This window comes from Campylobacter sp. Cr9, from assembly GCF_020138295.1.
Lineage (GTDB): Bacteria > Campylobacterota > Campylobacteria > Campylobacterales > Campylobacteraceae > Campylobacter_E.
Genome location: NZ_JACGBH010000008.1, coordinates 1 through 56,968, shown reverse-complemented (window position 1 = coordinate 56,968; position 56,968 = coordinate 1). Strand labels below are relative to the sequence as shown.

The window sequence follows — 56,968 nt, the reverse complement described above, 5'->3', positions numbered from 1 at the left end:
GTATGAAGAAGAAATTAATATATTCTTCTTTAATTATTATTTTTGTAATAATACTTGATAGATTAAGTAAAAATATATTTTTAGCTGGTTATGAATGGCATTTTACCCCTATTAGTTTTTACTTAGTTTTTAATGATGGTGTTGCGTTTTCAATGCTAAGTTTTTTACAAGGATACTTAAAATATATACAAATTATTTTATTAATGATTGCAGGAATATTTTTAGTTAAAGAGAAAAAATTTCTAAACGATAATTATTCTGCTTTATCATTCATTTTAGCAGGTGGAATGAGTAATATTTACGATAGATTTTTTTACCCTGGAGTAATTGATTTTATCGCTTGGCATTACTGGTTTAACTTCGCTGTTTTTAACATTGCCGATGTTTGCATTAACTTAGGAGTGTTTATAATAATCTTAAAAGAAATAATTAAAAAAAGGAGTTAAGAATGGACTTTTTAACAAATAATTATGATTGGATTAAATGGTTACACTTTTTAGCATTTATTTCATGGATGGCTACTTTATTTTATTTGCCACGCCTTTATGTTTATCATCAAGAACATTCACATAAAAAAGAATTTGTTGAAGTTGTAAAAATTCAAGAAGATAAACTGTTTTACTTCATAGGACAACCTTCTATGATAGTTACAGTTATTACAGGTATTTTAATGATTAGTGCGAATACTACCCTAATGCATTTAGGTTATTTTCATCTTAAATTGCTTTGCGTTGTTTTACTTTTAATATATCACTTTGATTGCTTAAGATATTTAAAACAACTTAAAAACGATACCTGTACAAAAAGTGGTAAATTCTTTAGAGTCTATAACGAAGTTCCAACAATTATAATGATTGGAATAATTACTGCAATGATTATAAAACCATTTTAATCTAAAAAAGAATTTGAAATTCCTATTTCAAATTCTTTTATTTTTTTATGTCTAAAAACAAGGATTTTAAAGCTATTTGAAGTGTAGAATTTGAATTAAGAAATTCAAATTCTAATAATATTATTTATTTAAAGCTAGTAAAGCAATTCTTACAGCGTTTGTTGCAGCTCCAACTCTTATTTGATCAGCTACGCACCATAAATGCAAAATCTTAGGATCATTTAAATCCTTTCTAATTCTTCCTACATAAGTTTCATTTGTATCGCTTGTAAAAAGTGGCATTGGATAGCGTAATTCTTCGCTTGGCTCTTCTTCATTATGGGCTTTCGCATTTGGATTATCCATAAGAACTACACTAGGAGCCTTGCTTAAAATTGTTCTAACCTTATCTAAATCAACTTCGTTATTAAATGTAATTGTAATGCTTTCACTATGGCTTCTTAGAACTGGTACGCGCACACAAGTCGCACTTATTTGCATTTTTTTATGCAATATTTTTTGAGTTTCATTTACCATTTTAAGTTCTTCTTTTGTATAACCACTTTCTGTAAAACTATCAATTTGTGGAATTAAATTAAGTGCTAATTGATAAGTAAATTTAGAAGGTTTAATCTCTTCAAATGCAAAAACTTTTTGTAAGCCTTCCATAAGCTCACTCATACCTAAATTACCTGCACCACTTGCTGCTTGATAAGTGCTAACATCAACTCTTTTAATATCAAAAGCATTATCAAGTGGCTTTAAAACTTGAACCATTTGAATGGTTGAGCAGTTTGGATTAGCGATAATTCCTTTATGCTTAGCAAAATCTTGCGGATTACACTCAGGCACTATTAAAGGAACATCATCATGCATTCTAAAAAAACTTGTATTATCAATTACTAAAGCACCTTTACTAGCTGCTATTTTTGCGTATTTTTCACTTACACTTCCACCAGCTGCAAAAAATGCAATATCAATATCTTCTTCATCAAAACTATGCTCGTCTAATTCTTCAATAACATAAGTTTCATCACGCCATACAACTTCTTTGCCTGCACTGTTTTTACTAGCCAATAATCTTAAATCTTTTACAGGAAAATCATATTCGTTTAAAACATTTAATATTTCTTCTCCAACTGCTCCGCTAGCACCTACGATTGCAATACTTTTCATATTTCATCTCCTAAATTATATTTTTGCATTTTTTCTTTAAAAGCTTTTTCGCTCATTGAGATTAATTTTGCAGCTGCTTTTATATCCTTTTCTTGCTTTAAAGCTTCTTTAATTAGTTCAAATTCTAAATCATTTATATTAGTTTTGTTACTATTTGTAAAATTAAGTCTTAAATCACTTGCTTTTACAATATTTTCATCGCTTAAAATCGCAGCACTTTCTATAATTGAAATTAGCTCTCTAATATTTCCAGGATAATCATAATCTAATAAAAGCTTTTTAGCTTCATCACTTAATGATTTTTCTCCTAAATCATATTCATCGCTAACTCTTTTTAAAGTAGCATTTGCAATTTCTATTATTTCATCTTTACGGCGTCTTAGTGGCAAAATATCTAACATAATTGTATTTAATCTATAAAATAAATCGGCTCTAAATTTGTTATTTTTTATATTTTCTTGGATATTTATATTGCTAGCACTTATAATTCTTACATCTATATTTATAGGTTTTGCTCCACCTAATCTTTGTATGCACTTTTCTTGCAATACTCTTAATAATTTTGCTTGCAAGCTAGCACTCATTTCCCCTATTTCATCTAAAAACAATGTGCCTTCGTTAGCTAATTCAAACAAACCTAATTTATTGCTATTTGCATCTGTAAAAGCTCCTTTTTCATAGCCAAATAATTCGCTTTCTACTAGATTTTCAGGAATTGCTGCCATATTTATAGCAATAAAGGGCTTATTTGCTCTTTTGCTATTTTCGTGAATAAATTTTGCAAAAACTTCTTTTCCAACCCCACTCTCGCCACTTAAAAACACACTTACATTAGTCTTTGCAGCCTTTAGTGCAGTAGTTTTTAATAAGTCTAATTCACTTGAATTACCTAAAAAGCCATCTTGCTTAATCAAGCTTTCTTTTTTTGTTTTTTTAGCCTTTTTTTCTCTTATTACTTTTGCTCTATTTATTGCTTCGTATAATCTTTCTAAATCAAATGGTTTTGTTAAAAAATCTTTCACACCTAATCTTAAAGCTTCTATTGCTTTATTTAAAGTAGCATTTCCTGTAATTATTATAAACTCAGCATTTATGTTTTGTTCTAAAGCGGTTTTTACAAACTCTAGCCCATCCATTTTTGGCATATTAATATCGCTAATAATTAAATCAAAACTATCATCAAGCTCTTTTAAAGCGTCTATTGGATTTTTATAAGTTTTAAGCTCATAATCATCGCTTAATGATAATTCAAGTGATTTTCTCATATTAATATCATCTTCAACTATGGCTATTTTCATACCTTATCCTTTGTAAAAATTAGTATTTTTCCTTGATTTTGCTCAGCTTTAAAATAAATCGGTAATAATCTTAAATAAGTTTTAATATTTGCTTTAAAATTATTTACATCTACATATTCACTAACTATTGCTTTATTTACACAATCAATTAAATTGCTTTGTTGATCTTTTAAACTTTCATATACATTGTCTTTTGTAGCGTTAAGTTCGCAAACATAAGAGTATTTCGCCTTTTTATCAATACTCATTGCGCGACTTAGATGAAATTCTTCATTAGTTAGGACTAGATTATTAGTGCTTAATCTAGCCCAAAAGATATAATCAGGATTAGTTGCATTTAATAATCCTACTAAAGTTATTAATACGAGAACAATTCGTTCCATTTATATTTATCAATTTTAAGTTCTAACTCAACAGTATAAAGCCCGTCTTTAAAGCCTTCACCTGTAATGTTTGCATTTTTAATAAGTCCATTTACATAAGTTGTAATTAATGAGCTTCTTAGCATTGCATCTTTTACATTTTCTCTTGAATTTACTCTAATTCCATATAGCTTTCCTGCTAATTGTCTATAAGCATCTGCTAAAGCTGCTCTTTTTGCTAAAGCTAAGGCTTGTGCTTGAGAAACAGTGTTTTGTGGTGGAATGCCTTCGCCAATTGCAGAAAATATCATAAGACGAACTGCTTCTTCTTCTGGGCTTAAAACTGGCTCTTGATAACTTGCTTTTTTATAAGCTGTTGTTTTTTGAGTATTATTTTCTACTTGAATATTTGTTGTCTTTTTTTGTGGAACGCAAGCACAAATAAGTAGAGCAAATGCTATAACACTTAATTTTTTCACGATTAATCCTTTTTAATAATTTTATGCATTAAAGCAATTATTATTCCTTTTCCTTGAATAGCTCGTTATAATATGAAAAATAATCTGTTGTTTTGCTTAATTGTTTAGAAATATTTGAATAAAAATTGATATTTTCATTTTTATTTACTTTATATTCAAAACTAGCAATTTTTTTAAGAGAAGAACATTCATATAAACTTAAATTATTTTCTGCAACATACATAATACTTCCCACAACCCATGTTTTACAAAAATCTCTTAAATCATTTCTACTAGGAACTATCAAAGAAGATGAATATAAATTAGCTGCAAAAACATTCGTATCAAAATAAATAAAATCTTTAAAATTATTTTGAACCATTTCATAATCTTGCTTACTAGGAGCAATTAACATTGTATGTTTTACATAAGTATTTAATACAACTCTATCGCCTATTTGTGGTGCTAAAACAGGCAAAGGTAATGCGGTTTGTTTTAAGTCAGAAAATGTATATAACTCTAATTTCAATACATTATTTTCAAAAGATACAAAATTAGCTCTAGCTACAATAATAGAATGTTCTTCTACATCTTTTACTATAAATGCTCCATTTTTTAATTCATCTAAATTTAAATTATTATCCACAATATGTGCATAAACATAGCCTTGCTCAACCTTATCAATCACAGCACTTGTAATTTGATTTGCATACATAAATAAAGAAAAGAAAAAGAAAATAAAAGTTTTCTTAAACATAACAATCCTTTTAAAATTAATTACTAAATTATAAGCATAAAAAAGTAAAATGTTTGCCTTATTTTGTAAAAATTTATTATATTTTAAGGGAAAATAATGCGAAAAATCATATTAATTTTATCTATTTTTTTAAGTGTAAATCTAATCTCAAAAGAATTAAAAATGGAAGAATTAATTTGGGAACGAGGGGAAAGCTTTTTATTTTTCTTACAAAAAAATCAAATTCCACTAAGCATATATCACAATCTTGATAAAGAAGATAAAGAATTAACAGCAGAAATAATTGCAGGTATAAAATATCAAATATTAAGAGATGAAAACGAAAACATAGAACAAGTCTTAATTCCTATTAGCGAAGATTTGCAAATCCAAATATATAAAGATTTAGAAGATAAATACGCAATCACATTTACACCGATAAGTTATAAGATAGAAAATACTAATCTAACATTTAAAATCAATAAATCTGTTTATCAAGACATTATTGATAATACTCAAAACTCAAAACTAGCAAGTGCATTACTAAGAGCCTATGCAGGGACAATCAATTACACTGGTATGAAAAAAGATGATAAAGTAGTAATTGTGTATTCACAAAAAAGAAGATTAGGTAGAGTTTATGGAGATTTAAATATAAAATCAGCAATGATAGAAGTAAATAAAAAACCTTATTATATATTTAAATATGGAGATAATGATTTTTATGATGAAAGCGGAAAACAACTAGAAAGCTATACTTTCATACTACCTGTTGGAAATGTAAGAATTAGCTCTCCATTTAACCCAGGTAGATTTCACCCTATTCTTAAAAAATATAGAGCTCACTTAGGAATTGACTATGCAGCACCTAAAGGAACTCCTATTAAAGCAGCAGGAGCAGGAAAAATAAGCTTTAGGGGTGTTAAGAACGGATATGGAAATGTTATTCAAATAACGCATTCAAGTGGTTATATGACACTTTACGCACACATGAGTAAGTTTGGAAACTATAAAATAGGTGATAGTGTAAAACAAGGTCAAATTGTTGGCTATGTGGGATCAACCGGACTTAGCACAGGACCGCATTTACATTTTGGTATGTATAAAAACAATACAGCAATAAACCCAGCTAGTGTCGTAAGAATTACAAAAGATGCTCTAACGGGCAAAGAAAAGCAAAAATTTGATTTAGTTGTAAAAGATTATATAAATGAAATAAAACATATTTTAGAAGCAAAAGTTACTCCTATAAAAGAAGAAAGCTTTGAAAATATCGTGGAGTTAAACTAATGAAAAATACAGCAGTAGCTTTTGAAATAATTCAAGATTTTTTAGATGAAAGAGATGTTAGCTACGCTGAATTATTAGAAGCTTTAAAAATAATTAAAAATGATGATTATGAAGCCTATGAAAATATAATAAAAAGCCTTGATGATGAAGACTTAGGAAATATAGCAACTTTAATGCCTGAGCATATGTTAAGTGATGTTTTAAAACTTGCATCTAGTAAAAAACTTGCACTTGCTCTAGGGGAGTTAGAGAGTGATGATGCAACCGACTTAATGCAAAGCATTGAAGAAATAGATGATGAAAAAGCTAATCGTATTTTTTCAAATCTTAGCAAAGATGAACAAGATGATATATTATTCTTAAAACGCTACGATGATGAAAAAGCCGGTGCTTACATGCAAACAGAGATTTTTACGGCAAAATTAGATGATACTTTAGAAAGCGCTATTACAAAATATAAAGAACTTAAAAAAAGCCAAGAAATAGAGCATATCATTCAACTTTTTATAACTGACGAAAATGAAAAATTAATTTATAGTCTTCATGTTGGAGATTTAATTTTATATGAATTTAATGATACATTTAAGCAAATACTAGATAAAAACGAAGACTTAGCAAAAGATTTGCACTTTGTAAGAGACTATGATGATATACAAGAAGCAATTACTATGGTTCAAGATTACGACTTAAGCGTAATAGCTGTTGTAGATAACAATAATAAATTATTAGGAAGAATAACTTATGATGATATTCACGACCTAATTCAAGATTATGCAACAGAGCAAATGTATAACTTTGCAGGGGTTGGCGATATTGATAGCGAAGATGAAAATACCATTAAAGCAGCAAAAAGTAGAGCAAAATGGCTTATTGTAAATCTAATCACTTCTTTAATCTCAGCTCATGTAATTGCTATGTTTTCTGATGCAATAGAACAATTAGTAGCCCTTGCAGCTCTTATGCCAATAGTTGCATCAATGGGTGGAAATACAGGCTCTCAAGCACTTGCAGTTACTATTAGAAAACTAGCCTTAGGCGAACTTAGCTATGAGAGTTCAAAAAATATAATTTTTAGAGAAATAGCTATTTCTTTCTCAAACGCAACAATTTTTGCAATAATTTTAGGAGCAGTTGCGTATTTTTGGTTTTCTATGCCTATGCTTAGCCTTGTTATATTTATTTCAATGATTTTAAATCTTGGTTTTGCAGGTTTAATAGGCTCATTAATTCCATTATTACTTAAAAAATGTGGATTTGATCCTGCTTTAGGAAGCTCAGTATTGCTTACGGCAACAACCGATGCTTTAGGCTTTTTTAGCTTTTTATTGCTAGCAAAACTAATTATTTTGTAGATTTAATTTAATTTTAACATTTATGTGATTAAATTCAACTTTTTAAATTATCAATTAAGGAGATAATATGAAAATTTCAACGAAACTTTCTTTGTGTATTTTCATTGGGTTATTTATATTAAGTATAAGCTTAATATTTATATCAAACAAAGGCATGCAAGATATTGATGATGTTTCTCAAAGCACAGTGTCAGATTTAGCAATTAATGATGCTAGAAGCGCTGCAAAAAGTGTTGTTTATGGTTTTTATCACTTTACAGAAAAACTATATAAAGACTTCGTAAAAGCAGGAGATGGTCCTGAAGATGCACTTGAGAGCACTATTGAATACTTACAAAATATGAATCTAGATAGTGCAAATATAAGATTTTTTGCTATTAATTCTGATGGAACTTATTTAGTTCATTACCAACCTGAAAAAATAGGTCAAAACCTTAAAGCAGATTTAGATAAAAATGGCGAAAGCTATGTAATGAAATTTGTTAAAAACGGCTTAGCTGGTGGTGGTTTTACTGAAGTTACTTTCTTTGATAAGATTGCTAATAAAGATAGAAGTATAATAACATATACAAAAAAAGATAAAAATATGGATATTATCTATGGTTGCACTATTGATATGGATGTAACTAAAGCTCAAATTAACGAAGCAGGACATTTTATTGATGAAGTAATTGAGAGCTCAAACTTTAAATTTATAACAGCTGCAATTGTAATTTCTGTTGCTATGCTAATTTTAATAATGATATTTATTAAATTACAAATCTCTCGCCCACTAAACAATCTAACAGCTAAATCAGTAGAACTTAGCAGTGGAGATGGCGATTTAACTAAAAAGTTAGATGATAGAGGTAATGATGAAATCGCTGAAGCTTGCAAAGCAATTAATATTTTCTTAGAAAAAGTAAGAGTATTAATAGCAGAAGCAAAAGACATCTCAAACGAAAACGCATCAATTGCTAACGAATTAAGCCACACAAGTCTTCAAACAGGTAAGCGTGCAGAAGAAGGTAGTGTTATTGTAAATGAAGTTGCAAACAAAGGAACAAACACTAAAGCTAACCTTGATAGTGGAGTTGTTGGTGCAGTTAAAGGCAAAGATGAATTAAGCAATGCAACCAAATACATAAATGTAGCAAACCAAGCGATTAATACTCTAACAGCACAAATCAATCATAGTGCAGATATAGAAAGCTCACTAGCTAGTAAGATAGAGCAATTAAGCCGTGATGCTGATAATGTTAAATCTATTTTAGAAATAATTAACGATGTTGCTGATCAAACAAACTTATTAGCATTAAATGCTGCTATTGAAGCAGCTCGTGCAGGAGAGCATGGACGTGGCTTTGCGGTAGTTGCTGATGAAGTAAGAAGCCTTGCTGAAAGAACTCAAAAGAGTTTAAGTGAAATTAATGCAACAATTAGCGTTATAGTTCAAGGCATTAAAGATGCAAGCGAGCAAATGAGTAGTAATTCAGCAGAAATTAGCAAACTAACCCAAGTAGCAAGCAATACTCAAGAAACCATTAATGAAATGGGAAGAGTAATGAGTGAAGCTGTTAAGATTAGTGAATCTACCGTGAATGATTATTTAAATACAAGCAAAGATATGAGCGATATCTTAAGCGGTGTAAATAATATGAATACAATCACTAATGAAAACGCAAGAAGCGTTGAAGAAATAGCAGGTGCAGCAAATCATCTAAGCGAAATGACAGAGCAGCTAAACAAAAAACTAAATGAGTTTAGAACTTGATAAGGATTTGTTATGGATTTTTTAGATTCTTTAAAGCAAATTAAAAGCGACATTAAAGAAAACGAAAAGAAAAAAGAACAAGAAGCTGAACTTGCAAAAATAAAAGCAAAAGAACAAGAATTAATGAACGAATTCTTAGAATACATGAAAGACTTAAAATAAGCCCTTTTTATAAAGGGCTTACCTATTAAAACAATAAAAACAAATTCCTATTTCAAATTCTTTGATTTTTCAATGTAATTTCTAAATAAATTCAAATGGAATTTGAATTCGGAATTTCAAGTGTTTTTATTTAGTTTTTATAATCTAATTTAAATATTTTTTAAATTATCTTAGAAGAAAGCAGAAGGTCTTAAATTGCCAACTCAAACCTTACCCCCGCTTTTTTTCCTAAAAACCCCATACCAACAACGCAACTGAAAGCAAAATTTGTCTAAAATCCATAACCCTTTTTCGCTTACGCTTATAAAAAGCTCAAATGATTTCTTAACAGCAATTTTCCTTTATTTTATGTAATTTTACTCTGCAAAATTACACTGAAATTCCTATTTCAAATTCCTTGATTTTTATCAAATGATTTTATAAAAATAATTATTTAAAAGCTTTGTAAAGATTAAAATAAATATAAATTTCCTATTTCAAATTATAAGAATTTGAAATAGGAATTAGAGTTTATAAACCTTTTTGGATTTCGTCTGTAAATAAATATCCTAAATGGCTTGTATTATTTAAGGTTATAATTTTTGTAAAATCCTTTGAAAGCTCTAAGACATTTATACAAGTATTATCTTGAGTTATATTCCAAAACGAACTAAGCTCTAAGCCTAAAACATAAGCAAGCAATACCTTATTAACAGCATCATGAGCAAATACAGCAATAGTTTTTCCATCATATTTTGCTAAATACTCATCTAAAGCAAGTTTTACTCTAGCTAAAATATCATCTAAGCTCTCTCCATTAGGCATTTTTACTAAATGCGGAGCATTCTTCCAAAGTCTTAATAAATCTTCATCAATTTCGCTTGATAATTTGCCTTCCCAAGTGCCGTGATTAATCTCTAGTAATCTTTCATCTTTTAGCACTTCTAAATCATGATATTTTGCACTTTTACAAGCTGTCTCATAAGCTCTTTTAAGAGGACTTGCAATAAAATAATCAATCTTTAAAGGCTTTAAAGCAAGAGCAAGTTTGCTTGCTTGCTCTTCTCCCAAAGAGCTTAAATCAGTATCAATTTGCCCTTGGTATCTGCCTTCTTTATTCCAGTTTGTTTGTCCATGTCTAAGTAATATTAGCTTAATCATCGCAAATCTCACTGCAATCAATTATCTTAACCCCATGAACTCCTGCTAATTCACAAAGCTTTTTATAATCATTCTTTAAAGGCTTTTTATTAACGCTAATTGCCATGATATTTTCGCCACTTACATGGGTTTTGCTAACTTGCATGCTAAGAATATTTATACCAGCAACACCTAAAATAGTTCCGATTTGTCCTATCATACCAGGCACGTTATCGTGTGGAACTAAAAGCAGCACTCCAGTAGGTTCAAACTTAATCTCATAATCATCAATTCCACTAACATAAGCACTCTTATCGCTCATTAAAGCACCTTTTATTTCATGCTCTCCTAATTCGCTTACGATTTTTACTTTTATTTGATTATTTACTTCATCGCTTTTTTGCTCTATTAGGCTAATTCCCCTACTTTGAGCTAAAACAGGTGCGTTAACCATATTTACTTTTTCTTGCAAAATAGAATTAAGTAGTCCCGTAAGCATTACTTGACTTAAAGCCCTAGTATCTAGCTCTTTAAACATATTTGAATATTCAATATAAACTTGTTTTATAGCTGAATTACTAACTTCACAAGCGATAAATCCTAAAGCTTTTACTAGATTAAAATAAGGCTTAATTTTATTTAGCATTTCAGGGCTAACTGGCACGGCATTTAATGCACTGGCAACTAATTCACCATTTAAAGCATCTTTAATAGCAATTGCTACATCAACGGCTACGCCTTCTTGAGCTTCAATTGTAGATGCTCCTAAATGTGGAGTTAGAACAACATTATCTAGCGTTGTAATTTCGTGATTTCCTAGTGGCTCATTAGGAAATACATCAAGTGCAGCTCCTGCAACTCTGCCATCCTTTAAAGCCTTTGTTAAATCATCAATATTAATACATTCACCCCTTGCAGCATTAATAATTCTTACGCCTTTTTTCATCTTTGTTATGCTTTTTTCATTTATCATTTCTTTTGTTTCATCGGTTAATGGCAAGTGTAAGGTAATAAAATCAGCATTAGCAAAAACCTCATCTAATTCACATTTTTTAACTTGAATTTGTTCTGCTCTTTCATGGCTTAAATATGGATCATATCCAATAACTTTCATTCCAAAAGCTTGAGCTCTAGCAGCAACCCCTGCTCCAATTCTTCCTAATCCTAAAACGCCTAAGGTTTTATCCTTTAGCTCAATTCCTACGAAGCTTTTTCTATCCCATAAGCCATTTTTAATACTTGCATGAGCGTTTGGAATCATTCTTGCAAGACTTAGCATTAATGCCATTGTATGCTCTGTCGCTGCATTTGTATTGCCGTTTGGTGCATTTACTACTATTACACCTTTTTTAGTAGCTGCTTTAATGTCAATATTATCAACCCCAACACCAGCTCTTCCGATTACTTTTAATCTATTTGCGTGTTCAAGCACTTTTTCTGTGATTTTAGTAGCACTTCTAAGAATTATCGCATCAGTATCAACAACTGCTTTTAATAATTCTTCTTCACTAATTTTAGGGATTGCAATTACTTTGCAATCTTTTTCTAAAATCTTTGTAGCTAATTCGCTAACCCCATCTAAAACCAAAATCTTATTCATCTACTCTCCTTTAAAATAAAAATTCTATTCTAGCAATAATTTTAAAGCTTTGATTAATTAAATAAGATTATTTATGTATTTTTTAAATTCCTATTTCAAATTCTTCAAACTAAACTTTAAAATCCACTATATTTCCACCAAGTTTAATAATCTCATCATTTATTAAATCTATTGTTTTATTAAGCGTATCTTCTAAAGCTTTGCTTAAGCCTATTAGCTTTCTTGCTTCATTAAAGCTATTAATTACTCCGATTCTTCCTTGATATAATTTATCTAAATCATTGTCTGAATTAGATATTACATATTCAGCTATTTTCTTGCTTGTAGCCTCAACATCAAAATTAGGCTTAGCTGGATTAATAACCTCATCTTTATTTATTATTTCATAATATTTATTCATGTTAAGATTTAGATTTGAAATAATTGCTTGATTTTGAATGCTTGATTTTTCTTCATTAAAACCTAAGCTTGAAAACACATAAGCATTCATCAAATCATCGCTATTTATATGAGAAATATTATTTCCAACTACATCTATTCCTGCTTTTTTAAAGCTATTGCTTATAAAGTCTTTTGCATCGTTAATCGTGTTAATGTTATTTATTTTCATTGTATTCTCCTTGCAATAAAAAAATCGGAAAATACTCATTAACCTTTATAATTCTATATTAAAACTTTTTGGCTCATCAAGATAATAAATCTTTGCATTATGTGCGGTGCAAATCTGTTTGCAAAGCGCTAAACCTAAGCCATTGCCTTTAAGTTTCGTAGTATTAAATGCTTCAAATAAATTAGCTTGATTTGTGATTTTTTCACCACTATCAAAAACGCTAATTTTATAAATATCATCGTATTTTTTGCCTATGATTTTTATACTTCCGCTTTCTTCACAAGCATCAACAGCGTTATAAATAAGATTACTTAAAACTAAAGTTAATAATGATTTATCAGCATTTATAACAAAGGGCTCAAAATAGCATTCACTAAGGATTATTTCATCATTTTTATTGTAATTATTAAAGACATTTAAGCATTCGTCATTTAATTCTTCTAAATTAAACTCATATTTATTTAGTTTAAAGCCACGGGTAAAGAGTAAGGTACTTTCAATTATTCGCTCAACCCTTTTAATTGCATCTTGCATTTGCAAAACTATATGCTTATTTTTAAGCTCAACCTTGCTAAATAGCACACCCGCTAAAAGTGAAACTGAGCCTATAGGATTTCTAATTTCATGAGCAAGATTTGCTGCAACTTGCCCCATAGAAACAAGCCTTTCATCTCGTTTTTCTTTAGTGATATTTGTAGCCATTATTAGGAGTTTATCGGCGTAATTGATTGATTTTATTTGATAAAAATTATTTAAAAATTCTAATTCATAATGCTCTTTACTAAGATCAATTTGCTTAAATAATTCATCATTTGCAAGCTTATTTTTTACTATTAGATTTTTATTTTCATCTAAGACCCAAATAGCACTTGGCAAAACTTCTATAATCTCATTTATCATTAGCATTAAACTATCATAAGAAGTTTTAAGTGCTTTATATTCGTTTTCTACCACATAAGTTTGCTCAATTAATGCCTTTAGCCCATCAGCAAAACTCTGCTTATCCGATAAATCTAAACTATCTAAGATATTTTTATTCATAAAAGTCCTTTAATTTTTTAATTATCTTAGCAGTTTTTATAAAAACAAAAGGAATTTGAAATATGAATTTGGTATTATATTTTCATATAATTTAAATAAAATTTATAGAAATATTTAAAAATTATTTAAAAAATGAGAAAATGGCAACAATTATGGAAAAAGATGTTTTATTAGAATATGCAAGTTTTGGGTATTTAACTGATGATGAAACCGAAGAAGGAGAGCAAGATTTAATTAAAATGCACGAAATAAAGGAATGGCTATATTCTACTGATGAAGAAGATATAGATTTTGAAAATACTAAGGAACAAATAAAAAATTTAAGGCAAAAATATGAAAAACAATAAAGGAGAAATGATGAAAAATTATCAAGAGTCAAATTCACTAAAAGAAAGCTTAGAAATTTTAAAAAGATATAAAAATGATGTGAGTAAAGAAGACTATGAGGATATAAAAGGTATTATAGGTAACCACGCAATAGAAAATTCATACGCTGATGAATTAGATATTATCGCATTAGTTAAACAATCTGTTTATGGTTTAAGTGCTGATGAAATTATAGCTGAATATAAAGAAAAAGGTTATGTTGATTATGAAAGAAAATAAAATATAAATTATATTTATTTTTTTTGATTTTAGCCATTAAGGCTAAAATCTAATTATTTTTCTAACAAATCTTTCGTAAGTCTTGCAGCAAAGCCTGTTGCTTTATGATTGTGGTATTCTTTTATGATTTCGCCGTTTTCATCAAGCACAAAACAAGAGCGAATAAGCCCTTCATATTCTTTGCCATAATTTTTCTTAATTCCCCAAGCGCCAAATAATTTAGCCACTTCTTTATTCTCATCGCTTAATAAAATCTGATTTAGATTATAATCATTCTTAAATTTCGCTAATTTTTCGCACTTATCAGGGCTAATTCCAATTAACACATAGCCATTATCAAGCAATCTATCATAATTCTCGCTTAACTCACAATTTTGCTTAGTACAACCTGGAGTAAAAGCCTTTGGATAGAAAAATACTATCACCTTTTTACCACGAAAATCACTTAAATTAATAGCAACTTCATCTTGATTTAATAACGAAAATTCCATTATTTCTCCTTAAAAACTTCTTTAATTATTTTTGCTAAGCATTCTAATTGACTAGGTAAAACGCTTCTTAAATCAATTATCACGCTATCTTTATCATAATTAGTCACTACACCTTTATCTAAAAGCTCTTTTATTTTGCCTTTATTAGCCTTAATTTTTAAAGCATAGCCATTTAATAACTTATCAGGCATTGAGCCACCCCCCACAAGGCTCTTGCTCTCTATTATTTCGCCAAAACCAATTAGCTCTTGTAAGGTTTTTGCCTTAGCTAAAACATCTTGCTTTTTATCATTTATTAATGCTAGGCTAGGCAATCTTTTATAATCTTTTTCTAAATAGTTTTGCACTGCACGAGTTAGCATTAAAAGGCTAGTTTTATTTAGTCTAAACATTCTTAAAAGCTGATTTTTGCGAAGTCTTTCAATTAAATATTTTTTACCTAAAATTATCCCTGCTTGAGTGCTTGCAAATAGCTTATCCCCACTAAAAGAGATTAAACTAATACCATTTGCTATTAGGCTTTTTAGACTTGGCTCACCTTTTAGGCTATCATTTATACAATCTGTATAGCCACTTCCTAAGTCATAATAAAATATTTTTTCATTTTTAATGGCTAAATTATTTAAGGTAATTACATCAACTTCTTCGCTAAAACCACCTATATAGAAGTTTGACTTATGAGTTTTAAGTATCATTGCAGCGTTTTCTAATTCGTTTTCATAATCTCTTAAATTAGTTTTATTTGTTGTACCTACTTCAATAAGCCTTGCACCGCTTTCACGCATCACTTCACTTACTCTAAATCCACCACCGATTTCTACTAATTCAGCTCTACTTGTAATTACTCCTTCGTTTTTACCTAAGGTATTTAATACTAAAAATACAGCAGCAGCGTTATTATTAACCACCAAAGCATCTTCGCAACCAAATAAGATTTTTAAAAGATTTCTTAGATATTCATCTCTTTTTCCACGAGAATTAGTTCCTAAATCAAATTCCAAATTAATATTATTAGTATGAAAATCCTTAAGCCACATAAAATCTTCTTCACTAATTAAAGCACGACCTAAGTTAGTATGTAGCACTACTCCTGTTGCATTTATTAAAACTTTTGGAGCTTTTAATAAGGCTTGATTAATTCTTTTGTCAAGTTCGTTGAGTATCATTTCATAAGTTTGTTCTTTATTAGCAATTCTTAGTTCTGCTATTAGCTCTTTTGCTAAAGCACTTACTAGATAACTTGGTTTATCATTAAAGGCATTAATTAATTTAGATATTTGGGGTAACATAGATATTCCTTAAATATTTTTTAAAATACTAGCAAGGAAAGGTAAAGATGAAAGAGTTTGCATATTTAAAAAAAGCTGATTTTATAAATGATTTAGGCTCACAAATAAAGCTTATAGAAACTTCAACAAGTGAGAAATTTCTAGTAGCAAACGATAAGGCAATAAATGCTTTAATATATGCACCAGAGATTGATTTTTATATAAACAATACAAAAGATTTTAATTTAGAAAAATTAAATAAATTATATGAAGCAAGAGCTATTAATTATGATTATTCAAATGAGATTAATTTATATGCAAAGATAGATAAAAGAATTTGCATTTTATTTGATGATGAAGAGCTTAAAAATAAGCTTACTGATAATGGATTTAAGGCAATTTGTGTTAAGGAATTTGAATTCGTATATGGTGGCATTGGCTCACTTGTAATAGTTACTAAAGCTGGTGAAATAGATTGTGATTTGGCTATTTCAAACGATGATTTAGAAAATCACGCAGTAATTAAAAATGATGAGTTTTTGTTAGAAAAATTAAACTCATTAACAGGAAATATAAGCTTTGTTAGAAAAATTGAGTTTAACTCAAGCTTATGCCAACTTGATGGGCGTAGGAGCGAGCATTGTGGCTGGTGCGTAGATGCGTGCCCTAGTGTTGCACTTGCAAGTGATGATAATAAAATAATCTTAAGTGAAATAGATTGTATAAATTGTGCTAAATGTGTTAGTGTATGTCCAACAAATGCGCTTGAGTTTTGTGAGTTTAATAAAGATTGCATAAAAGAAATTAGCAAAATCTATAAAAACGAACAAATAATAATCACTGATGATTATCAAAATAATATTGATTTAAAACACTTTTTACCTTTTAATATTCCTTTAAATTTGCTTGATGAATTAATATTAATGCATTTAATAAATACAACCTGTAAAAGCATTGTAATTATTGGAAAAATTAGCGAATTTCTAGCAGAAAAAATCAAACTTGTAAATGATATTATCTTTGCAATTACTGGTAAAATTGCTATTTATACAAATATTAGCCTTGATGAAGTTTCTAGTGAATTAGTAAGCGAATTTCACTCAAGTGAAAGTAATTTTAGATTAAATAAAAGAGAGCTTTTTGGACTTAAAATCTCTTCAATGTTGCAAGGTGCAAATAAAGGTGAAGTAAATGCAAAAAATTATGCAAAAATTAGCATAGATGAGAGCAAATGCACCTTATGTGCTTCGTGTGCAGGTGCGTGTAACACTAACGCGATTTTAGCTGATAGCAAGACTAATTCTATTATTTTTAATGCTTCACTATGCACTAGCTGTGGATATTGCGTAAGCTCATGCGCTGAAAAAGATACTATCTTTATGCAAAATGATATTTTAGAGCTAAATCCAGCTAGTTTTACTCATCAAACTTTAGCTCGTGATGAATTATTTGCCTGTATTGAATGCGGAAAAGAATTCGCAACTAAAAAATCAATTGATAAAATCGTAGGTATTTTAGGAGCTACTTTTAGTGCTGATATAACGAAAAAATATTCATTATATTGCTGTGCTGATTGTAAGGCTAAAATAATGATGCTAAAACAAGCTCAAGTTTTTGAAGATAGCGATAATTTCTTCGCTCCATTGAAAGAAAAATTAAATAATTTTTTAAAGGTGTAATATGAACGCAGAATTAAATATAACTAGGTCTTATTTTTATGAATTTTGTGCTAGAGCATTAAGCTTTATGAATGAAAGTGATTTTAATATTTTAAGAGAACAAGCTAAGTTTTTTTATGATAATTTAGATGATTTACAAGATGATTTTAAAGCTATTTTAGATAGCGATTATGCTACTTATAAAGATGAGCAAAATGCTGTTTTTTATGATTTTTCTTATGTAAATGTGCCAACTGATGCGAGTTTTTATGATGAAGGCCGTGATAATGGCAAAATGAGAATAATTACAACAGGTATTTTAAAAAGAGCTAACTTAGTAAAAAATGAAAATATGAGCGATAATGAAGATAGTATGAATTTTTTATTTTTCTTAGGTAGTGTTTTATGCAAAAGCAATGATGAATTATGTAATGAATTATTTTCAAGAGTTATAAATGAAGTTGTAGATGAATTTTGCGAGAAATTAGCACAACATAAAGGTTCAAAACTTTATATAAATATATCTAATATAATTTCATATTTAGTGCAAATTGAAAGAGCTTTTTATGGCATAAATGCACCTATTAAAAAGCAATCAGTTGCTGATATTGCTTTACAAAGAATTCCTTATGAGCCAAGACTTCCAACTGAGTTTTCTAAAATAAATATGAGTGAATTAACAAGCTTTAAAGAAAATATTGAATAACCTGTTTCAAATCAAGAATTTGAAACAGGAATTAAAGATTTTAATCAATCTTTAAAATACTTAAGAATGCTTCTTGTGGTAAGCTAACTTTACCAATAGCTTTCATACGCTTTTTACCTTCTTTTTGCTTTTCAAGAAGCTTTCTTTTTCTAGTAATATCACCGCCGTAACACTTAGCAGTAACATTTTTACCCATTGATTTTACATTCTCACGAGCTATGATTTTATTTCCGATACTTGCTTGAATTGCAACTTCAAATAATTGTCTTGGAACTATTTCTTTCATAGCAGCTACCAAATCTCTTCCTTTGCTTAAAGCCTTTTGATTTGGCACTATGATACTTAGAGCATCGACAGCTTCACCTGCTACTCTTATATCAAGCTTTACTAAATCCCCTACTCTATAATCGCAAAATTCATAATCAAAACTCGCATAGCCTTTAGTTAAAGATTTTAGCCTATCGTAAAAATCCATAATAATTTCATTCATAGGTATATCGTATTCAAGTAAAACTCTACTTTCTGTTATATAATCCATTTTTGTTTGAATTCCGCGACGATTATTTAAAAGTGTTATTAAATTACCTAAGAATTCACTAGGAGTTATTATTGTTGCTTTTACATAAGGCTCTTTAATGTGATCAATCTTATTTACCGGCGGTAAATCGCTTGGATTTTGGATATTTAATATAGTTCCATCTGTTAAATTTACTTCATAAGTAACGCTTGGAGCAGTTGCTATTAAATCTAAATTAAACTCACGCTCTAAACGCTCTTTTATAACTTCCATATGTAAAAGCCCTAAAAACCCTACCCTAAAGCCAAACCCTAAAGCTAAAGAAGTCTCAGGTTCATAAGAAATTGAACTATCGTTTAATTTTAACTTATCTAAAGCATCTCTTAAATCTTCAAATTTATCAGTATCAATAGGATAAATTCCTGCAAAAACAAAAGCCTTTGCCTTAGCAAAACCTTCAATTGGCTCAACGGCTTTATCCTTTGCTAAAGTTATTGTATCTCCTACGCTAATTGCTGCAATATCTTTAAGACCTAAAACAACAATCCCTACTTCACCTGCTTTAATACTATCTGTTTGCATAGGATTTAGTGGATGTGGATAGCGTAAATCTAATACACTATGTTTTACTCCTTCGTGCATTAAATATATTTCATCGTTTTTCTTAATCTCTCCATCTCTTACTCTAACTAAAGCTAAAGCTCCTAAATAACTATCAAACCAACTATCATAAATTAAAGCTTTTAATTTATTAGCCTTGCTTATAGGTGCTGGAATTCTTTCGCAAATTGCTTGTAATAATTCATTAATTCCAATTCCTGATTTTGCACTAACTTCTATTGCGTTAGAGCAATCAATTCCTATGATATGCTCAATTTCATCCTTTACCCTTTGCGGGTTTGCTGCAGGAAGGTCAATTTTATTAATTACAGGAATTATTTCTAAATCATGTTCAAGTGCCATATAAACATTAGCAATAGTTTGAGCTTGAACACCTTGAGAAGCATCAACTACAAGCAAAGCACCTTCGCAACTAGCAAGACTACGGCTAACCTCATAAGAAAAATCCACGTGACCTGGAGTGTCAATTAGATTTAAAATATAATTTTCATTGTTATAAACATAATTTAATCTCACTGATTGAGCTTTTATTGTTATTCCACGCTCTTTTTCTATATCCATAGTATCCATTACTTGCTTACTCATTTTGCGTTGTTCTATCGCATTACAAGTTGTAATCAAGCAATCTGCTAAAGTGCTTTTACCATGGTCAATATGAGCTATTATTGAAAAGTTTCTTATATTACGCATTTTTAAATCTCTTTACCTTAATTAAATATCAAGTGAAAAAATAATTAGTCTTGGTTAATGATTAACAATAATTTCAAATGGTAAAATTAGCTTCGCAAATCAAATTAAGGAGAAAATATGTCAGTAGCAGTAGTTTTCGGAAGTGCTATGGGAAATACAGAAGGTGCAGCAGAAAAAATCGCTGAAGCTTTAGGAGCAGAATTATTAAACATTGCTGATGTTGATGCTGATAAACTAAATAGTTTTGATAAATTAGTATGCGGAACTTCAACTTGGGGAAGCGGTGATTTACAAGATGATTGGGAAAGCTTTGATTTTAGCGGATTAAACTTAGCTGGTAAAACTGTAGCTGTATTTGGTATGGGCGATAGCTCAAGCTACTCAGATACATTCTGCGGTGGTATGGGTAAATTAGCTGCAGCTTTAAAAGAAGCTGGTGCAAATCTAGTTGGTTCAGTTTCTACTGATGGTTATGATTTTGAAGATTCAGAAGCAGTAGTTGATGGAAAATTTGTAGGTCTTGCATTAGATAATGACAATCAAGAAGATTTAACTGATGAAAGAATTGCAAATTGGGTAGCACAAATTAAGGCTAATTTCTAATTATAAAATAGCAAGTTTATCTTGCTATTTTAAGGTTTTTGATGAAAAAAGTTTTAATTTTTCTTTTAATTTTTATTTCAAACAATCTATTAGCTGATTTAATAAAAGTAGCAATCAAAAATCCTCCTACAAACATAAACCCTATATATAATCCAAACAATGATGTTGTAAAATTATTATATTCTGGACTATTTTATAAAAATAATAATCAAGAATTAGTCCCTGCATTAATAACTTCTTATAAAGTTAGTAATGATAAATTAAAATATGAATTTAAACTTCAAAAAGGCTTATATTTTATAAAAAATAATGTAAATTATGGAGAATTCAGTGCCGAAGATGTAAAAATAACCTATGATACCATCAAAAATAAATTATACAATTCTTCTTACGAACAATTTTATAATAATATTTTAGATATTAATATAATAGATAAATACACTATAGAATTTGTTTTAAAAAGTCCAGATAGTGATTTTTTAAATAATCTTACTTTAGGCATAATGTCTAAAAATGCCTTGATTAAATATGGTTTAAGTTGGTTTAATACTGATGCAATAGGTCTTGGTACTTATCACTTAAAACAATATAGTAACGAACAAATAGTATTGATAAAAAATCAAAATGCTATATTAAAACCAAATAATGATGGAGTGGTTCTTAAAATATATCAAAATGATGTGCAAATTAAAAACGCTTTAAATAATAACATAGTTGATGTAGGTCTTATTAATTATAAAAATCTTAAAAATATTGATGAAGATATAGAATATAAAGTATTAAAATCTACACACTCAATAGCATTAAATCTAAATAATAAAATTATTTATAATAGAAAATTACGCTATGCAATATCTCTAGCAATATGCTCAAAACAAATTTCAAATCAGTTTCCAAATCTCATAATTAGCAAATATGCAAACAATTGCAATAAAGAAGAAGCAAGAAAACTTTTAAACGAATTAGGATATTTCAAAGAAAGAAAAAGCATTGATTTAAATATTAATAAAGAAAACAATGTTAATTATTTTAAAAAGCTTGATATTCCTTTAAAATTAGAAATTTTTGTAGATAACAAAGAATATTTTAACATAGCAGAAAATATTGCAACTCAGTTAAAAGATTTTGGTATTTTAACCACTATTTTACCAAGTAGTAATGATGAATACGAAGCAAGCAAAATAATAGACATAGAATATAATCACAATATAAACTTTATTAAAATATTAAATTCCAACAAAAAAGATAAAACTCAAGCAAAAACTACTATAAATGAATTTCAAGAGAACTACTATAAAGAATTTCAAGAGCAAATTAAGTTTAATCAACCTTATATATTTTTAGTTGATTATAACTATTATTTAGCCTACTCAAAAAATGTTTTTGGTATTGATGATATGCTTGTAGGATTTAATGGAAGTGGGTTATTATCTCAAGTTATAAATTGGTATAAATATGAATAATCTTATTTTAGCAATAAAAGACTTTTTTACATTTAGATTTTTAGCATTTTCTTTTGTGCCTTTAATAGTAAGTTCATTAATATTTATCATAGTATTTAAGTTTTTTATAAATTACATAACTAACATAGATTTTAACGAAGAAGCTTTTAGTTTTTTTCTTGGTATATATATTCTACACGCTTTGCAAATACTAATATTTATATTAGGAAATGTATTTGGCGCTTATTTATCAGTTAATTTATCCATAATTTTTGCCCTAATAATTATTTCATTTTTAACACCATTAATAGTAAAAGCAATTAATTTAAAGCATTATAATTACAACAAACTAGATGAAGTTAGCTTTGGCTATACTTGTTGGATGATATTTAAATTATTTATGAAATTTGGTTTTTTATTATTTTGTGTTTTAATTTCTTATCTTATCCCGATAATTAACATATTTTCTAGCATATTTTTATTCTTTTTAATGTTTTATTTGTTTTTTAATTTATTAATGATTGATGTTGCTAGCTGTGTGTTAAATAAAAATGATTTTTTAAATTTCAACCCATTAAAATTGCAATATATTATGTGGGTTTTCTTGTTTTATTTGATTTGTAATATACCTTGGATAGGATTTTTCTTGCCTGTATTCATTGTGATTTTTTTAACCCATTTAATGTATCAAAAAGAATTGCTTGTAAAAAGCATGTTAATTGATTATAAATAAGCCTTATATTCTATTTTTTAGTAAAATATATCATATTTTTTTAAGGAGAATAAATGATTTTAAATGAAGATATGATTTGTAATGTATGTGCCTTAAGAGCGAGTGAAGATGAAAACGCTGTATTTATTAGAGCACATAAAAATCTAAAACCTATTGATATTTGCACAAGTTGTATTCCTAGTGTAATTCACGGCTCAGGAATAGTTGTAAAAAGCGATGATGAACTAATCAAAGATCTAGATTAATCCTAATTCCTAATTCAAATTCTTGAATTAGGAAATATTTTTTCTTACAAATTCTATAAAATAATATGATTTTTATAATGAATGGTGGAGTTGTGGAGATTTGAACTCCAGTCCAAAACTAGCTCAAAACCAGCGTCTACATGCTTAGTAGGCTGCTTAAATTCATTTTTACTAAGTGCAGCTTACAACTTTAGTAAAAACTAAGGCTTTTACTTCATTTAAAGCTTAGCCAAGGCTTTAAACTAGCTTGAATGATGACCCGCTAAATGCTATTACAAGCTTTAAGCATTGCAGGGCTCAACTGAACTTACGCAGCGTAAGCGTAAGCAGGAGCTAATTCTTTTTTGTTTGCGTTTAATTTTAATTTAGCGTTTAACGTAGCAACACGGCATGCAGCTAATCCCTTACTAATCCTGTCGAAACCTAATCAACCCCACTAGTAAAGCGAAGATTATAACAAAATTATATTATTTTTCAAGGTCTTATATCACTTAAAGAACCCAAAGCTTCTGTTATTATGTCTAGTTTTTTTCTTAAATCTATTTCTTCTTCGCTTAAAACAATATGATTAATATCTAAATTAACCACATTTTCTTCTTCTATTTCTTTAGCTATTACAAATTTATCAAGCTCAATTTCACCCAAATTACGAGCTATATTAAAATCTTGAGCTTTATTAAAATCTTCAGCTTTAATTTCTAACGAAGTTTTTTTTTATCTAATTCTGCATTTATTATTTTTGAATTCTTAGTCTTAAAATAAGCATTACATTTAGCTAAAACATCTTTAATATTTGCTCTTAAAACGCCTTTTTCTTTCTCATTGCATGGTGGCATTACATGTAATTCTAGATTATTATTTTCTATTTTAATCTTTACTAAAGATTCAAAAAGTATATTTTGAAGTTCAGGGTCATAGTCTTCTAAAACCTCATCTGGTATTTCATAAACATTCTCTTCTTCTTCAAAAGCAAAATCTGAATCCAAATAATCATCACTTTGATATTCAGGATATTTGATTTCTTCTTCATACTCTTGTTTTACTTTTTGTAAAGGCTCGACCTTTACTTCATTAGCTTTTGGCAAATCACTTATTAAAACTAATTTTGCATCATTAAATATGCTTGCAAATATATTTTTTACAACCGAGCCATAATATTGTTTGAAATATTGCTTATCTTCTTCATTATTTGGATTAATTTTTATGCAAAATTCATTACCATCAAAACTAACAAAAGATGCGTAATTTTTAAAAATTTCTCCTAATCTATAATCTCTTTTAGCAATCATTGTGATGAAATTTAAATAATCTTGCTCATTTTTATTAGTAATAGGCTCATTAATTTCTTTGTCAATACTCTTAAGCCCAACTGCTTCTTTTAATAAAAACGCAAGAATATATAAAATAAATTCATCATCATCGCTTATCTTTGTCATATTCTTAGCTTTTGCAATTATATGAAAAAATCTATCATATAAAACTAGAGAAAAATTAGGATTATTATTTGCAAAACAATCCTTTAAATACGAGCTAATCTCATCAATAACAATACTAGCTTCATAAGATTTAGCTAATTCTAAAAACTTAAATATACCACTATCATTAGCATTTAAAATATCTACAAAAAACTGCTTAATAAGACTAGGTTCAATCAAACCTAACATTAATGCAATACTATCTTTACTTAGTCTTTTTTGAGTATAAATAATACCTTGCTCTAGTAAAGTTAGACTATCTCTCATAGAGCCACCGCCACTTCTTGCAATCAGCATTAAAGCTTCTTTTTCATAAGGTATTTGTTCGTTTGCTAAAATAAATTCCATTCTACTTACAATATCTTGAATAGGAATTTTTTTAAATCTAAAATGTAAAACCCTACTCAAAATTGTAGGTGGTAATTTATGAACATCTGTTGTTGCTAAAATAAACTTAACATGTGCAGGTGGTTCTTCAAGTGTTTTCAAAAGTGCATTAAAAGCTTCACGAGTTAGCATATGCACCTCATCAATTATAAAAATCTTAAATCTTGAATGAAGTGGTGCGTATTTTGTATTTTCTATTAAATCCTGAATACTATCAATCCCACGATTACTAGCAGCGTCTAATTCATAAATATCAATCCCATCATTACTTAAACAGCTAGCACACTTACCACAAGGAGTTGAGCTAATTCCACGCTCACAATTTAGTGCTTTTGCTAAAATTCTAGCTGAACTTGTCTTTCCACTGCCCCTAAGTCCAGAAAAAAGATAAGCATTTGCTATTATTTTATTGTCAAGTGCATATTTTAAACTCTTACTAACAGCACTTTGACCTATCAAATCATCGTAATTTTTTGGGCGATATTTAAGCGATAGACTTTGCATATTATTCGTTTAATCCTGATAATAATTCTTCATTATTTTGAGTTTTTAACATTTTTGCATATAAGAACTTAAGTGCTTCAACATCTTCCATAGAATTCATTGCTGATCTAATTGCCCAAATCTTAGGTAAATTAATTGGACCTTGCAATAATTCTTCTTTTCTTGTTCCACTCTTGGTTATATTAATTGCTGGATAAATTCTTCTATCTGAAATATTTCTATCAAGAACAATTTCGCTATTTCCCGTTCCCTTAAACTCTTCAAAAATCACATCATCCATTCTTGAACCTGTATCAATTAAAGCTGTTGCAACTATCGTTAAACTTCCACCATGCTCTATATTTCTAGCAGCTCCAAAAAATCTCTTTGGTTTATGAAGAGCATTCGCATCAACACCACCACTTAAAACCTTGCCACTACTTGGAGTTGCAGTATTATATGCCCTTGCAAGTCTAGTGATACTATCAAGTAAAATAATTACATCTTTTCCCATTTCTACTAAACGCTTAGCTTTTTCAATTACAAGCTCTGCTACACGCACGTGATTTAGTGCTGGTTGATCAAATGTAGAACTAAAAACTTCGCCTTTAACACATCTTTGCATATCGGTAACTTCTTCAGGACGCTCATCAATTAAAAGAACTATTAATTGACTTTCTGGATGATTTTTTGCAATTGCAGTTGCAAGCTCTTTCATAAGCTCAGTTTTACCTGTTCTAGGAGGTGCAACTATTAGCCCGCGCTGTCCTTTTCCAATAGGAGTGAATAAATCAAGCACCCTACCAGTTAGCTTTAATGGGTCATACTCAAGTTGTAGTTTTTCAGTAGGAAATATAGGAGTAAGGTTATCAAATAAAGCTCTTTTTTTAGCTTCTGCTAAAGGAAGATAATTAATAGCTTCAATCTTAAGTAAAGCATAATACTTTTCTTGCTCTCTTGGTTCTCTTACTTGACCTGTAACAATATCTCCAACCCTTAAAGCAAACTTTTTAATCTGAGAATTACTTACATACGCATCGTTTGCACTATCACTTAAATTTGCATCCATTGCTCTTAAGAAGCCATAACCTTCTTGATTAATTTCTAAAATACCTGTAAAAAGAATAAAGCCACCTTTTTTAGTCTGAGCTTTTAATATCTCAAACATAAGCTCTTGTCTTCTAAACTCCATAGGGTTTTCTACACCAGCTTCGTTTGCGATTTCTATTAATTTTTCAAGAGTTAGTAGTTTTAATTCTTCTATTTTATATCCATCTACTGGAATATGCTTTTTTTGATTTTTTTTATCTTGCTTTTGTTCTGTTTGTATATCTTTATCCATTGATTTCCTTATTTGTAAAAAACGAAGTATTAAAAATTATTTTATAAATTAAAAATAAAATTGTCAATAAAATTAAAGGAAATTATCTTGAAGTGTTTTCATTGTAGGTTAGATTTTGATGAAAAAAGTATGATTTTTCAAGGCGAAAAGGTGTTTTGTTGTAATGGCTGTAAAAATGTTTATAATCTAATAAATGAAAACAATTTAGAAGAATTTTATAAAAATGCCACTAATTTATCTAAAGTAGATGAGAAAATTTCTTATGATGAACACTCGTTTTTCATACAAAAAGAAGAAAATTATGAAAAAATTTTAATTTTAATTGATAATTTGCATTGCATTGCTTGTGTTTGGCTCATTGAAAAAATGCTTTTAAAAAACGAAGGTGTTTTAGAAATTGATATAAACTATCACACCAAAAGAGCTAGTATAGAATATAATCCCCTAATAACTAATGCAAAAGATATTTTAAATACCATTATATCTCTTGGCTACACTCCCCTAGCCTTTAATCCAAGCACTACAACAAAAGCTAAAAAAACCCATATTGAGTTTTATTCAAGGCTAATAGTAGCAATTGCTTGTGTTATGAATATTATGTGGCTTAGCATAGCAAGGTATGCGGGGTATTTTTCTAGTATGGAGCAAAGCATTCAAGATATTATTAATTTTGCGGAGTTTGTATTATGCACTCCTGTTCTTTTTTATAGTGCTTCATCAATGTTTAAAAGCGCTTATTTAGCCCTTAAAAACAAAATCTTAAATATGGATTGCTTAGTAACTGCGGGTGCTAGTCTTGTTTATGTTTATAGCATTATTGCGATGTTTAAAAGACTTCCTTATGTTTATTTTGATAGTGTTGCTATGATTATTTGCTTTGTTTTTATAGGAAGATTTTTAGAACAACTCGCAAGAAAACAAGCCTTAGAAAATATTGACTTTTTAAGCGATTTATTAAACGCTAGTGTAAATGTAATTAAAGGTGAAAATATAGAAAAAATCAGCGTTACAAATATTAAAAAAGATGATGTTTTAAGAGTATTTTTAGGAGATAAAATCTTAATTGACGGATATGCTTTAAACGATGCTAAATTAAACCTTAGCGCAATTACAGGCGAAAGTGAATTAGTAAATATTAAAAAAGGTGATTTTATAAAAAGTGCTAGCGTGGTTGAATGTGCTAGTTTTGATTATATTGCAAGCTGCACTTTTAATGATAGTTATATTAATAAATTAGCGAATTTATTAAATAAAACCAAAAAATCAAACCTTGAAAGACTAACAGATAAAATCGGAGTTTATTTTTGTTATGCGATTTTTAGCATTGCATTTTTGTGCTTTTTATACAATATTTCTAATATAAATGAAGCAATTATTAGAAGTGTAAGTTTATTAATAATCGCATGTCCATGCGCTCTAGCACTTAGTGCTCCTGTTGGAAATATTTTATGTATTCACGAAGCTTTAAAGCTTAAAGTATTATTTAAAAACGCAAGTTTTATTGAAAATCTTAGCAAAATAAATATGGCTGTATTTGATAAAACAGGGGTATTATCAAAATCAAAACTTGAATTATTAAGCAATATTAATCTAAATGATAATGATAAAAGCATATTAAAAGCAATTTTAAATAAAAACAATCACATAATTGCAAGCTCACTAAATGAGTATTTAAAAGATATAAAACCAAGCGAAAAGGATTTTAATCTAATTCAGCTAAATGGCTTAGGAGTTTTGGCGGAATTTGAAAACGGAATTAGATATATTTTTGGCTCAGCAAAACTACTAAAACAATACAATATAAATGCGATTTCAAAGAATGAAACCGAAGTGTTTTTCGCTAAAAATGATGAAATTTTAGAGCATTTTGTATTTTCTAATGTAATTAGCGATGATGCACTAAATCTAATTAATTATTTAAAATCATCTAATATAAAAGTAGTAATGCTCTCAGGAGATAAGCAAAAACCTTGCGAAAAAATAGCAAACGAGCTAGGAATTAGCGAATATTATTATGAATGTTTGCCTGAAGATAAGTTAAAAACGATTGAAAACTTTAGCAAAAATAACAAAGTTTTAATGGTAGGCGATGGCATAAATGACGCATTAGCATTAAAACTTGCACTAGTTGGAATTAGCTTTAAAAACGCTAGTAATTTAGCTCTAAATTCAAGCGATATTGTTATGCTTGATAATAAATTAATAGGTATTAAAAACTCTCATTTATTAGCTACAAAAACATATAAATTAATTAAGACAAATCTAGCTTTAAGCTTTTTATACAATATCATAAGCATTCCATTAGCTTTCAATGGACTTATAAACCCACTAATCGCAAGTATATTTATGTCGCTTAGTTCAATCTGCGTGATAATCAACTCTACAAGAATTAAAAGCTACGCCAAAAAAATCAAGAATTTGAAATAGGAATTTCAAATTCTTTTAAATTAAAAGCTCTTTTTATTTAAAATACCCATCAAGTAATTCGCAGATGCTATGGATTGTAAAAATATGGATTTCTTGAATTCTTGGAGTATCTAAGCTTGGAGCTTTTAGGGCAAAGTATGGACTTGTTTCAAGCTTCTCGCTTGCCATTAAAATACATTCGCAATCCATTTGCTTAGCTACTTCAAGCGCATTTATTACATTTTTGCTTGTCCCACTTGTGCTTATTCCAAACACCACATCGCCTTGCTTTGCAATAGCTTCAACTTGTCTTGAAAACACATATTCATATCCATAATCATTGCCAATAGCAGTAAGTGCTGAAGTATCTGTGCTAAGCGCAATCGCACTAAGCCCCATTCTCTCGGTTTTATATCTTCCACTTAGCTCAGCTGCAAAGTGTTGAGCATCTGCTGCACTTCCACCATTGCCAAAAATTAGCAGTTTTTTGCCATTTTCTAAGGCTGTTTTAATCATCTCATAAGCTTTTATGATGTCGTTTAAATATTTTTCATCAACTTTATTAAAAGCATTTTTATGCTCGTTTAATTCATACATTAATTTATTAATCATTACTATTCCTTATTTTTTCTATTATATTTGTGCTTGAAAATCCTGTTTTAAATTCTAGCAATTTTACTTCTTTTGCAAACTCGCTACCCACTACAATCTTACCTTCATAATCAGCACCTTTTACTAAAACATCAGGTTTTAAAGCCTTAATTAGTTCAATCGGAGTATCATCGCCAAATTCGCACACAAAATCAACAAATTCTAAAGCATTAAGCATTGCTTTTCTTGTCTTTATATCGTTTATTGGTCGCTCTTTACCTTTTAGCCTTTTTACACTCTCATCACTATTTAGCCCAACTACTAGCAAATCTCCTAGCTCTTTTGCACTTCTTAAATAGCTTAAATGTCCGTAATGCAAAATATCAAAGCAACCATTTGTAAATACTACTTTTTTTCCTTTGCTAAGCTCAATTATTTCTTCTATATTTTTGCATTTATGAAACTCATTGTTAAAATTAATTATTTCATTTAGCCCTACGCTAACAGCTCCGATTTTACCTACAACTATTGCTGCAGCTTTGTTTGCTAAATCAATGCTTTTACCTATATGAAAATCATTTGCTAAGAAAAATGATAATGAAGAAATCACACTATCACCTGCACCTGTAACATCAAAAACTTCTTTTGCAAGTGCAAAATGGCGATTTAATTTATCATTATAAATCGCTGCTATTCCATTGCAACCTAGAGTTACTAAAGGAATTTTAAGCTTTAATTCGCTTTGTAATTTTTCTAAAGCTTTTGTTAATTCTTCATCGCTTTTTTCATCAAATTTGCCTAAAAACTCACAAGCTTCTTTATGATTTGGCGTGATAATATCAACACCACTAAACTTATAAAAATCATTCTTTGGGTCTGCTAGAGTTAAGATATTTTTGCTTTTTGCATATTCAATTAGTTTTTGTGCTAGATATGGCGTAATAACTCCTTTTGCATAGTCGCTAAAAACTATTACATCATAGTGTTTATCTAAAACTAAATTTATTAATTTATTTGCTAAATCTTGACTGATTTCTTCTGTTGTTTCTACATCAATTCTTACTATTTGCTGATTTGAGCCAAAAATACGAGTTTTAGTAGTTGTTTTTCTATTTGTATCTTCTAAGATTAAGCAAGTTATGCCTTTGTTATTTAGCTCATCTTTTATATATTTTGAGCTTTCATCGTTACCTAAAACACTCAAAACACTAACACTAGCACCAAGTTTTGCTAAATTTGCAGCCACATTTGCCATTCCACCTAATACCTTTTTTTCTTCCTTTGGAACAATGACAGGCACAGGAGCTTCTGGGCTAATTCTCGTGCAATTTGCAAAAATATAAATATCTTGTATCAAATCCCCTACAACAAGGGCTTTTATATTTTTCATAAAAAATCCTTTTTAATATCTAATAAATCACTAATTTTTTTAGCGTTTTCGTAATTTTCATTATCGCTAAATAAATAGCGATTTTTAATATTTGCATTAAAAGCAGCTTGCATATCGCTTGGCTTATCTCCTATGAAAATAGAGTTTGCTAAATCTATATTAAACTCCTTGCAAGCTTTTATAATCATTCCTGCTTTTGGTTTTCTGCATTCGCAATTATCATTTGGTGTATGCAAACAAGCGTAAATTTTAGCAATATTAATTTGATGATTAGAAAATTCTTTAATTATTGCATTATTAAAAATATTCATTTGCTCTTCGCTAAAATATCCACGCCCTACTCCACTTTGATTTGTGATAATAAATATTAAATATCCTTTATCATAAAAAAACTTAACAATTTCAAAAATATTTGGCATAAATTCTAATTTTTCTAGCTCATAAACATAAGAAAAATCACGATTTATCACGCCATCTCTATCTAAAAATAAAGCTTTTTTAGGATTTTTTAATTCTTTTTTGCGATTTTCTAAAATTATTGCATCTTGCAAAGCTTCTTCGCTGTCGTTTAATTCTAAAAAGCCTTTATTCTCGCTAAATTGCCTATTTTTAAATCCCCAAATAAAAGCAGCGATTACAATAAAAACTAAAAAAATTGAAACGCCTATCATTAACATTAAAATATTTTCCATTATTAATCCTTTAAAATCTTAGTTTAAAAGATTAAAATAAACAAAAGAATTTGAATTTAGATCTTGACCTAACATTTATTTTTAAAAGCAAAATAAATAAGTATTAGTTGCAAAAATGCAAGGCTTAATATCACATATATTGAGTTTTTAAATCCTATTAAATAATTATCATTAAATACTTTTGAAATTACCAAAACTCCTAATACTCCAAAGCATTGTTGAAAAGTATTTATATAAGTATTTGCATTTGTTTTATCGCTACTTAAATTGATTGAATAAGCAATAATTACACTCATAGATATTCCTTGAGCGAAAGCATAAACTAAATACGATATTGAAAAATTTAATAAATTTTCATCTAAATATAAAAATAAAATATTTGAAAAAATAATTAATATTACTCCAGCAAATGCAAGTTTAAAACTACCTATAACATTGCTTAAAAATCCACTAATAGGAGCTAATAAAGCAGCACTAATTGAGCCTAAAAACATAACTTTACTAGCATTAAAACTATCATATTCTAATACCGAAATCAAATAATTAGGAAGTATTAAAGAATAAGATAAAGCAAAAAACTGCATTAAAAATACCATTAAACTAGAACAAAAAAATCTATAATTAAAAGCAACTTTTAAAATATTACTCTTAAGCTTTATTAATAAATATAATAAAAGCAAAAATACTATAAAAAATCCGATATTATCAACGCTACAAACTAAACTTACAATTAATCCTAAAATCAAAAAATATTCTTTATAATCAAAACTAGCCTTGCTAGATAAATCATCAATATTAAAAATCCCTAAAATCAATGCAAACACTAAAAAAGGTATTAAGAATATGAAAATATCTCTAAATTCAAAATATTTCATAATAAACCCACCATAAATTGGTCCAAAACCAGGTGCAGTAGCTACTAAAAATACACAAAATCCTATTAAAAATCCAAAATACTTTTTACTAGCCTTAATAATTACTATATTAAACATTAAAGGCAAGGCAATTCCTGCTGCAATTCCTTGTAAAAATCTAGCAAGAACTAAAATATAAAAATTATTAAAACCAGCACACACTAAAAGACTTAATAAAAATAAAAAATTTGTAAATATAAATAATTTTTTTGTATTAAATCTTTGTAATAAGAATGAACTTGTAGGCATAATTAAAGTAAGAGCTAATAAAAACATAGAAGTAAGTAGTGATGCTGTTTTTATATCAATTTCATAAGTTTTTGTTAAGTATTCAAAAGTTACATTTAAAGAAGTTTCTATTAATACGCTTAAAAACGAAATTAAGCCTAAAGAAATTAGGCTTAAGATTAATCTCTTACTCATCAAATTTTATAACATATCTAAATGAGCTAGAATTATTTAATAAATCATCATAAGCTTTATTAATCTCGTCTGCACTTATGATTTTTACTTCAGGATAAATCTCGTGCTTTAGTGAAAACTCAAGCATTTCTTTAGTTTCTTTAATCCCGCCTATTAATGAGCCATAAATTTTCTTATGACTTACTCTAATTAAAGCATTTAGGCTAATTGATACTTTTTCATCAATCGGAGGCAAGCCTACAATTGCCATTTCTCCGCCGTATTTTAAAACTCTTGCGTATGCTAATACATCATATTTACTTGGAATTGTGCTAATTATTACATCAAATCTTTTATCAACATTATTAATATCGTTATAATAATTACTTGCTCCAAGTTCTAATGCAATTTGTTTTTTAGTATCGTTTCTTGCGATTACGCTTACATTTGCACCCATTGCCTTAGCATATTTAAATGCCATTACACCTAAACCACCAAATCCTGCAATTGCTACATCCATGCCTTTGCTAACTTTTGAAAACTTAAGTGGAGAATAAGTAGTAATTCCTGCACAAAATAGCGGTGCGATTAGCTCAAGCGGTGCATTTTCTGGAATATTTATCGCAAAATCTTTATGAACCTTTATATAATTTGAATATCCACCTTTTGTGATTTCATTATTATTAAAATAATCAACACTATTATAAGTCCATACAGCGCCTTTTGAGCAAAACTGCTCGTTTGAATTAAGACAAGCTTCACACTCGCCACAAGAATTAATCAAGCAGCCTATGCCAGCCTTATTTCCTATTTCAAATTCCTTAACATTTTTGCCAACTTGAACAACTTCTCCTACAATCTCATGACCTGGAACGATAGGATATTTTGTAACGCCCCATTCATTTCTTGCTGCGTGAATATCACTATGACAAATCCCACAATAAAGAGTTTTTAATAATATTTCATCATCTTTTAACGCAGCTCTTTTAAAAGTAATTGGCTTAAAATTAGCTGCTTCATCATAAGCAGCCCAACCTTTTGTTAAAATCTCGCTCATAATTCATCCTTATTTACATTCTAAAGTAATTGTTGCTTTTAATCTTTCTAGTGTATCGTTTTCAACAGGAACACTATAAGCAATATCAGCATTCATTAATCTCTTAGGGTATGCGTGAATATCATAAGTTATATTTGAGATTACACAAGTTTTCTTTGAAATATTTGAATAATGCTTTGCTAATTCATCAGCTTTTTTATATATTTCATCATGTAATTCATCTTGAATTTTATCTAAAGTATTATCACTTACTATTGATTTTATTGCAGGGATATTTAGTGCAATATAGTCATTATTAGCTAGAATTTCATTTATGTTTTTTAATAAATTTTGATAGCTACTAAGCTCATCTTTGTTAAATCTACACTCAAAACCAGAATTAAATCTATATCCACTAGGCACACTTAAACCATCTTTATAAGCAATATTTTGCTCTAACATATAGCTACCGCCTACGCAAATATTACTATTTCTTACTAATTCTAAAACCTTATTAAATGTATTTGTAATACTTGCTTTTTCGCTATCGCTTAAGTCTTCTTTAGTGCTTAAAAATTTGCTAGCACTAAATCTAGGATATGATATGTATGAATCATAATTTGCCTTTTTTGATACTTCTATATTTCTTACAATTTGGCTTTTATCATTTGTAATAAGCAAATTATAAGCTTTAGAAATCATTAAACCTAAAATAAAAAACACTAATAAGCCAAAGCCTAAACCAAAACCTTTTAAAAAATTCTTCATTTTATCTCCTTAAAAAATAAACTCCATAAGCAAAAATTGCTCCAAATACTGCTCCAAAAATATGTGCTTGCCACGCTACATTACTAAACATTAAAGCACTAATTAAGCTTGTAATTGCAATCGCTACAAAAAAGCCATTTTGTCTTAAAACAATTGCTGCATAGCCCATTAAAGCACTAATAGCTCCACTAGCACCTAATAAAACAAAATTATAATATCCCATATTTATCATTAAATAATAATACGCTAAAGATGAAAAAATAGCACCTAAAACATACACTAACACTAAATGAGTTTTATTGCAAAATCTAAGAATATGAGATAGCATAAAAAGCATAACCATATTCATAAAAATATGATTAAAATCACTATGCAAAAATGAATAAGTAAAAAATGTATAAAAATCACTTCCATGATAAAGTGCAAAATTACTTACTAAAACACGCTTGCCGATTAAAAACCCTAAAAAATAAATAAAAATATTTAAAAAAATAATCGCATAGAAAATCATCTTAACCCTTTAATATCGTTAAAGTAATATAATAAATTATCATTTTATTAAAAAGGGTTAAAAATGCAAAAAAAAGTATATTTTTATGCAACCTGTCTAGCAAGTGCTGCTATGCAGAACACGATTTTAAACTCTATTAAGCTTTTAAGAAGTGCCGGAGTTGAAGTGATTTTTAAAAAAGATCAAACCTGTTGTGGGCAACCTAGTTATAACACAGGATATTTTAAAGATACTAAAAAAGTAGCTTTATACAATGCTGAGTTATTCAATGAAGATTTACCTATCGTAATTCCTAGCGGAAGCTGTGGCGGTATGATGAGCCATGATTATGTTGAGCTTTTTAAAGATGATGCAAATTATGAAAAAATCAAAAAATTTAGCTCAAAAGTAATAGAGCTTAGTCAGTATTTAGAGCAAATCGGATTTAAGATTGAAGATAAGGGCGAACCTATTAAGGTTACTTGGCATACAAATTGCCACGCTTTAAGAGTTCAAAAAAGCATTGATGCTAATAAAAATTTATTAAGAAGTCTTAAAAATGTAGAATTAGTTGAACTTAAATACGAAGAAGAATGCTGTGGTTTTGGTGGAACATTTAGTGTAAAAGAACCTGAAATCTCAAACGCAATGGCTCAAGCAAAAGTAAATGATATTGTTGCAAGTGGAGCAAAAGTTATAATCTCTGCTGATGGAGGGTGTTTATTAAACATTCGTGGAACAATTGCAAAAATGGGTCTTGATATAAAAACTTATCATTTATATGACTTTTTAGCTGCTAGAATGCAAGGAGAAAAGATATGAAAAATCATAGCGAATTAATCAAAACTAAATTAGCTGATAAGCAAATGAGAGAAAACGTTAGCTCTGCAATGCACGCTTTACAAGATAGAAGAAAAGCTTTAATTAATGCAAAATTTCAAGATTGGCAAGGGCTAAGAACAAAGGCACAAAAAGCAAAAAATAATGCTTTATATACTTTAAAAGATAGAGTATTAGAATTTGAAAAAAACGCTACAAAAAATGGAATGAAAGTTCATTTTGCAAATACCAAAGAAGATGCTTGCGAGATAATTTATGAGCTAATGATGGAAAAGAAAGTTAGCAAGGTATTAAAAGGCAAATCAATGGCAAGCGAAGAAATCGGCTTAAACCATTATTTAGAACACAAAGGCTTAAATGCGATTGAAACTGACTTAGGAGAGCTAATTTTACAATTAGGCAATGAAACTCCTGTTCATATCGTTGTTCCTGCAATTCACAAAAACCGCTATGAAATTGGAGAATTATTTAGCGAAAAATTAGGCGTTGCAAAAGAAAGTGAGCCTGAGAAATTAAACGCAATTGCTAGAACTCATCTAAGAAATGAATTTGAAGGCTTAGAAATGGGTATTAGTGGGGTGAATTTTGCAATCTCTAGTGAAGGTGCTATTTGGCTGATTGAAAATGAAGGTAATGGTAGAATGTGTACTACAGCTCCAACTATTCATGTAGCAATTTGTGGAATTGAAAAAATCGTAGAAAGCTTTACTGACGCAGCTACAACCGATACATTATTAACCCCTTCAGCAACGGGACAATTCATACCTGCATATAATAATATAATCACAGGTCCTAGAAAAGCTGATGAGCTAGATGGTCCTAAAGAAGTGCATGTGATATTGTTTAATAACCATAGAACAAATATTTTAAGCAACGAAAATTATTATGAAGCGTTACGCTGTATTAGATGCGGTGCTTGTATGAACTTTTGTCCTGTGTATGATAAAATCGGCGGTCATAGCTATGATGCTGTTTATCCTGGACCAATCGGAGAAGTTATATCGCCACAATTATTCGGAATGAATGAGCATGGAGATATTTTAAGTTTATGTTCTTTATGTGGTCGTTGCTCTGAAGTTTGCCCTGTAAAAATCCCACTTGATAGCATGATTAGAAAACTACGCCGTGATAAGATAGGTGAAGCTGGAGATAATGCTCCACTAGGTGCAAATGAATTAGAGCATAGTGCAATGGAAAGCTATGGATTTGCTAAGTTTGCTGATATTGCTACAAGTCCAAAAATGTGGAGAGTTGCTATTGGTAATGCAAGTAAGTTTAACTGGCTATTACAAAGCGTAGGAACAAGTCTGCCTGTGCTTAAAAATTGGGCAACATATAAAGACTTACCTGAACTTAAAGGAAATATATATAAAGAATTAGAGAACTTAGAAGGAGTTTCTTATGAATAAAAGAATTGAAGAAATCAGCAATCGCTCAAGAAATCAAATATTAAACGCAATTGAATGTGGAATAAAGCACGAATTAAACGAAAAAAGTGTAGATCCAAGCGTTCATATAAAACAAAGCGATAATCCTTTAGAAGAAACAAAAATCAAAATGAGCGAAAATAAATTTGAAGTTCATGAAGTTGATGGCTTAGACAATGTTTATGATGAAATAAACAAAATCACAAGCTCTTATGGATATACATCATTAATTTATCCAAAAAGCTTAAGTGCTAATGTAGAAAAAATCAATGCAAGCAAAAAAGTTTGTTTTGATAAAAGTGTTGAAGAGCTAAGAAGTGAAGTTTTTCATAGTGATTTTTCAGTAATTGATGTAGAGTTTGCTATTAGCTCACATGGGGTTGCTTGTGTAAAATCAAGTGCTAGCCAACCTAGAATGTTAAGCCTTGCACCAATGCTTTGCATTATGCTACTTGATAAGACGAAAATCGAGCCTTCACTTGCAAGTGGTCTTGCTAGAATAAAGGCTGAAAACGATGTATTACCTACTAATATTTTATACATAGCAGGTCCTAGTAGAACATCTGATATTGAGCTTGTAACTGTATTTGGCGTTCATGGTAGCCAAAAGGTTCATATAATCTTTTATTAAAACTTTAATCCCTAAAATATTTAGGGATTAAGTATTTTAAATCAAATTCCTATTTCAAATTCTTTAATAATTTAAGTAAAAACTATTGATAATCATTATACGCTCGGAACAAAACACACCCAAACCACCCAAACCACCCAAACCACCCAAACCACCCAAACCACCCAAACCACCCAAACCACCCAAACCACCCAAACCACCCAAACCACAAAAACCACAAATAATCCGTGCAAGAGTTGAAATAAGAAGAAATATAGAATTATTTTAAGCTTATGTTTTAGTATTTAAACAAAGAAAGAATTTGAAATAGGAATTTGTTTTAATATTGATTTTTGACACTTATAAGATTATTCTTAAGAAGTTAAAATTAGCTTTTTTAATTTGAATTTGTATAAAACAGATTAATTCTTTTTCTTCTATGAAATCTAAATATTATTTTTTTAAATTCCTATTTCAAATTCTTTTCAATTTTTATAAATATTTTTAAAAAACTTAAATGAATTTTCTTAGTAAAATTAAATCAAATAACTGATTTTAAAAACAAAGATTATTAAAACAATAAAGCATTTTAAAAAGCAAATTCCTAATTCAAATTCTTTTAAAATTACTAAGAATTTGAATTAGGAATTAAAGATTAATTCCTAACTTTTAAAGCATCACTTTGCTTGTTTAAATCTCTTATAAAATCGCTCATTTTTACATCTTTTCCTAAAATCTTAAGATAGATATAATAATTTGCTAAAACCTTTTTACCATACAATCTGCTTTCTAAATAAGGCACTAATTCCATTGATAAAAACGGCTCATATTTTTTATATTTAGAATCACTATTAAACATATAATCTTTTTTAAGCATTCTTTGAGTAAAGCCTAAACCACCATTATAAGCATAAGCTATAAAAACTGGATGATTTACTCCCTTTTTTAAAGTGTTTAAATGTGCATTTGCAAACTTATATGCAATTTCTGGCTTAAACATATTTGTAACATCAAAATTATTATCATTAAAATCAACCTTAGCCGTATGAGTTGCTACAAAAGGCATAAATTGCATCATACCTAAAGCATAAGAAGTGCTAACCGAAGCTGGTAAAAATCTACTCTCTTGCTTAGCAATTGCAAGTATTAAAGCCTTTTGCTCTATACTATAATTACTTAGCTCTTCGGGGAATGGAATAGGATAAATGTTATCTTTAAAATTACTTAATTTATCGCTAATTACTAAATATTGACCTTGAGTATTTTTAGCATCAAATTGCTCTTTCATTTGCTCTAATTTTTCTTTATTTGCATTTTTTAGCTCAATCATAAATCTTGCTTGAACTAAAGCATCATCTATTGGATAATCAATAGTTTTTGTTGGATTTGGGGTTATGATTTTAGGAAGTGGTGTGTTTGTAAGCTCTTTTGCTAAAATACTATAAATGTTTAAATCTTCACTATTTGCTAAAGTATCTAAATGTCTTGTTTTATTACTTGCTAAATATGCAAAAAATAAGGCATTATCTCTTGGTCTTTTGTATTTATAAGTTTTACTTGCTCTTAAAAAATATTTCTCTGCTAAAGCGTTTTTGTTAAACATTAAAGCATTTAAACCTAAAGCAAATGCTAAATCTTCTTTAGCGTCTTCTTTATCTAATAAGCTTAATCTTTCTCTTATTTTTGGATATTTATCATCTACTAAAGCTGAGTTTAAAAATTTATAAGCATTAGGATGCTCCATCATACTAGCTCTTGTCTTTGGACCTGGAGAAAAATCATCTAATTTATACCCATCATAATAAAGCTTCATCAAGGTCTTGCCATCACCTGTTTTAATGCTTTGTGCTATTGGATTTTTATTTGCTAGAATACTTAATTGTGAGCTTAGTTCTTTATTACTATCTTTAAAAGTATTTGCTAATTTTTTTAGATTTTCAACACTTAATTTTTTAGCAAAATTCACTTCTTTTAGTCTAAAAACCTGACATTTTTCGCTTGCGTTCATAATAGAATTAATAGAATAATTATAACAAGAATCAGGGCTTAAAGGCTTTGGAGCTTCTTTAATAGCTACTTTGTCATATTCTTTTTTAATAACGCCTAAAAAACGAAATATATGGCTTTTAAATTCCTTTAAATCTTCTTTTTTGATTTCTTTATCTTTTAATAAATTGTATAAAAAGAAGTCTTTAGCAAGTGAATTTGGCTCTTGTTTTAATTCTTCATAAGTGTATGAAAACAATGCTTGAGTGATTATTAAAATACTAAGTAGTTTTTTCATTAATATCCTTTAAAATATGCTTAAAATAAACTTTAATAACTGAATAAGTCCAAGTTGTAATAAATGAATACCTACAAAAATCACAATAGGAGTAAGACTAATCATTCCTATTGTTAAAAATCTAGCAGGTATTATCATATAGACTAAATCAAATGCAGGTTTGGCTAATTTATAAACTATCATATATATTTTATATCCGATAGGATGGCTAAATGCTTGTGGAATAAAAGAAAACAAGCAATATGCCACAATTACATAAAAATATAAATCAAGCCCTTTAATTAAAACACCAAAAAATATAACGATTAATTCAGCTAAGCTCATTTTTAACCTTTAAAAACTCACTCATACAAGGTGCAATTATTTCATAAATAGCAGCTAATTCAGGTCCGTGATTTGCTCCGCTTAATAATAATCTTAAGCTCATGAAAAGTTGTTTGCCTTTTAGATTGCAAGAATGATTTTGCTTAAACTCATCATATTTATGTGCTAAATTAGGATTTTTTAATTCATTTTCTAATAATTTTGCACTTTCAATAAATTCTTCATTATTTGCAAATACTACGCTAAAAGGTAAGAAAAACCCGCTAAGTTTTGCTCTAATCTCATTAAGCGTACTAGCTTCTTCTAAATAAAGCTTAGCTAATTTTGCAAGAGCTTTAGGATTATTAAACTTAGCTAAAAACTCATCTTTAAATAAAAGCCTTACTAATATTTCATCATCAAGTAATTTTATATGCTCACGATTTATAAATCTTAATTTTGCCATGCTAAATCTAGCAGGAGATTTAGAAATATTGCTTATTTCAAACCAAGAAATAGCTTCTTGCATAGTAAAGATTTCATTAGGAGTTTTATTTCCTAAAGATAAAAGATAATTAGCAATAGCATCAGGCAAAAACCCTTGCTCAAGCAGCCAAGCTACACTTGAATGATCTTGTCTTTTACTCATTTTTTGCCCTGTAACTTCGTCTAAGATTATAGGCAAATGTGCGTATTGCATACTCTCATTAAAGCCAAGGCTAGCTTTAATATGCTCTTGTTTTGGAGTATTGCTTACATGATCTTCTCCACGGATAATAAAACTAACACCTTCGCACATATCATCCATAGAACATGCAAAATTATATGTAGGTGTCCCATCAGCTCTTAAGATTACAAAGCTATCAACATCGTTTGGTTCAAACGATAATTCGCCTTTAATTTCGTCTTTAAATGTGATTGTAGCTTTTGGCTTTTTAAGTCTTATTACGAAAGGTTTTTCTAATTCCTGTTTCAAATTCTCGCAAGTTCCATCATATCTATAAGCTCTTTTTTCATTCTTAGCTAATTCTTTTTTAGCTTCAAGCTCAGCTTCAGTGCAATAGCATTTAAATGCCGAGCCGTTTTCAAGTAATTTAGCAGCTAATTTTTGATGAGTTGCAAGATGTGTGCTTTGCACATAATACTCATCCCAATTAATTCCAAAAAGAGTTAAAATCTCTTTAATATTTTCTTCTAAGCCTTTAATATTTCTTGCTGTATCAGTATCTTCTATTCTTAAAATAAACTTTTTATTATATTTTTTAGCACATACATAATTAATAATTGCAGTTCTAAGATTTCCAATATGCATATTGCCAGTAGGCGATGGAGCAAATCTAAACATTTGTAATTCCTTGATATGATTTTTCATAATTCTATTTTAAGAAAGTAAAAAGAGTGCCAATGAAAGCAGTATTAAAGCAAATTTCTTTTTTTAAAAATTTTAGCGAAAATGAGCTTAATGAGTTAGCAAAAATTTGCATTCATAAAAGCTATGAAAAAGGTGAAATGCTATTTTTTGAAGGAGAAAGTAGTAAGTATTTACATCTATTAATTAAAGGAAATATTAAGGTTTATAAAACCAATCAAAAAGGAGCTGAAATTTTTATGCATAAATTAACTCCTATTTCTTTTGTTGCTGAGCTTGCAAACTTTGAAAATATTCCTTTTCCTGCTAGTGCGTGTTTTTTAAATAGTGGAGAAGTTATTAAAATAGATTTTGATGAATTAAAGAATAAATTTTTAACTAAAAGCGATTTTGTATTAGCGCTTTTGAGTGGTTTATCAAAAAAGTTAATATATTTATCAGAATTCGTTCATAATGAAATGATTTTGAGTGCTGAAGCAAAACTAGCTAAATTAATTTGCGAACAAAATGAGTTGTTTAAGACAATAAAACACATTCAATTAGCTTCTTTTATAAATCTTGCACCTGAAACTTTTTCAAGACTTTTAGCTAAATTTAAAAATGATGGAATTATTAGTTTTAATGATGATAAAAGCTTAGTAATTCACGATGAAAAATATTTAAGATCACTTTACGAGATTTAAGATGAGTCTAAGCCATTTATTATTTGCCATAGCATTTTGCGTTGCTGTATTTATCGCTAATGCTTATATTTATAGGCGTTTGTTTGCCTTGATTTTTCCTAAATATAAAAGATTTTTTTTAGGTCTTTGTGTAGTTTTATTTGTTAGTAATGTTGTGTTTTTGTTCTCTATGAGAGCAAACTTTTTACCTGATATTATTTATATGGTTTTATCAGCACTTTTAGGTTTTTCGTTCTTTTTCTTTTTGATAGCAATTTTTTATGATATTTTAAAGCTAATTAGTGCAAAGACTATTAAGGGTAATTTTAATGAGCAAAGAAGAAAAACCCTAAAACTAATTTGCGATATAGGTATTTTATTTATAGCATTTGGCTGTTTTTTACAAGGAATTTATAGAGCTATTAGGATTCCACCTATTAAATATGTAGATATTAATGCTGGACTTGGAGTAAAAATCGCAATGATAAGTGATGTGCATTTAGGCAAAAATCTTCATGAAGACTTCCTAAAAGAACTTATCGCAAAAATTAATGCTCAAGATGTGGATTTTATAGTAATTGTAGGAGATTTGATTGATACAAATATCGATGAAATTACTTATCTTGATTTATTAAATACTTTTAATAAGCCTTGTTATTATGTAACAGGCAATCACGAATACTATCATGACGCAACTAAAATACTAGAAAAATTAAGACAAACAAATATAAAAGTCTTAGAAAATGAAAGCATTGACTTAGGTAAAATCGTGCTAAGCGGTGTAAATGACTTAAGGGGAGCAAAATACGGAATGCCTATGGATTTAGCTCCTATTTTTAAAAGTTATAAGGAAGAAAAGTATAATATCTTATTAGCTCATCAGCCTGTTGTAGCTAAGAAATTTGATTTAAGCAAATTTGATTTGGTTTTAAGTGGTCACACTCATGCAGGGCAGATTTTTCCATTTAGTATTTTAGTATTAATGCAGCAAGGATTTTTACATGGGCTTTATGAAATAGGCAAAAAGACAAAACTATATGTTAGCAGTGGTGCTGGATTTTGGGGTCCATCTATACGATTTTTAGCACCTAGTGAAATCGCTATTATTAAACTTTAAGGAATGTTATGAGAAAAATTATTTCAAGAATTTTTGGCAAAATTGTAAGCATTAAATATCCAAAATTTATGCAAAATTACATAAACAAAACCTACATAAATCATTTTGATATACCTATGGATGAGTTTAAGGACTATAAAGAATACGATAGCTTAATAGCTTTATTTACAAGAAGATTAGAAAAAACAAGAAAGCTTGAAGAAGGCTTTATAAGTCCTTGTGATGGAACGATTTTAAGTTTTGCAAAAAGTTCAAATCTAAAGGCATTTAGCATAAAAGGCAAAGAGTATGATATAGCTGAATTATTAGGATTTACTCCTAAAAAAGAGTTTGATTTTTTAAATATATACCTTAGCCCAAGGGATTATCACAATTATCACAGCCCTTGCGATATGCAAGTTTTAAATCTTAAATATTTTTGTGCTGAACTTTTTAGCGTAAATTTAAAAGCACTTGCAAAACATGATAATTTATACTCAAGAAATGAGCGTGTGGTTTTAACTTGTAAAAAGAATGATGGAAGTATTTTTTATATGGTTTTCGTTGGAGCTGTAAATGTTGGCAAAATGGAATTTGATTTTGATACAAGCGTGCAAACAAATATGAAAAACGCAATAGATTATGAGAAAAACTACGATAATGTAAGCTTAAAAAAAGGCGAAATGCTAGGAAGATTTTTAATGGGTTCTACTATTTTGATTTTAGGAGAAAATTTAAAACTTACTTGCAATGAAGGTGCTATTAGGTTTGGAGAAAAAATTGCAAACGATTAAGAAAACCAATGCAGCAAGATTTTTAGATACATTAAAAATAGAATATGAATTATTAAGCTATGAAGTAGGAGATGATTTATCAGCAATTTGCGTTGCTAATAAGACCGGTCAAGATATTAAATATATTTATAAAACCATAGTTTGTGAAGGTAAAAACTCTTTATATGTAGGCTGTATTCAAGGAGATTTAGAACTTGATTTAAAAGCCTTTGCAAAAGCAGTTAATGAAAAATCATTAAGTCTTTTAAAGCTTGATAAACTAAAGGATAAAACAGGTTATATTAGAGGAGGTTGCTCTCCTTTTGGTATGAAAAAAGATTTTGTAAGATTTATTGATGAAAGAGCTTTAGAGCTTGATTATTTTGTAGTTAGTGCAGGACTTCGCGGACTTCAGCTTAAAATAAATTCAAAATACATAAAAGACTTATTTCAAATAGCTAAAATCTCAAGTAATAACGAATAAGCCTAATTCCTATTTTTTTCTTATTTATACAATTTTGCGAGATTTAAAAAATTTACCCCTTAAATGCCTATCACATAGGCATTTAAGCCATATTAAGTTTCACTTAAGAAAACCCCATTTTTTACCCATTTTTTAACTTAGTTTTGAAAAAAAATATTAAAATATAAAGTAAAATCCTAAAAACAAAAAAATCATAACATTAAGTTTATTTTAAGTATTAAAAAGATACTATTCGGAAATTTAACTCATAGAGAGCAAAAAATATTTAAGATACTATGAAAAAAATTGAAATTTGGTTGCGAAAGAGGGATTTGAACCCCCGTCCTTCGGGTTATGAGTTCTTAAATCTTTTTTTTATTCTAATGTGGTTAATGCTACCCAACCACAAAATAATAGAAAAAATAAGTTTTTAAGCTCTCATTAAGTAGCATTAACTTATAATAAGTTTAAGTTTAATTATGAAAAATCTATCTAGTATAATTTACTAGATAGTATTATTAAAATTAATATGATTAATAATATTCTATCCATAAAATTCCTTACGCTCTATTATTAGTGGCAAGAAACTTAAAAACATTTTATTATATATTTAATAAGCTTAATTTTTATTTATTTAATTATTAAATAATTGATTAAATTTTTATTTTCTTCTAAGAATTTTATAACTCCATAATCTTTTTCTTTGCAACTAGTTATAAAATCTTTATATATAGTTTTATTATTTAATTTGTTCTGATTGTTTTTTATATATATTTCACAATCTCCTACAAACATTCTCAATAAATCTTGCTTTGGTGGATTTTTATAGCATTTACATTGTATCAAATGCACTTCGTTATTTTTATAGGCTATTAAATCAATTCCTTTATCTTTTTTGCCATTTATATAGCCGTTTGGATACACATTGTATCCAAGACTATCAAAATAGCATTTTATTTTATACTCGTATTCTTGACCTTTTTTTATATAGTAGTCGTTAATATTGCTCTCTTTTGATTTCTTTATACTTTGATAAAATTTCTCATTAAACTCTTTTTCATTTTCTGAAATTTTATTTTCTTCTTTATCGGCTCTTTTGCATTTTTCATTTATTGTATTTATTGTTAATTTGCTTTCATCGTATCTTTTATAATATGGTGAATTCATAAATGAAAAATTATTTTTTTTAATCTTATTGTTTGTATCTTGTTTATAATATATGTAAATCATATATATTGTAAATGCTATTAATAAAAATAGTGATAATTTCATTCTCCAAGTTCTTTATTGATTATTTTTAATTTTATTTCAAGTAATATTTTTTCTTGCTCTTTTTCGCTTAGTTTTTTTAAATTTTCTATTAATTCATTTATTAAGTTACTTTCAATGCTGTTTTTATTATTTTTATATGCCATTACTATTTTATATAAATTAGGTTTTGTTTTTTCCCAATTATATAGGGTTGGATAAGTTATATTTAAAAAATTTGCCAGCTCCCTATTTGTCATATTTATTCCTTTAATTTATTTATTTTACTTTATCTATAAAAAGTTTTTAAAATCTTATTAAATTTATACACATAGAAATATATTTTTTATACTTAATATTAAATAATTTCATATAAATATAAAAAATATTAAGAAAAAATATAAAATTTTATTGACATAATATAAAAATTAATGTATTATGTATTAAATAATTTTATATAACTATAAAATTATTTAGTGCAAGTTTAAAATCCTTTCTTTACTTGCACTTAAAAATAATCAAAAAGAAAGGTAATAAAAAAAAAGAAAGGATAAAAAAATGAAAGACTTACATTTTTTAAAAGATATAGGCTTTTATTTTAAATTAGATGAATTTTGCAATTCAAATGATTTTAAATACACTATTTTTAATGATTATTCTTTAAGTAGTGGTGTTATTGTTGAGTATTTTTCTATTCGTAGAACTGAAGATTATATTCTTTATGAATTTAATTTATATTCTAAATATGATTATTGCACTATTTCTAAAAAGTATGAACGTAAATACTTTATTGATATTGCTTTTCCGTCTGATTTGTTTAACGAAAGCTTTTTGAAAAAAGTTTATGAATCAAATTATATTAAAGAATTCAAATTTAATAAAAAAAGTGATTGCTTTACTTTTGAATTAATTCTCAACGATGGTTTTAATTATGATGAACTTATTAGTTTTTTAAATGATTATTTTAGATGTATTTTAGCTATAGATAAATTTTTAGATGAAGATAGATTTACAGAATTTAAAAAGTAAAAAAAGGAGATTATTATGGAAATTATAAAAGAAGAATTTAAGGTAAATTATGAAGTTTTTAACTCTTGTTTGGTTCGCTCAAGTGGTAGTGGCGTAATTCAACAAACGGGCTTAAAGTATAACGCAAGTGTGCGTTTATCTTGTAGAAATGTTTATGAAGTTTTTAATGAAAAAACTAATTTTACGGATACTAAAGAAACTAGTCTTACATTTAAAATTCCTTGCGTTTCTGATGCGGATGCGGGAATGCTAGCGATGTCTTTTAAGAATTATTTTAAAACAAATAAATCTTTAGTTTTAAATGGCTCTTTGCCTGTGTATCAAAACAACGAATACTCTGTAAGTATAGATATGTCTTATGATGAATTAATGAAGATTTTAAATTCTAAAAAATAAAAGCTGTGTAGTCTTGATTGACTACACAAACTAACTTAAGCACTCTTTTTATGAGTGTTTAATTTAGTTTGCAAACTAAAAAAAAAGATTTAATTTTATTTAATTTATGGAGTTTATTATGAAAAAAGTTAAGAATTTTTTAAGTAAAAACAAGATTTTAGGTGTTGTAGGTTTAACAAGTTTATTTGCTAGTTCAGCTCAAGCTGCTGTAACTTTTAATGAAAGCACTGGTTTTAGTGGTTCTGTCGACTTATTATTCTTTTATTCTTGTGTTGGTGTCGTTGTTGGTGCAACTACAATTGTATGGTCACTAAAAAAGGCACTTTCATTTTTTAGATAATACTTTTTGCATTTTCTGAAACACTGAACGCCCCGTTTTTTCGTGTCTTTTTTTTTATCCATAAAAAAAAGCACGAAAAAACAATTAATAGGGCGTTCAGTCGCCCGTGTGGGTGGCAACCCACCCTATTTTTTAATTAATAGCTATTACTTAAATCTTAAAGCTAAATAAGTCTAAAAATTATTTAAAAGCTTTAAGTAATAGTTATTTCAAATAACTTTAAGAACCAAAAAAAACAAGAAAGGATAAAAATTAGAATGATTTATAATTTTGATTTAAGCTTTTTAATAGTTTGTTTTAATTCAATCCTTGCAATTTGCATAATTGCTAAATTTTCTACTTTTATTTTTTCTCACATAAAAGGATTATTCAAATGATAGAAATAGATATACAAACTCTTAATTTATCATTAGAACAATTTAATTTCTTGATGTCGCTTACTGCTGTTCTTTTAGGCTTTTGCCTATTTCAAATAATCATCTTTTTATTTACAAGGAGCTAATATGAGTATTTATAATATTACTAATATTCCAAGCTTTGATTTATTCTTTAGTATTTTTATAAATGTGATTATCTATGCTTTGCCCCTACTAATATGCTTACCACTCTTTAAAGCTAAAGGATAAACTATGAAAACACTAGATTATTTTATAATTATAATTCTAAGCATTCTTATAACTTTGTTTATCTCTTATCATTTATCTTTATTAAATAGTGTGGATTTAAAAAATAATATCAACGATTACAATTATTATGATGATTTAAGCTTGAAAGATAAATCTTTAGTAGATGATTTAGTTATTGAATATCAATCACTAAAAGAGCAAATAAAATGAAAAAGTTTTTATACTCTTTATTTTTTATTGCTCTTATTCAAAACAACGCTTATTCTAATCACATTTTACCTACTGACAAATGTTCTTTTTTCGTTAAAATTACTTATTTTGATGATGGAAGTCCGTATGAAGTAAAATTAACTCTTCAAGAAAAAAATGAATATATAGAAAAAAGCGAAAACGCTTTTACAACTAAAATAATATCACATTCTTGGATTGGTGCTACTTATAATCCTGAGTATGGTTGTAACTATAAAGAACAAAGTTATAATATTAATGATTTCGTATGTTTTAAAAAAGGCTATTATTATAATGCCAATTTTGGTTATCACAATAATTACAATATGTTTGAATACTCTGAAAGCTCTTGTTTTAAGAGTGATAATGTCTATCTTTTTAATGACAATGAATTAGGTTTTCAAATATCTGCTAAAGATGAAGAAGTTGAAAAAACAATAAATGATTTAGACGCTAATTCTCGTAAAGCTTACGCTTGTGCTGTTAGCGGTATGGGTAATTACACGGGCGTTACTTTAGACTATCTAGGCGGTGCTTTAGCTAGTTTAAAAAACAAAAACGGCATAAGTTTTAAAAATCTTCTTTTAGGTGCTAAAGGCTTAAGTTCTATTATAAGCTCTACACCTTTAAATAATAAAAAAGCTGTTGCTTGTGCTATTCGTTGCTCTGGTGGTGATTTAAAGATTAACGAAGGTATAAATTCTTCTTCTATGTGTTCTGAAAAATCTATAAGTGATTATGATAGTTCTGTTAATTCTGCTCCTATTGTTGAAATATCAGAATTAAGCGAGTTAGAGAAAAAAGCAATACAAACTACTTATAATAATTGCGTTATTAATTATGATACTTGTATGCTAGAAGCAAGTAAGAATGATGAGAGCTATTATAATCAATTAAGCGATAAAGATAAAGCTTTAATTGATAGTCTTTTAGGTGAATATGAAAATTCACAAATACTAATAAGAGATGATGAAAACAATGTTATCGGAGCTATTAATAATGGTTCTTTAGTTGCAGGAACTTTAGATGAAAACGGCTTATTTATTGAAGATAAAAAAGATATTGTTGTTACATTGCCTAATGTGAAAGATGAAGAATTAGTTTTACCTAATGAGAATGATGGCGTTGCAGTTTCTCCTGATATTTCAATTCCTAACAATAAAGAAGAAAACGATAAAATTCAATTACCTAACGAAATCACAAAGCCAAATGAAGATGTTGGATTAGGGGAAGTTGTAAAACCTAACGAAATCACAAAGCCTAATGAAGATGTAAATGTTGGAGAAGTTGTAAAACCTAACGAAATCACAAAGCCTAATGAAGATGTAAATGTTGGAGAAGTTGTAAAACCTAACGAAATCACAAAGCCAAACGAAGCGGTAAAACCTGATGAAGTTGTAATCACTAAACCAAACACAGAAGTAAGTATAAATAAAGAAAATTCAAAAGTTAATGTTGATGTAAATGTAAAAGTTGATGATATTACTATTAAACTTGATGATAATGTTAGTTTTGTTGATGATTTAGTAGAAAATAAGCTTAATAATTACGAAAATCAAGTTAAAGAAACTGATAATATATTAAATAAAATTCCTTTAAGCGAGTATATACAGCTTTTTGATAAATCTTTTGATAATATTAAAGAACTAGCAAAATTAGCAAATAGTCTTGAGCTTAAAAAAATTGATAATTACAATACAATTAATAGTTGCCCTAGAGATTTTTCTTATAGTGTTAGCAATTCATATCATACTAATGGTTCTTATGATATATGTAAAGAATTTGCTCCTTCTTATCCTATTTTACATAATGTTTTTAGGCTGATTTTTCTTGTTATGTCTTTGATTTCAATATATAAATTAAGTATTAAATTTTTTAAATAAGTAGAAAGGTTTTAAAATGGGTGGTATATCTAATTTCTTTAATTTTATAAAACGAGCTTATAATAATCATAGCGAAATGCTTGATTTTTTTATATTTGAAAAAGGCAAAGATTTAGTTAATGTTGTTGGTTTAACTTTTGCAAGATTTTTATATATTTCATTTGTTTTATTTATTGTTTATAATTATATAGATTTTTCATTGACAATATTTAAAGCAATAATTGATTTTTATTATTTAGCTTGTGATTATTTAAATAATGATATTAATAGCACTAATGCTATAATGATTAATCCTTTTATTATACTTTTTAAAAATGTAATTTTACCGCCTTTGCATTTTGTTTTTGATATTGTATTTCCTATTTATTTAATTATTTTTAAAGGTTCTATTTTTCGTGGTCTAATTTGGCTTTGTATTTCTCTTTTATCTGTTTGGAATGGCATTACAAATCCAAATTTGAAACTTAGTGGATGGAGTGGTCTTCTAGGTAATAGAAAACTTAATAATGGATTTAATCCACGTGAGTTGGATAAGTAATGTCTATTTCTTTTGTAACTGGCATTCCTGGTTCGGGTAAAACATACTACGCAGTTCATCATTTATATAAATCTTTTATTGAGCCTATTAAAAATGAAAGTAAAAAAGAAGATAAAAAAGGCTTATTTTCTTTTTTGTTTGGAGCTAAAGAAGAAACTAGAACTTATGATTATTGCTATACAAATATAAATGAGTTTAATTTCTCAATATGCGATAAAATAAAATTATACGAACACGATATAATCTATGAGAAATTAAAAAACTTATATTCTCTATATTTAAATAAAGCAGATGATAAAACTTTAATTGAAAAAGCAAAAGAATTAAAAATATTTAATTCTTTATTTATCATAGATGAATGCCACAATTTTTACGATAAAGAAGATGAAATTTTGATTTGGTTTTTTACTTATCATAGGCATTTATACATTGATATTTATATGATTACTCAAGATTTAGCATTAGTTGAAACCAAATACAAAACAATAGCTGAATTCTTTTTTCAAGCCTTACCAAATTCTAAAAAAATAAACACAAGAAAATTCAAATATAGACAGTTTTTGTCTTATAAAATGTATCAAAAAGATATCGTTGATAATTTCACATTACCCGCAATTAATGAAGTTTTTGCTTTATACATTAGTGGAGCGAAAAATAACTCAAAAAGTATTGTTAATAGGTTCATAAGGTTTGCAATTTTTCTTTTTGTAGTTACATTTTTTCTTTTTAAAGGCTTTACTGTTTTACTAGGTAGTAATAATAAACCAAAAGAACCAACTAATCCACAAACTACTAAAAATATAAATACTCAAGTCTTAAAAAAACCTAATACTATAAATCAAAAAAATGAAACTCAAAAAGAAACTAAGCTTATTAATAAAAATAATTATGAAAACATATATTCTTATAGTATTGTTTGTTTTAAGCGTGAAGTATGTGTGGTTAATGATGATTATAAAATACTTTACGATAGTTTAAGCTTTATTCTTCAAAACTCTGAATACCTATATATAAATAATATCTCTTTAAGTTCTGAATTCTCAAGAATTAATTTAATTTATGAATTTGATGTTTTTAAAAATCTAAAAATTAAAAAAGAAAGGATAAACGATGAAAAAACTAATCACAATTTTGGTTTTATTAATTAGTTTAAATGCTGAAAGCATTAAGCTTAATCTAGTTGATTTTATAGACCTATTTAAAGTAAAATCTAACATTACATTTATTTTAAATGATAAATTAAAAGATGAGAACATTTACATAATTTATCAAAAAAAGCTAGATGATTTAAATATAAATGATTTTGAAAAAATCTTAAAATCTAAATCATTAAAGCTTTTAAAATTCAAGAATTATTATTATATTGATTATATAAATGAAAAATACGATAATTTCGTAAAATTACGCTCAATCAAGCTTAAAAATAATTCTTATAAGTATGTTAAAAAAATAATAGATTTATATAATTCTAATCAGCCAAGCACAAATAAAGATAATATAAAAAATGAAGTAAAAATCGTTGATTATATAGAAACCACAAATACTATTATATTTTTATGCAAAGATGAAGATTACTTTTTTTTAAAAAATGAGATTTCAAAAAATGATGAAGTCCTAAAAACTGCTACATTAAAAATCACTATTAGCGAAACAAATTATTCCGATTTAATTTCTAAAGGCATAAAATATAAATCTTTAACTAAAATAATTGATAGCGTAAATCTAAAAACTTATTTAAACTTATTTAGTGCTAGTAATGAAAGCTCACTTATAAATTCAAATAAAAGCTTTTATTCTTTTATTGATTTTCTTAGCGAAAAGAATATAACAAAAATTAAAGCAAGTCCATTTTTAACTATTAAAAACAATGTAAATACTACTTTTTCAATCGTTGAAAACATACCCTACTTAACTAAATCAGAAACGATAGAAAGCTCAAATAAAACGGAAAGTAATACATTTACTTATAAAGATGTCGGTTTAAAAATAGATATAAAGCCACTAATTTTAAATAATAAAATAGATTTTGATTTAAATATAAGTATTGAAGATATTATTGACAATAATAGCTTAACTCCAAAAACAACTAAAAAAACTCTCAGTGGTTCTTATACTTTATATAAAAATCAAATTCTTGTTTTGAGCGGTATTAATAAAAATACCGAGTATGATACAAGAGTGGGTATTCCTTTATTAAAAGAAATACCTATCCTTAAATATCTATTCTCTGCAAAAACCAAAAACAATTTAAAAACAACTTTATTGATTACTATTGAATATTTAAGCGATGAAGAAAATGCCGAAAAATTAGAATAAAAGACAGAAGAGAGTGGGCGTGGCGTGAGCCACGCACACGCTCTTCCTTGTCTAATTAATAAATAATTTCATCATTAAGCTTTGTTTAAGCTTAAAGCACAAAAAAAGAAAGGATAAAAAATGATTTTAATTAGAAATGAATTTGATTTTTTGAATGAATATGGCATAAGCTCTAATGATTTGTATAAATGTCAACAAAGTTTTGAAAAAACTTTAAATTACTTAAAATTTCACAAAGTAAGAAACGGCTTAAATAAATCTAAATCTTTACTTGAAATTACATTCTCAAGTAATTTTTGCCAAAATTATCATAATGAATTATTAAACAGAATTGAAGTTTTAAACGCTTTTAATATTGAAAAACACTATACCCCTATTTTTATCACTGCTACCCTTGATAGTCAATATAGAGATTTCTTATTTGCTGATTATTCAAATCTTAAAGCTAGTGATTTAATTAGCATTCCAAAACATATTAAAGAGAAAATAAATCAAAAATTAGCTTTAACTATCGTTGATTTAAAAGATATTTTAAATCAAAAGCTTAAGATATTTAATAATTTTTATAATCGCAAATATAAAGCATATAAAATCAAATATTGTAAAGTTTTTGAGCCACATAAAAAATTAGGAGTTCCCCATTTGCATATGGTTTTATTTATACCAAATAACGCTGAAATCATAGAAGATTTTAAAAATGCTTATATGAGATTATTTCCCGCTCCACAGAATTTAAGAACAGATAAATTAACTCTAAAGCAAAAGCAGAATGGCGAGTTAAATGGCTTTCAAACTAGCATAAATAACTCAATAGCTTACATAATGAAATATTTGCAAAAAACTTTTTTAAATCTAAAGCATAATGATATAAATAATATAAAAATTGATAAGCTTACTGCTTGGTATATTAAGCATAAAATAAGAAGATTTACAATGAGCCGTTTTTTAGTTCCTTTATGGCTTTATAGAAAACTCAATTTCATACCTAGTTTAAGAGATTATTTTCATTTAAATAATGAATTAGAAAAGCATAATAATATACTTGAGAAAGATTATAAAAACAATAAATTCTTTATACATATTGAAACAACAAACCAAACAATCATTTATGAGAATAAACACTTAATTTATGAAAGCAATAACAGAATAATCAATGAATATAAATCTGATTTTGAATTTTTTAAGGTTGCATAAATGAAGTTAAATGATTTATTTTTATTATATTTCAATACTTATAAAAACACATTAAGCGAAAGCACTTATAAAAAAGACTTAAGCTTATATAGTAAGCACATAAAAAGTAGTTTTTTAGGTGAAATCAATGTAAAAGATTTAACTTTTCTTGATTTACAAAACTATATTAATTCTTTACTTGATAATGATTATAAAGTAAAGACTTGTAAGAATGTGATTTTAAAAATAAAGCGTGTTTTAGATTTTGCTTTAGATTTAGAAATAATAAATAAAAATGTAGCAATAAAGGTAAAATTGCCTAAGTTTGATAATAAAATTATTTTTAATAAAGATTATGAAACTATGATAAAAATTATTAATGCTTTTATGAACTCTAATAATACTCATTCTTTGTTTTTCTTTTTTTTATTGCACGGCAGAAGATATAGTGAAGTAATAAAAATCAAATGGCGTGATATAGATTTTAATAATAAAACATATATTATAAGAGCTTGTAATAATAAGATTAAAAAGAATATGAGCTATTATTTAAGTAATGATTTATATTTAAGACTAAAAGAACACTTGCTAAAAACTGATTTTTATAGATTAGATGATTATGTTTTCACAAATCCACATACAAAAACTCATTATAAAGATTTAAGAAAAGCATTTTTAAAAATCTTAAAAAATAATAATTTAGAACATATTAGAATTCACGATTTAAGACATTTAATTGCAAGTTTTTCAATAAATTATTTAAACGCAGATATAAATTTGGTCTCAAACTTATTAGGCCATACAAATATAACAACAACTACAAGATATATAACTATTAATCAGCAACTATCTAAAAATATTTTAGAGAACATTTTTAAAAGGGCTAAAAATGAAGAACAGAATTAAGCTAATTTTTGAGAACAATACTTATTATTTTGATAATTATAAAAGCATATTAAAAATATTATTAAAATTAGAATACACCTTTAAAACATACTTTGAAGATAATAGATTTTATTTAGATGTTTATAAGAATGATAATTTAATTTATTCTACTTCTATCAAATCACTAGGATATTATAATGAATATGATTATTTAATAAGTTCTTTTTTATCATATAATTGCAATAATATTTTTATATTAAATGATTTTTATTTATTTGATGATTACACAGGCGAAATCATAGAAAACAATGAAAATGAGAAAGATTATAACATTCAAATAAAAATATTAAAAAATAACTATTTTTTCATATTTAAAGACCAAGTTATTTTCTTAAGAATTAATGATAAATTTAATTTTTTGACTAAAAAAGGCAATTTTTTTAAAGCTGAATTTTTTCGTTATTTAGAACATAATAATGAAAAATTTTTCTTTTTTCGTTATACTGGTATAAGAAATAAAACTCGTATTCTTAAACTTAGTGAATATGAGCTTAATAGTCTTTATCATTCAATATATAATTTAGATAATGATTTTATTGTTGATTATTCTGTTTATTTAATATATAAGTTTAATTTAAGCTATAATTTAATGAAAAATCCTAAGAGAATTTTATCATTAAACGATATTAAGTCGC

Annotated in this window: 61 protein-coding genes, 1 other RNA gene and 4 pseudogenes (1 of these 66 cut by a window edge); 37 read left to right on the top strand and 29 right to left on the bottom strand. The window is 27.7% G+C overall.

The window, feature by feature from the left end:
* The 3 genes in view from glmM to hemJ are tightly spaced (at most 2 nt apart) and all read left to right on the top strand, a layout consistent with a single transcriptional unit that may run on beyond the window.
* Positions 1-6 carry the end of a phosphoglucosamine mutase gene (gene glmM / locus AVANS14531_RS05210; protein WP_336611579.1) on the top strand. 1,317 nt of this gene lie to the left of the window's left edge, so only the last 6 of its 1,323 coding nucleotides appear in the window; its start codon lies off the left edge, out of view; it ends in the stop codon at positions 4-6.
* Positions 3-446, top strand: a complete 444-nt coding sequence (lspA, locus tag AVANS14531_RS05205; RefSeq protein WP_239818356.1) for a signal peptidase II — start codon at positions 3-5, stop codon at positions 444-446. Before glmM ends, lspA begins: the two co-directional genes overlap by 4 nt.
* 2 nt (positions 447-448) lie before the next feature.
* Positions 449-892 (top strand): protoporphyrinogen oxidase HemJ, encoded by a 444-nt coding sequence (gene hemJ / locus AVANS14531_RS05200; protein WP_336611578.1) that lies wholly within the window; start codon positions 449-451, stop codon positions 890-892.
* Between the two features lie 120 nt (positions 893-1,012).
* Here the strand turns inward: hemJ and AVANS14531_RS05195 are convergent, their stop codons facing one another.
* The 5 genes and pseudogenes from AVANS14531_RS05195 to AVANS14531_RS05175 all read right to left on the bottom strand — a co-directional run bounded on the left by AVANS14531_RS05195 (position 1,013) and on the right by AVANS14531_RS05175 (position 4,922).
* Positions 1,013-2,047, bottom strand: a complete 1,035-nt coding sequence (locus AVANS14531_RS05195) for an aspartate-semialdehyde dehydrogenase (RefSeq protein ID WP_336611577.1) — start codon at positions 2,045-2,047, stop codon at positions 1,013-1,015.
* A complete protein-coding gene (locus tag AVANS14531_RS05190) occupies positions 2,044-3,345 on the bottom strand; it encodes a sigma-54-dependent transcriptional regulator (RefSeq protein ID WP_239818353.1) in 1,302 nt (433 codons plus the stop codon). The genes AVANS14531_RS05195 and AVANS14531_RS05190 overlap by 4 nt, the downstream gene beginning before the upstream one ends.
* Positions 3,342-3,728: a hypothetical protein gene (locus tag AVANS14531_RS05185; protein WP_336611576.1), complete on the bottom strand. Its 387-nt coding sequence runs from the start codon at positions 3,726-3,728 to the stop codon at positions 3,342-3,344. Before AVANS14531_RS05185 ends, AVANS14531_RS05190 begins: the two co-directional genes overlap by 4 nt.
* A pseudogene (locus AVANS14531_RS09250) lies at positions 3,704-4,012 on the bottom strand (lipoprotein required for motility); the annotation flags it as partial. The pseudogene AVANS14531_RS09250 and the gene AVANS14531_RS05185, both read right to left, overlap by 25 nt.
* A 214-nt stretch (positions 4,013-4,226) precedes the next feature.
* Positions 4,227-4,922 carry a plasminogen-binding N-terminal domain-containing protein gene (locus AVANS14531_RS05175; protein WP_336611574.1) on the bottom strand — a complete coding sequence of 232 codons (696 nt, stop codon included), beginning with the start codon at positions 4,920-4,922 and terminating at the stop codon, positions 4,227-4,229.
* 96 nt (positions 4,923-5,018) lie between these two features.
* Between AVANS14531_RS05175 and AVANS14531_RS05170 the strand changes: the two genes are divergently transcribed.
* The 5 genes and pseudogenes from AVANS14531_RS05170 to AVANS14531_RS05155 all read left to right on the top strand — a co-directional run bounded on the left by AVANS14531_RS05170 (position 5,019) and on the right by AVANS14531_RS05155 (position 9,458).
* On the top strand, positions 5,019-6,191 hold the full coding sequence (locus tag AVANS14531_RS05170; RefSeq protein WP_336611573.1) for a peptidoglycan DD-metalloendopeptidase family protein: 1,173 nt from the start codon (positions 5,019-5,021) through the stop codon (positions 6,189-6,191).
* Positions 6,191-7,543 carry a magnesium transporter gene (gene mgtE / locus AVANS14531_RS05165; protein ID WP_336611572.1) on the top strand — a complete coding sequence of 451 codons (1,353 nt, stop codon included), beginning with the start codon at positions 6,191-6,193 and terminating at the stop codon, positions 7,541-7,543. Before AVANS14531_RS05170 ends, mgtE begins: the two co-directional genes overlap by 1 nt.
* A 67-nt stretch (positions 7,544-7,610) precedes the next feature.
* Positions 7,611-8,438 (top strand): annotated as a pseudogene (locus AVANS14531_RS09245) (cache domain-containing protein); the annotation flags it as partial.
* Between the two features lie 354 nt (positions 8,439-8,792).
* A pseudogene (locus tag AVANS14531_RS09240) lies at positions 8,793-9,296 on the top strand (methyl-accepting chemotaxis protein); the annotation flags it as partial.
* Between the two features lie 12 nt (positions 9,297-9,308).
* Positions 9,309-9,458: a hypothetical protein gene (locus AVANS14531_RS05155; protein WP_239818347.1), complete on the top strand. Its 150-nt coding sequence runs from the start codon at positions 9,309-9,311 to the stop codon at positions 9,456-9,458.
* Between the two features lie 510 nt (positions 9,459-9,968).
* Here AVANS14531_RS05155 and AVANS14531_RS05150 read toward each other — a convergent pair.
* The 4 genes from AVANS14531_RS05150 to AVANS14531_RS05135 form a co-directional block, all read right to left on the bottom strand.
* Positions 9,969-10,598 carry a histidine phosphatase family protein gene (locus tag AVANS14531_RS05150; protein WP_336611570.1) on the bottom strand — a complete coding sequence of 210 codons (630 nt, stop codon included), beginning with the start codon at positions 10,596-10,598 and terminating at the stop codon, positions 9,969-9,971.
* Positions 10,591-12,177 (bottom strand): phosphoglycerate dehydrogenase, encoded by a 1,587-nt coding sequence (gene serA / locus AVANS14531_RS05145; protein WP_336611569.1) that lies wholly within the window; start codon positions 12,175-12,177, stop codon positions 10,591-10,593. The genes AVANS14531_RS05150 and serA overlap by 8 nt, the downstream gene beginning before the upstream one ends.
* Positions 12,178-12,286: 109 nt before the next feature.
* On the bottom strand, positions 12,287-12,787 hold the full coding sequence (locus tag AVANS14531_RS05140; protein ID WP_336611568.1) for a hypothetical protein: 501 nt from the start codon (positions 12,785-12,787) through the stop codon (positions 12,287-12,289).
* Between the two features lie 45 nt (positions 12,788-12,832).
* A complete protein-coding gene (locus tag AVANS14531_RS05135; protein ID WP_336611567.1) occupies positions 12,833-13,828 on the bottom strand; it encodes a sensor histidine kinase in 996 nt (331 codons plus the stop codon).
* A gap of 140 nt (positions 13,829-13,968) precedes the next feature.
* Between AVANS14531_RS05135 and AVANS14531_RS05130 the strand changes: the two genes are divergently transcribed.
* A complete protein-coding gene (locus tag AVANS14531_RS05130; protein WP_336611566.1) occupies positions 13,969-14,175 on the top strand; it encodes a hypothetical protein in 207 nt (68 codons plus the stop codon).
* A 10-nt stretch (positions 14,176-14,185) separates the two neighbouring features.
* A complete protein-coding gene (locus tag AVANS14531_RS05125) occupies positions 14,186-14,434 on the top strand; it encodes a hypothetical protein (RefSeq protein WP_442862399.1) in 249 nt (82 codons plus the stop codon).
* A gap of 53 nt (positions 14,435-14,487) precedes the next feature.
* Here the strand turns inward: AVANS14531_RS05125 and bcp are convergent, their stop codons facing one another.
* Both bcp and selA read right to left on the bottom strand, forming a co-directional pair.
* Complete coding sequence (bcp, locus tag AVANS14531_RS05120) at positions 14,488-14,925, bottom strand: thioredoxin-dependent thiol peroxidase (protein WP_336611565.1); 438 nt, start codon at positions 14,923-14,925, stop codon at positions 14,488-14,490.
* Entirely contained in the window at positions 14,925-16,214 is a 1,290-nt protein-coding gene (gene selA, locus AVANS14531_RS05115; RefSeq protein ID WP_336611564.1) for an L-seryl-tRNA(Sec) selenium transferase, read from the bottom strand. The genes bcp and selA overlap by 1 nt, the downstream gene beginning before the upstream one ends.
* A gap of 47 nt (positions 16,215-16,261) precedes the next feature.
* Here selA and AVANS14531_RS05110 point away from each other — a divergent pair, with 47 nt between their 5' ends.
* Both AVANS14531_RS05110 and AVANS14531_RS05105 read left to right on the top strand, forming a co-directional pair.
* The gene (locus AVANS14531_RS05110; RefSeq protein WP_336611563.1) at positions 16,262-17,872 is read left to right on the top strand and encodes a 4Fe-4S binding protein; all 1,611 of its coding nucleotides are present in this window, start codon (positions 16,262-16,264) and stop codon (positions 17,870-17,872) included.
* A gap of 1 nt (position 17,873) precedes the next feature.
* Positions 17,874-18,557: a hypothetical protein gene (locus AVANS14531_RS05105; RefSeq protein ID WP_239818339.1), complete on the top strand. Its 684-nt coding sequence runs from the start codon at positions 17,874-17,876 to the stop codon at positions 18,555-18,557.
* A gap of 40 nt (positions 18,558-18,597) precedes the next feature.
* On the opposite strand, the gene lepA is transcribed toward AVANS14531_RS05105, so the two are convergent.
* Entirely contained in the window at positions 18,598-20,385 is a 1,788-nt protein-coding gene (gene lepA, locus AVANS14531_RS05100) for a translation elongation factor 4 (RefSeq protein ID WP_336611562.1), read from the bottom strand.
* A gap of 117 nt (positions 20,386-20,502) precedes the next feature.
* Between lepA and fldA the strand changes: the two genes are divergently transcribed.
* From fldA to AVANS14531_RS05080, 4 genes are read left to right on the top strand one after another with little or no spacing between them, the layout of a single operon-like run.
* Positions 20,503-20,988, top strand: a complete 486-nt coding sequence (fldA, locus tag AVANS14531_RS05095) for a flavodoxin FldA (RefSeq protein WP_239818333.1) — start codon at positions 20,503-20,505, stop codon at positions 20,986-20,988.
* Between the two features lie 41 nt (positions 20,989-21,029).
* A complete protein-coding gene (locus tag AVANS14531_RS05090) occupies positions 21,030-22,451 on the top strand; it encodes an ABC transporter substrate-binding protein (protein ID WP_336611561.1) in 1,422 nt (473 codons plus the stop codon).
* Positions 22,444-23,163 carry an EI24 domain-containing protein gene (locus AVANS14531_RS05085; protein WP_336611560.1) on the top strand — a complete coding sequence of 240 codons (720 nt, stop codon included), beginning with the start codon at positions 22,444-22,446 and terminating at the stop codon, positions 23,161-23,163. Before AVANS14531_RS05090 ends, AVANS14531_RS05085 begins: the two co-directional genes overlap by 8 nt.
* 53 nt (positions 23,164-23,216) lie before the next feature.
* The gene (locus tag AVANS14531_RS05080; RefSeq protein ID WP_239818330.1) at positions 23,217-23,408 is read left to right on the top strand and encodes a hypothetical protein; all 192 of its coding nucleotides are present in this window, start codon (positions 23,217-23,219) and stop codon (positions 23,406-23,408) included.
* 82 nt (positions 23,409-23,490) lie between these two features.
* Here AVANS14531_RS05080 and ssrA read toward each other — a convergent pair.
* From ssrA to rho, 4 genes and pseudogenes are all read right to left on the bottom strand, one after another.
* Positions 23,491-23,843, bottom strand: a transfer-messenger RNA (tmRNA) gene (ssrA, locus tag AVANS14531_RS05075).
* 39 nt (positions 23,844-23,882) lie between these two features.
* Complete coding sequence (locus tag AVANS14531_RS05070; RefSeq protein WP_336611559.1) at positions 23,883-24,053, bottom strand: hypothetical protein; 171 nt, start codon at positions 24,051-24,053, stop codon at positions 23,883-23,885.
* A gap of 842 nt (positions 24,054-24,895) precedes the next feature.
* Positions 24,896-25,774, bottom strand: a pseudogene (gene dnaX, locus AVANS14531_RS09235) (DNA polymerase III subunit gamma/tau); the annotation flags it as partial.
* A gap of 1 nt (position 25,775) precedes the next feature.
* Positions 25,776-27,095, bottom strand: coding sequence for a transcription termination factor Rho (gene rho / locus AVANS14531_RS05060; RefSeq protein ID WP_214118675.1), 1,320 nt, complete (start codon positions 27,093-27,095; stop codon positions 25,776-25,778).
* A gap of 87 nt (positions 27,096-27,182) precedes the next feature.
* Between rho and AVANS14531_RS05055 the strand changes: the two genes are divergently transcribed.
* Positions 27,183-29,522 carry a heavy metal translocating P-type ATPase gene (locus tag AVANS14531_RS05055; protein WP_336611557.1) on the top strand — a complete coding sequence of 780 codons (2,340 nt, stop codon included), beginning with the start codon at positions 27,183-27,185 and terminating at the stop codon, positions 29,520-29,522.
* 33 nt (positions 29,523-29,555) lie between these two features.
* Here the strand turns inward: AVANS14531_RS05055 and AVANS14531_RS05050 are convergent, their stop codons facing one another.
* The 7 genes from AVANS14531_RS05050 to AVANS14531_RS05020 all read right to left on the bottom strand — a co-directional run bounded on the left by AVANS14531_RS05050 (position 29,556) and on the right by AVANS14531_RS05020 (position 35,805).
* The gene (locus AVANS14531_RS05050; RefSeq protein WP_336611556.1) at positions 29,556-30,113 is read right to left on the bottom strand and encodes a D-sedoheptulose-7-phosphate isomerase; all 558 of its coding nucleotides are present in this window, start codon (positions 30,111-30,113) and stop codon (positions 29,556-29,558) included.
* Entirely contained in the window at positions 30,106-31,482 is a 1,377-nt protein-coding gene (gene rfaE2, locus AVANS14531_RS05045) for a D-glycero-beta-D-manno-heptose 1-phosphate adenylyltransferase (RefSeq protein WP_336611555.1), read from the bottom strand. Before rfaE2 ends, AVANS14531_RS05050 begins: the two co-directional genes overlap by 8 nt.
* Positions 31,479-32,174 (bottom strand): cbb3-type cytochrome oxidase assembly protein CcoS, encoded by a 696-nt coding sequence (ccoS, locus tag AVANS14531_RS05040; RefSeq protein WP_336611554.1) that lies wholly within the window; start codon positions 32,172-32,174, stop codon positions 31,479-31,481. Before ccoS ends, rfaE2 begins: the two co-directional genes overlap by 4 nt.
* Before the next feature lie 68 nt (positions 32,175-32,242).
* Positions 32,243-33,511, bottom strand: coding sequence for an MFS transporter (locus AVANS14531_RS05035; RefSeq protein ID WP_336611553.1), 1,269 nt, complete (start codon positions 33,509-33,511; stop codon positions 32,243-32,245).
* Positions 33,504-34,547: an NAD(P)-dependent alcohol dehydrogenase gene (locus tag AVANS14531_RS05030; RefSeq protein WP_336611552.1), complete on the bottom strand. Its 1,044-nt coding sequence runs from the start codon at positions 34,545-34,547 to the stop codon at positions 33,504-33,506. The genes AVANS14531_RS05035 and AVANS14531_RS05030 overlap by 8 nt, the downstream gene beginning before the upstream one ends.
* A gap of 9 nt (positions 34,548-34,556) precedes the next feature.
* Positions 34,557-35,294 carry a hypothetical protein gene (locus tag AVANS14531_RS05025; protein WP_336611551.1) on the bottom strand — a complete coding sequence of 246 codons (738 nt, stop codon included), beginning with the start codon at positions 35,292-35,294 and terminating at the stop codon, positions 34,557-34,559.
* A 1-nt stretch (position 35,295) separates the two neighbouring features.
* Positions 35,296-35,805 carry a rhomboid family intramembrane serine protease gene (locus AVANS14531_RS05020; protein ID WP_336611550.1) on the bottom strand — a complete coding sequence of 170 codons (510 nt, stop codon included), beginning with the start codon at positions 35,803-35,805 and terminating at the stop codon, positions 35,296-35,298.
* Positions 35,806-35,868: 63 nt separating this feature from the next.
* On the opposite strand from AVANS14531_RS05020, the gene AVANS14531_RS05015 reads away from it, so the two are divergent.
* From AVANS14531_RS05015 to AVANS14531_RS05005, 3 genes are read left to right on the top strand one after another with little or no spacing between them, the layout of a single operon-like run.
* A complete protein-coding gene (locus AVANS14531_RS05015) occupies positions 35,869-36,606 on the top strand; it encodes a (Fe-S)-binding protein (protein WP_239818256.1) in 738 nt (245 codons plus the stop codon).
* Complete coding sequence (locus tag AVANS14531_RS05010; protein WP_336611549.1) at positions 36,603-38,033, top strand: LutB/LldF family L-lactate oxidation iron-sulfur protein; 1,431 nt, start codon at positions 36,603-36,605, stop codon at positions 38,031-38,033. Before AVANS14531_RS05015 ends, AVANS14531_RS05010 begins: the two co-directional genes overlap by 4 nt.
* Complete coding sequence (locus AVANS14531_RS05005; protein WP_336611548.1) at positions 38,026-38,682, top strand: lactate utilization protein; 657 nt, start codon at positions 38,026-38,028, stop codon at positions 38,680-38,682. Before AVANS14531_RS05010 ends, AVANS14531_RS05005 begins: the two co-directional genes overlap by 8 nt.
* 63 nt (positions 38,683-38,745) lie before the next feature.
* On the opposite strand, the gene AVANS14531_RS05000 is transcribed toward AVANS14531_RS05005, so the two are convergent.
* The 4 genes from AVANS14531_RS05000 to gltX form a co-directional block, all read right to left on the bottom strand.
* Positions 38,746-38,886, bottom strand: coding sequence for a hypothetical protein (locus AVANS14531_RS05000; protein ID WP_336611547.1), 141 nt, complete (start codon positions 38,884-38,886; stop codon positions 38,746-38,748).
* Between the two features lie 430 nt (positions 38,887-39,316).
* Positions 39,317-40,945, bottom strand: a complete 1,629-nt coding sequence (locus AVANS14531_RS04995; protein WP_336611546.1) for a lytic transglycosylase domain-containing protein — start codon at positions 40,943-40,945, stop codon at positions 39,317-39,319.
* Between the two features lie 9 nt (positions 40,946-40,954).
* Entirely contained in the window at positions 40,955-41,269 is a 315-nt protein-coding gene (locus AVANS14531_RS04990; protein ID WP_239818251.1) for a YggT family protein, read from the bottom strand.
* Complete coding sequence (gene gltX, locus AVANS14531_RS04985) at positions 41,256-42,593, bottom strand: glutamate--tRNA ligase (protein ID WP_336611545.1); 1,338 nt, start codon at positions 42,591-42,593, stop codon at positions 41,256-41,258. The genes AVANS14531_RS04990 and gltX overlap by 14 nt, the downstream gene beginning before the upstream one ends.
* Before the next feature lie 59 nt (positions 42,594-42,652).
* Here gltX and AVANS14531_RS04980 point away from each other — a divergent pair, with 59 nt between their 5' ends.
* Genes AVANS14531_RS04980 through AVANS14531_RS04965 form a run of 4 tightly spaced genes read left to right on the top strand, consistent with a single transcriptional unit; the run spans position 42,653 to position 45,632 of the window.
* Positions 42,653-43,300: a Crp/Fnr family transcriptional regulator gene (locus AVANS14531_RS04980; RefSeq protein WP_336611544.1), complete on the top strand. Its 648-nt coding sequence runs from the start codon at positions 42,653-42,655 to the stop codon at positions 43,298-43,300.
* A gap of 1 nt (position 43,301) precedes the next feature.
* The gene (locus AVANS14531_RS04975) at positions 43,302-44,396 is read left to right on the top strand and encodes a metallophosphoesterase (RefSeq protein ID WP_336611543.1); all 1,095 of its coding nucleotides are present in this window, start codon (positions 43,302-43,304) and stop codon (positions 44,394-44,396) included.
* Positions 44,397-44,404: 8 nt separating this feature from the next.
* Positions 44,405-45,169, top strand: coding sequence for a phosphatidylserine decarboxylase (locus AVANS14531_RS04970; protein WP_336611542.1), 765 nt, complete (start codon positions 44,405-44,407; stop codon positions 45,167-45,169).
* Complete coding sequence (locus tag AVANS14531_RS04965; protein WP_336611541.1) at positions 45,156-45,632, top strand: YbaK/EbsC family protein; 477 nt, start codon at positions 45,156-45,158, stop codon at positions 45,630-45,632. The genes AVANS14531_RS04970 and AVANS14531_RS04965 overlap by 14 nt, the downstream gene beginning before the upstream one ends.
* A gap of 609 nt (positions 45,633-46,241) precedes the next feature.
* Here AVANS14531_RS04965 and AVANS14531_RS04960 read toward each other — a convergent pair.
* Both AVANS14531_RS04960 and AVANS14531_RS04955 read right to left on the bottom strand, forming a co-directional pair.
* Positions 46,242-46,883: a restriction endonuclease gene (locus AVANS14531_RS04960; RefSeq protein ID WP_336611540.1), complete on the bottom strand. Its 642-nt coding sequence runs from the start codon at positions 46,881-46,883 to the stop codon at positions 46,242-46,244.
* Entirely contained in the window at positions 46,880-47,119 is a 240-nt protein-coding gene (locus AVANS14531_RS04955; protein ID WP_336611539.1) for a hypothetical protein, read from the bottom strand. The genes AVANS14531_RS04960 and AVANS14531_RS04955 overlap by 4 nt, the downstream gene beginning before the upstream one ends.
* Before the next feature lie 298 nt (positions 47,120-47,417).
* Between AVANS14531_RS04955 and AVANS14531_RS04950 the strand changes: the two genes are divergently transcribed.
* The 13 genes from AVANS14531_RS04950 to AVANS14531_RS04890 form a co-directional block, all read left to right on the top strand.
* Positions 47,418-47,888, top strand: coding sequence for a hypothetical protein (locus tag AVANS14531_RS04950; protein ID WP_336611538.1), 471 nt, complete (start codon positions 47,418-47,420; stop codon positions 47,886-47,888).
* Between the two features lie 15 nt (positions 47,889-47,903).
* Positions 47,904-48,284, top strand: coding sequence for a hypothetical protein (locus tag AVANS14531_RS04945; RefSeq protein ID WP_336611537.1), 381 nt, complete (start codon positions 47,904-47,906; stop codon positions 48,282-48,284).
* 118 nt (positions 48,285-48,402) lie between these two features.
* Positions 48,403-48,624 carry a hypothetical protein gene (locus AVANS14531_RS04940; RefSeq protein WP_336611536.1) on the top strand — a complete coding sequence of 74 codons (222 nt, stop codon included), beginning with the start codon at positions 48,403-48,405 and terminating at the stop codon, positions 48,622-48,624.
* A 373-nt stretch (positions 48,625-48,997) separates the two neighbouring features.
* Positions 48,998-49,126, top strand: a complete 129-nt coding sequence (locus AVANS14531_RS04935) for a hypothetical protein (protein ID WP_336611535.1) — start codon at positions 48,998-49,000, stop codon at positions 49,124-49,126.
* Between the two features lies 1 nt (position 49,127).
* Positions 49,128-49,250: a hypothetical protein gene (locus tag AVANS14531_RS04930; protein ID WP_336611534.1), complete on the top strand. Its 123-nt coding sequence runs from the start codon at positions 49,128-49,130 to the stop codon at positions 49,248-49,250.
* A gap of 3 nt (positions 49,251-49,253) precedes the next feature.
* Positions 49,254-49,460 (top strand): hypothetical protein, encoded by a 207-nt coding sequence (locus AVANS14531_RS04925; protein WP_336611533.1) that lies wholly within the window; start codon positions 49,254-49,256, stop codon positions 49,458-49,460.
* Positions 49,457-51,361, top strand: coding sequence for a hypothetical protein (locus AVANS14531_RS04920; RefSeq protein ID WP_336611532.1), 1,905 nt, complete (start codon positions 49,457-49,459; stop codon positions 51,359-51,361). Before AVANS14531_RS04925 ends, AVANS14531_RS04920 begins: the two co-directional genes overlap by 4 nt.
* Before the next feature lie 16 nt (positions 51,362-51,377).
* Positions 51,378-51,899 carry a hypothetical protein gene (locus AVANS14531_RS04915; protein ID WP_336611531.1) on the top strand — a complete coding sequence of 174 codons (522 nt, stop codon included), beginning with the start codon at positions 51,378-51,380 and terminating at the stop codon, positions 51,897-51,899.
* Entirely contained in the window at positions 51,899-53,047 is a 1,149-nt protein-coding gene (locus tag AVANS14531_RS04910; RefSeq protein ID WP_336611530.1) for a zonular occludens toxin domain-containing protein, read from the top strand. Before AVANS14531_RS04915 ends, AVANS14531_RS04910 begins: the two co-directional genes overlap by 1 nt.
* Positions 53,010-54,215, top strand: a complete 1,206-nt coding sequence (locus tag AVANS14531_RS04905) for a type II secretion system protein GspD (protein ID WP_336611529.1) — start codon at positions 53,010-53,012, stop codon at positions 54,213-54,215. Before AVANS14531_RS04910 ends, AVANS14531_RS04905 begins: the two co-directional genes overlap by 38 nt.
* Positions 54,216-54,335: 120 nt before the next feature.
* Positions 54,336-55,409 carry a rolling circle replication-associated protein gene (locus AVANS14531_RS04900; RefSeq protein WP_336611528.1) on the top strand — a complete coding sequence of 358 codons (1,074 nt, stop codon included), beginning with the start codon at positions 54,336-54,338 and terminating at the stop codon, positions 55,407-55,409.
* The gene (locus tag AVANS14531_RS04895) at positions 55,410-56,294 is read left to right on the top strand and encodes a tyrosine-type recombinase/integrase (RefSeq protein ID WP_336611527.1); all 885 of its coding nucleotides are present in this window, start codon (positions 55,410-55,412) and stop codon (positions 56,292-56,294) included. It abuts the gene before it with no gap.
* A partial coding sequence (locus AVANS14531_RS04890) for a hypothetical protein (RefSeq protein WP_336611526.1) occupies positions 56,278-56,968 on the top strand: 691 nt, incomplete at its 3' end. The genes AVANS14531_RS04895 and AVANS14531_RS04890, both read left to right, overlap by 17 nt.

What these genes read in the sequence shown, in the direction of transcription:
- AVANS14531_RS04960 (WP_336611540.1), bottom strand. Translation starts at nt 46,883, where the DNA reads ATGAAATTATCACTATTTTTATTAATAGCATTTACAATATATATGATT.
- AVANS14531_RS04945 (WP_336611537.1), top strand. Translation starts at nt 47,904, where the DNA reads ATGGAAATTATAAAAGAAGAATTTAAGGTAAATTATGAAGTTTTTAAC.
- AVANS14531_RS04970 (WP_336611542.1), top strand. Translation starts at nt 44,405, where the DNA reads ATGAGAAAAATTATTTCAAGAATTTTTGGCAAAATTGTAAGCATTAAA.
- AVANS14531_RS04915 (WP_336611531.1), top strand. Translation starts at nt 51,378, where the DNA reads ATGGGTGGTATATCTAATTTCTTTAATTTTATAAAACGAGCTTATAAT.
- AVANS14531_RS04925 (WP_336611533.1), top strand. Translation starts at nt 49,254, where the DNA reads ATGAAAACACTAGATTATTTTATAATTATAATTCTAAGCATTCTTATA.
- AVANS14531_RS05130 (WP_336611566.1), top strand. Translation starts at nt 13,969, where the DNA reads ATGGCAACAATTATGGAAAAAGATGTTTTATTAGAATATGCAAGTTTT.
- AVANS14531_RS05140 (WP_336611568.1), bottom strand. Translation starts at nt 12,787, where the DNA reads ATGAAAATAAATAACATTAACACGATTAACGATGCAAAAGACTTTATA.
- hemJ (WP_336611578.1), top strand. Translation starts at nt 449, where the DNA reads ATGGACTTTTTAACAAATAATTATGATTGGATTAAATGGTTACACTTT.
- AVANS14531_RS04905 (WP_336611529.1), top strand. Translation starts at nt 53,010, where the DNA reads ATGAAAAAACTAATCACAATTTTGGTTTTATTAATTAGTTTAAATGCT.
- AVANS14531_RS04950 (WP_336611538.1), top strand. Translation starts at nt 47,418, where the DNA reads ATGAAAGACTTACATTTTTTAAAAGATATAGGCTTTTATTTTAAATTA.
- AVANS14531_RS05005 (WP_336611548.1), top strand. Translation starts at nt 38,026, where the DNA reads ATGAATAAAAGAATTGAAGAAATCAGCAATCGCTCAAGAAATCAAATA.
- fldA (WP_239818333.1), top strand. Translation starts at nt 20,503, where the DNA reads ATGTCAGTAGCAGTAGTTTTCGGAAGTGCTATGGGAAATACAGAAGGT.
- AVANS14531_RS04910 (WP_336611530.1), top strand. Translation starts at nt 51,899, where the DNA reads ATGTCTATTTCTTTTGTAACTGGCATTCCTGGTTCGGGTAAAACATAC.
- AVANS14531_RS05155 (WP_239818347.1), top strand. Translation starts at nt 9,309, where the DNA reads ATGGATTTTTTAGATTCTTTAAAGCAAATTAAAAGCGACATTAAAGAA.
- AVANS14531_RS05110 (WP_336611563.1), top strand. Translation starts at nt 16,262, where the DNA reads ATGAAAGAGTTTGCATATTTAAAAAAAGCTGATTTTATAAATGATTTA.
- AVANS14531_RS04975 (WP_336611543.1), top strand. Translation starts at nt 43,302, where the DNA reads ATGAGTCTAAGCCATTTATTATTTGCCATAGCATTTTGCGTTGCTGTA.
- serA (WP_336611569.1), bottom strand. Translation starts at nt 12,177, where the DNA reads ATGAATAAGATTTTGGTTTTAGATGGGGTTAGCGAATTAGCTACAAAG.
- AVANS14531_RS04955 (WP_336611539.1), bottom strand. Translation starts at nt 47,119, where the DNA reads ATGACAAATAGGGAGCTGGCAAATTTTTTAAATATAACTTATCCAACC.
- AVANS14531_RS04995 (WP_336611546.1), bottom strand. Translation starts at nt 40,945, where the DNA reads ATGAAAAAACTACTTAGTATTTTAATAATCACTCAAGCATTGTTTTCA.
- AVANS14531_RS04930 (WP_336611534.1), top strand. Translation starts at nt 49,128, where the DNA reads ATGAGTATTTATAATATTACTAATATTCCAAGCTTTGATTTATTCTTT.
- AVANS14531_RS05150 (WP_336611570.1), bottom strand. Translation starts at nt 10,598, where the DNA reads ATGATTAAGCTAATATTACTTAGACATGGACAAACAAACTGGAATAAA.
- AVANS14531_RS04920 (WP_336611532.1), top strand. Translation starts at nt 49,457, where the DNA reads ATGAAAAAGTTTTTATACTCTTTATTTTTTATTGCTCTTATTCAAAAC.
- rho (WP_214118675.1), bottom strand. Translation starts at nt 27,095, where the DNA reads ATGGATAAAGATATACAAACAGAACAAAAGCAAGATAAAAAAAATCAA.
- AVANS14531_RS05010 (WP_336611549.1), top strand. Translation starts at nt 36,603, where the DNA reads ATGAAAAATCATAGCGAATTAATCAAAACTAAATTAGCTGATAAGCAA.
- AVANS14531_RS05195 (WP_336611577.1), bottom strand. Translation starts at nt 2,047, where the DNA reads ATGAAAAGTATTGCAATCGTAGGTGCTAGCGGAGCAGTTGGAGAAGAA.
- AVANS14531_RS04895 (WP_336611527.1), top strand. Translation starts at nt 55,410, where the DNA reads ATGAAGTTAAATGATTTATTTTTATTATATTTCAATACTTATAAAAAC.
- bcp (WP_336611565.1), bottom strand. Translation starts at nt 14,925, where the DNA reads ATGGAATTTTCGTTATTAAATCAAGATGAAGTTGCTATTAATTTAAGT.
- AVANS14531_RS04940 (WP_336611536.1), top strand. Translation starts at nt 48,403, where the DNA reads ATGAAAAAAGTTAAGAATTTTTTAAGTAAAAACAAGATTTTAGGTGTT.
- selA (WP_336611564.1), bottom strand. Translation starts at nt 16,214, where the DNA reads ATGTTACCCCAAATATCTAAATTAATTAATGCCTTTAATGATAAACCA.
- lepA (WP_336611562.1), bottom strand. Translation starts at nt 20,385, where the DNA reads ATGCGTAATATAAGAAACTTTTCAATAATAGCTCATATTGACCATGGT.
- AVANS14531_RS05085 (WP_336611560.1), top strand. Translation starts at nt 22,444, where the DNA reads ATGAATAATCTTATTTTAGCAATAAAAGACTTTTTTACATTTAGATTT.
- AVANS14531_RS05090 (WP_336611561.1), top strand. Translation starts at nt 21,030, where the DNA reads ATGAAAAAAGTTTTAATTTTTCTTTTAATTTTTATTTCAAACAATCTA.
- AVANS14531_RS05080 (WP_239818330.1), top strand. Translation starts at nt 23,217, where the DNA reads ATGATTTTAAATGAAGATATGATTTGTAATGTATGTGCCTTAAGAGCG.
- mgtE (WP_336611572.1), top strand. Translation starts at nt 6,191, where the DNA reads ATGAAAAATACAGCAGTAGCTTTTGAAATAATTCAAGATTTTTTAGAT.
- AVANS14531_RS05050 (WP_336611556.1), bottom strand. Translation starts at nt 30,113, where the DNA reads ATGATTAATAAATTAATGTATGAATTAAACGAGCATAAAAATGCTTTT.
- AVANS14531_RS05035 (WP_336611553.1), bottom strand. Translation starts at nt 33,511, where the DNA reads ATGAGTAAGAGATTAATCTTAAGCCTAATTTCTTTAGGCTTAATTTCG.
- rfaE2 (WP_336611555.1), bottom strand. Translation starts at nt 31,482, where the DNA reads ATGAAAAATATAAAAGCCCTTGTTGTAGGGGATTTGATACAAGATATT.
- AVANS14531_RS05015 (WP_239818256.1), top strand. Translation starts at nt 35,869, where the DNA reads ATGCAAAAAAAAGTATATTTTTATGCAACCTGTCTAGCAAGTGCTGCT.
- ccoS (WP_336611554.1), bottom strand. Translation starts at nt 32,174, where the DNA reads ATGGAAAATATTTTAATGTTAATGATAGGCGTTTCAATTTTTTTAGTT.
- AVANS14531_RS05020 (WP_336611550.1), bottom strand. Translation starts at nt 35,805, where the DNA reads ATGATTTTCTATGCGATTATTTTTTTAAATATTTTTATTTATTTTTTA.
- AVANS14531_RS04980 (WP_336611544.1), top strand. Translation starts at nt 42,653, where the DNA reads ATGAAAGCAGTATTAAAGCAAATTTCTTTTTTTAAAAATTTTAGCGAA.
- AVANS14531_RS04900 (WP_336611528.1), top strand. Translation starts at nt 54,336, where the DNA reads ATGATTTTAATTAGAAATGAATTTGATTTTTTGAATGAATATGGCATA.
- AVANS14531_RS05190 (WP_239818353.1), bottom strand. Translation starts at nt 3,345, where the DNA reads ATGAAAATAGCCATAGTTGAAGATGATATTAATATGAGAAAATCACTT.
- lspA (WP_239818356.1), top strand. Translation starts at nt 3, where the DNA reads ATGAAGAAGAAATTAATATATTCTTCTTTAATTATTATTTTTGTAATA.
- AVANS14531_RS05185 (WP_336611576.1), bottom strand. Translation starts at nt 3,728, where the DNA reads ATGGAACGAATTGTTCTCGTATTAATAACTTTAGTAGGATTATTAAAT.
- AVANS14531_RS05135 (WP_336611567.1), bottom strand. Translation starts at nt 13,828, where the DNA reads ATGAATAAAAATATCTTAGATAGTTTAGATTTATCGGATAAGCAGAGT.
- AVANS14531_RS04935 (WP_336611535.1), top strand. Translation starts at nt 48,998, where the DNA reads ATGATAGAAATAGATATACAAACTCTTAATTTATCATTAGAACAATTT.
- AVANS14531_RS05105 (WP_239818339.1), top strand. Translation starts at nt 17,874, where the DNA reads ATGAACGCAGAATTAAATATAACTAGGTCTTATTTTTATGAATTTTGT.
- gltX (WP_336611545.1), bottom strand. Translation starts at nt 42,593, where the DNA reads ATGTTTAGATTTGCTCCATCGCCTACTGGCAATATGCATATTGGAAAT.
- AVANS14531_RS05170 (WP_336611573.1), top strand. Translation starts at nt 5,019, where the DNA reads ATGCGAAAAATCATATTAATTTTATCTATTTTTTTAAGTGTAAATCTA.
- AVANS14531_RS05030 (WP_336611552.1), bottom strand. Translation starts at nt 34,547, where the DNA reads ATGAGCGAGATTTTAACAAAAGGTTGGGCTGCTTATGATGAAGCAGCT.
- AVANS14531_RS04990 (WP_239818251.1), bottom strand. Translation starts at nt 41,269, where the DNA reads ATGAGCTTAGCTGAATTAATCGTTATATTTTTTGGTGTTTTAATTAAA.
- AVANS14531_RS05175 (WP_336611574.1), bottom strand. Translation starts at nt 4,922, where the DNA reads ATGTTTAAGAAAACTTTTATTTTCTTTTTCTTTTCTTTATTTATGTAT.
- AVANS14531_RS05125 (WP_442862399.1), top strand. Translation starts at nt 14,186, where the DNA reads ATGAAAAATTATCAAGAGTCAAATTCACTAAAAGAAAGCTTAGAAATT.
- AVANS14531_RS05025 (WP_336611551.1), bottom strand. Translation starts at nt 35,294, where the DNA reads ATGAAGAATTTTTTAAAAGGTTTTGGTTTAGGCTTTGGCTTATTAGTG.